Source organism: Citrobacter sp. Cf116, from assembly GCF_030336505.1.
Taxonomy (GTDB): Bacteria; Pseudomonadota; Gammaproteobacteria; order Enterobacterales; family Enterobacteriaceae; genus Citrobacter; species Citrobacter freundii.
Window position 1 is genome coordinate 1,440,610 of record NZ_JAOWEQ010000037.1, and the last position, 54,280, is coordinate 1,494,889.

Genomic DNA, 54,280 nt, shown 5'->3' on the forward strand with positions numbered 1-54,280 from the left:
GAGAATTAACTAATTGAAAAAATTAAAGATTAATTATCTGTTCATCGGCATATTGACGCTGTTGTTGGCAGCGGCCCTTTGGCCATCTATTCCCTGGTTCGGTAAAGCCGAAAATCGTATCGCCGCCATTCAGTCGCGGGGAGAGCTGCGCGTCAGTACCATCGACTCGCCGTTAACTTACGCGACCCTCAACGGCAAAAAATTCGGCCTGGATTATGAACTGGCCCAGGAATTTGCCGACTACTTAGGCGTGAAGTTAAAAGTTACCGTACGCCAGAACATCAGCCAGCTTTTTGACGACCTGGATAACGGCAATGCCGACCTGTTAGCCGCAGGCCTGGTCTATAACAGCGAGCGGGTGAAAAATTACCAGCCAGGCCCGACCTATTATTCGGTTTCACAACAGCTGGTGTACCGGGTTGGGCAATATCGCCCGCGCACGCTTGCCACCGTGAACGAAAGCCAACTGACTATCGCCCCGGGGCATGTGGTGGTTAACGATCTCCAGCAGCTAAAAGAGAAAAAATTTCCCGATCTGAGCTGGAAAGTTGATGACAAAAAGGGCACCACCGAATTGCTCGATGATGTAATCGCCGGAAAGCTGGATTACACCATTGCAGATTCTGTCGCCATCAGCTTATACCAACGCGTGCATCCTGAGCTGGCCGTAGCGCTGGACGTCTCTGACGAACAGCCGGTGACCTGGTTTAGTCGTCTGGACGATGACAACACGCTGTCTGCCGCCTTGTTGGATTTCTTTAACACCATGAATGAAGACGGTTCTCTGGCACGGCTGGAAGAGAAATATCTCGGGCATGGCGATGATTTTGACTATGTCGATACCCGCACCTTTTTGCGCGCCGTAGACAGCGTGTTGCCGGACCTTAAGCCGCTGTTTGAGAAGTATGCGCAGGAGATAGACTGGCGACTGCTGGCTGCTATCTCATATCAGGAATCACACTGGGACGCGCAGGCCACCTCTCCAACCGGCGTACGCGGACTGATGATGCTGACCAAAAATACTGCTCAGAGTCTCGGGCTGACTGACCGTACCGATGCCGAACAGAGCATCAGCGGCGGCGCGCGATACTTGCAGGATATGATGAGTAAAGTACCGGATACCGTCCCCGAAGGAGAACGCATCTGGTTTGCCCTTGCAGCCTATAACATGGGTTATGCGCACATGCTTGATGCGCGGGCGCTAACGGTGAAAACCAAAGGCAATCCGAACAGTTGGTCCGACGTAAAACAGCGGCTACCGCTGCTCAGCCAAAAGCCGTATTACAACAAGCTGACCTATGGCTATGCGCGTGGCCACGAAGCTTACGCCTATGTGGAAAATATCCGTAAGTACCAGATTAGCCTGGTGGGGTATCTGCAGGAGAAAGAAAAACAGGCGCAGGAAACGCAGCAACTGGCTCAGGATTACCCGGCGGTGTCGCCGGCTGAGCTGTTGGGTAAAGATAAATTTCCGCTTTCAGCCTTTCTGACTCAGACGTCGTCAAACTACCTGTCGCACTCCCCTTCCCTGCTGTTTTCAGCACAGAAGAAAGAGGACCAATAGTCTGATTGGTATTTACTGATTAGCGGATTTTTTCAGGGCCTTGATTTCCTGCCGACGCATGCGAAAGAAATCACTGAGCAACGTGGCACATTCATCCCGCAGTATCCCCTCTGTCACTTCAACCCGATGATTCATCCCTGGGTGATGCAGCACATCCATTAATGACCCGGCAGCGCCCGTTTTCGCATCGCGTGCACCAAAAACCACTCGGCCGATACGGCTGTGAACCATCGCGCCTGCGCACATCACGCACGGCTCCAGAGTGACGTACAGCGTGGCATCTAACAAACGGTAGTTTTGCAGCACCAGGCCGCCCTGGCGCAGCGCCATAATCTCAGCGTGGGCAGTCGGATCATGATGACCTATCGGGCGGTTCCAGCCTTCGCCAATCACTCGATTGTTATGTACCAATACCGCACCCACCGGGACTTCACGCTCATCCCAGGCGCGCTTAGCCAGCGTTAAAGCATGACGCATCCAGTATTCGTGGCTAAATTCAACATCTGACAAAGGGGTTACTCCACCAATAAAAGCGGGCGCATTATACACAGACGCTATCGTTTACTCTATTCGAGTTGTTGCAGCTCTCCCCGCGGCGTGACGCGCCAGCGATGCTGGCAAAAAGAGAGCAACGGATTGTCCTGATTACTGTCACTATAGCCACTGTAAAGCTGTAGCGGTGCGCCAATGTGGCGTTCCAGTTGCGTCACTTTCTCATGGCCCAGACAGCGCAGAGTCAGCACCCAGCCGCCGTATCCCCGCGCCATTTTGCTGGCGATCAGATTGACTCGCGGTAGCCACGGAGTATCAAAGTAAACCTGCTCGACCAACGACTGTGGAGAGCCGGTAATAAGCCAAATGTCAGCGTCAGAGCTTAACAGGTAGGTTGTCAGGCGCTGCTGAACGAGCGGAAACGCCGTCACGTTACTGCGAAACCAGCGCACAAAGTCGGCCTGATGCGCTTTCAGACGCGCCTCGCTGCGACCAAAAGTGCATCCCCATAACAGCAGGCTCATTGGCCAGCGGGCGGCGCGCCCTTGTATCAGCAATGCCAGCGCAATCACCGGTAGCAGAGGCAGCACCAGCAACGCGTTCAGCGGCTGACGACGTAGCAGATAACGTATAAAACTACCGAACATATCCTGCTGGTGTAACGTGCCATCCAAATCAAAAAAGACAACGCGGCGCTGGTGATTGGTCAAACCTTATTCCTCTGGATCAGTGAATCCCAATAGCCAGGTAAACAGGAACCCGGCGATAACTGCTACCAGATAGCCTAACAGATAGAACATCACTTTTCCGGCAACAATCGTCAGTGCCAGCGGTAATCCGGAGATGCCAAACGTGATGACCGTCGCCACCTTCCAGTAGCTAATCAGCGCTCCACCTACCGCGCCGCCAAGACATGCACCGATAAACGGCTTACCCAACGGCAGCGTTACGCCAAAAATCAGCGGCTCGCCTATACCCAGCAGTCCGACAGGCAGTGCACCTTTGATTACTTTTTTTAACCGCGCATTTCGGGTTTTCATCAGAACCGCGATCGCAGCACCTATTTGCCCAACGCCCGCCATCGCCAGGATCGGAAAGAGCGCGTTATAACCGTGTGCCTGAACCAGCTCAACATGGATGGGCACCAATCCCTGATGAAGTCCAGTGAGCACCAACGGCAGGAAGGTTCCTGCCAGCACGGCACCGACCAGAAAACCGCCGCGATCGATAGCCCAGGATGCGCCGTGAGCAATAGACTCAGAAATCCAGCCGCCAAGCGGTTGCAGCGCCACAATCGCGATTACGCCGGTAATGATGGTAGTCAGCAGCGGATTAAGGATAAGCTCCAGTGATTCTGGCAACAGCTCGCGGAATTTGCGTTCGATCCAACACATCAACGCCACCACCAGCAGTACCGCGATCACTCCGCCGCGCCCCGGCTGCAACGCTTCGCCAAACAGCGTGATTTGTGCCAGTTGCGGGCTGGAGAGAATCCCCGCCATCACCCCGCCCATCGCCAGGGAACCACCGAAAACTTTGGCGGTATTCACCCCGACCAGAATATTCATAATGGCAAACACGGCGCTGCCAAATATGCCCATCAACCCCAGCATATTCGGATAGTGGGTCGCAAAATCCCCCACGATGTCCGGGCGCTTAAGGATGTTAATAATGCCGGTAATCAAACCAGAGGCGATAAACGCCGGAATAAGAGGGATAAAGACGTTCGCCAGCTTGCGCAGCGCATCGCTCATCGGCGCTTTGTACTTCGCTTTGGCATCTGACTTTGTGCGCTCGATATCATTGGCACCAGCTCGCTCGCCGCCATCGGCAATCAGGGAACGCATGGCATCCACCACTTTGGCCGCTTTACCGGGGCCGACAATAATCTGGTGCTGCGCGCCCTGCTTCACGTAGCCGCTGACACCGGGCAGTTGCCTGAGACGAGGGATATCGAGCTGTCCATCATCCTGAACTTCAACCCTGACGCGGGTCATACAGTTTTCCAGGCGCAGAATATTTTTCTCTCCGCCAACGCCCAGTAGAATATCGCTGGCCAGCACCGCCGTCTTATCCATATACACCTCTTAGTGTTCTAACGCCGCGCGTAAAAAACCCTGGTGAGCGGCAAGCTTTTCGCGGGCGGCAGCGGCGTCAAGGCCGGTGAGCGCCATTAAAATAGCTGGCTTAACGTCAAAATCAGTCTGCTTTAGCAGCGCTTGCGCCTGTTCACGCGCAATGCCCGTGGCTTCAACCACCATACGGCACGCCCGATCGACCAGTTTGACGTTGGTTGCCTGCATGTCCACCATCAGGTTCTGATAAACCTTACCGAACTTCACCATCGCTCCGGTGGAGATCATATTGAGCACCAGCTTTTGCGCGGTGCCGGATTTCAGTCGTGTTGACCCGGTCAGCGCCTCTGGCCCCACTACCGGAGAAATGGCAATATCCGCTTCATGCGCGATAGGGGAATCCGGATTGCAAGAAATAGCCACCGTCGTACAGCCCACCGAACGCGCATATTTCAGCCCACCAATTACATACGGCGTGCGACCAGATGCTGCCAGCCCCACCACCAGATCCTGCGCGGTAAGATTGAGCGCACACAGATCGTCTTCACCTAACTGTGGGTTATCTTCCGCACCCTCAACCGCCTTCAGCAGCGCGCCCGGCCCCCCGGCAATCAATCCAACCACCAGACCGTGTGGAACGCCGAAGGTCGGTGGGCATTCAGACGCATCCAGTACCCCGAGACGCCCGCTGGTCCCCGCTCCCATGTAAATAATGCGACCACCTGCTTTTAGTGCGTTAGCTGCCGCATCAACCGCACACGCAACTTGAGGCAGAGTTGCTTTTACTGCTTCGGCTACCAGCGTATCCTGTTGATTAAAACGATGAACCAACTCCAGCGTGGAGAGCGCATCCAGGTCCATGGTCTGTGGATTGCGGGTTTCTGAAACTAATGCACCGAGATTCATTTTTTGTTCCTTAGGAATTTTTAATTCATAATAATCTGCCATAATGGAATATTATATTCATCCAGGCGAATGAAATTTTGTTTTGTAATCGCCATCACGTTTTCGCCAGGAGACAGCATGAACTGTTTAATTCGCATTCGTCAGCGTTACCCGGACCTCGCGCAAAGCGATAAAAAATTGGCAGATTATCTCCTTTCCCAGCCGGATACTGCGCGTCATCTCAGTTCGCAGCAGTTGGCCGCGGAGGCGGGCGTCAGCCAGTCCAGCGTGGTGAAGTTCGCGCAAAAGATGGGTTTTAAAGGATTTCCTGCACTCAAACTGGCGATCAGCGAAGCGCTGGCCAGCAATCCCAACCCCCATTCCATTCCGGTACATAATCAGATTCGCGGTGACGATCCTATGCGTCTGGTGGGGGAAAAGTTGATTCAGGAGAACGTGGCGGCGATGCATGCGACGCTGGACGTCAACAGCGAAGAGAAACTGATGGAGAGCGTCACAATGCTGCGTTCAGCCCGACGCATTATCGTGACCGGGATTGGCGCATCGGGTCTGGTGGCACAGAATTTTGCCTGGAAGTTGCTGAAGATTGGTTTTAACGCGGTGGTGGAACGCGATATGCACGCCCTGCTGGCGACGGTGCAAGCCCTTTCGCCCAACGATCTGCTGCTGGCCATTTCGTATACCGGAGAGCGCCGCGAGCTCAACCTGGCTGCAGATGAAACGTTGCGCACCGGCGCGAAAATCCTCGCCATCACTGGATTTACACCGAACGCCCTGCAGCAACGGGCAAGTCATTGTCTGTACACGATTGCCGAGGAGCAGGCCACCCGCAGCGCAGCGATTTCTTCCACTCATGCGCAAATGATGCTCACTGATTTACTGTTTATGGCGCTGGTGCAGCAGGATCTGGAGCATGCTCCGGAACGCATTCGTCACAGCGAAGCTCTGGTAAAAAAACTGGTCTGAGCAAAGAATGCGCGTATAATGCCCGCCCGGTTTGTGATGTTTTGAGAGTTTCCTGATGGCCCTGTTAATCACTAAAAAGTGTATCAATTGCGATATGTGCGTCAACTGATAAAAACATCAGTAATTTCAAAATAATAATTAATTGTGTTGCGGGCTGTGTTGCTGATTTTTCGGATTGAAAATTTCCAAAATATTTTCAGCAACACAAAAACCCCCTCTGCCAGATACTACCCCCGGCGAATACGCGAGCGTCAACTCTACGACCTTCGCATTACGAATTAGTAGAATCACATTTAACTAACTGTTTTACATTTACATTGCCGCATTCACATTGCACAACTCAATGGCCCATGATGTAAGAAAGTGGAAGACGATTTACCATGTATGGCACAAATCTGACACGTTACCACAATGAGGTTATACCGCTGGTGGTACAGCACTGTACGATATTCTGCGCAGTCGATGTGTTTATCATTTCCAGTACATCCAGATAGCTCAACCACAGGTTGTACAGTAAACAGCTTATCACTTTTCCGTGTGCCTAGCGCCGTCCTACCAATCCACAGTTGTAGCAGTTTGAGAATGAATATATATATATAGACTCAGGTATAGAGCCCCCAAAAAAGTTTTACTTAGAAGTACAACAAAGTTTTTGTGACATCATATACCTTGTTTTTTATTCTTAAAAACAATAAACTATTAACTATTTTACTAACAACTGAACATTGTAAAAGTAATGAGAGGGTTATATTGAACACACAAAAACAATTCATTGAACAAGAAAAATCACTGGCTATGGATTATGCAAAGGCTTTTGGTATTTTCTTTGTTTTAATAGGTCATATTGCCAATGAAGTGTTTAACTTTTATAATGCTTACTTATTTCACATGCCGTTATTTTTCCTGATAGGTGGAATGTTATATAAAGGAAACAGGACGCTAATAAACCTTTCAGTACATGTAATAAAAAAACAAACTCCTTTCATTGTTATAACGTATTTAATAATCGGCTATATATCAATAATAATCACATCTAATTACGGCATTAGGATCGGGGATGCGTTTTCAATAAATATTTATGAAACAATAAAACTAGCAATAAAATCAAACTTTCATAATAACAAATTATTTTTAACATGTTGGTTTTTGTTTGCATACATATTTGTTAGTATTTTTTCTTCTGCAGCTATTCAACTTTTTGAAAAGGTCATTAAAAACAAAACATTATCAAACATTGCCCTCGTTGTTTTTTGCATAGCATGTATTGTAATATCTATAAATCACCTCGCTCTCGAGTATGCTACAACAAGAAATTATAAAACAAATCTTATGTGTCAGATTTTAACAGGCATGGCATTCTATACATTAGGCTACACATTAAAAAACGTCTTTTACAGAATGCTTAACTTTTACGCATTCATATTATTAACAACACTGTTGTTCATCTTCAAAAACTACGGATTGTCAACGCAGACCATTATGTCATGGAGTTACTACCCTGACGGGGTATTAATGACGGTTATTAATGCATTAATCGGAGCATACGCAATATTTTACATCTCGAGTTTACTTGCGAAATGCTCCGATGAAATGAAGTTGCTTAGAAACATAGGTCAAAAATCAAGAACCATAATGGCGTATCATTTGTTAGTTTATGTAGTACTGGACATAATTGCCGCCAAATTAGGAATTTATAGCCTGGTCGGGACAGATGCTTATAACAATCATTATATCAGTAACTGGTCACTACCAATTTATATAGCCGCTGGTCTATTCATTCCTCTTTTACTAAGCCAAGCAAAAGATACATTGTTTGGTGCGCTTAAACCAAAGTTTCTTTCGCCATTAAGAAATATACAAAACTAATTTTCGGGTCGTGGAGGCCATTTAATATCAGGTGCAGTCGATGTGTCCACCGTCTGCACCTCTTTGATGTAGTTCATCCAGGCTATCAGGCTGGCTTTATCTTCATCGCTGATAATGCCTAACTGCAATTCAGTCTGCCAGAAGCTGATTGTTTCCTGTGCTTCTGTCAGCAATGTGGCCTTTTGCTGATCCGCCGCTTTAACATCAGCTGCGTGCTGAGCATCAGCATCAGTTACCCACTTCTCACCATCCCATTTATCATACGGGCCTGAAGGCTCGCTGGTAGTGTAACCATCATGTACAGAGCCGATATAATCAATGGTGGATTTCATTCCGTCAGTGGTTGAGTAAACAATCTCGCCCCGATTGTCTTCTTCCTGACTCCAGGCTCCATTTTTAAATACGGCTACTTGTCCAGCCACTTCGTCACCAGGGTCAATGTCTGTTGAATGTCCAGGCATGCTTACACCGGTATTAATATACTCGTCAGACCAACCAGTATATTCCCCGGTATCCGGAGCGTAATAAAAGCAGCGAATTTCGCCCGGTTCTGTAGCCAGACCATTTTTATCAAAAACAGGTTTCATTATTTCGCCCTTACGAGAAAGTTAAATGCAATGTTACGGGGACGTGTTTCATTTCCGCCAGTGGATACCATTCGATCTGCAAACGGCCCTTCACCATCATTATTTGTTGCTGATACTCTATAATTACCACTGCTGGGAGTAGGACCACCTTGTGCATAACCAACAAATATTGAATGAACGTGCTCTTTAAATTGTTCTGACTGGCTGGACATTATTGTGCGCCCACTATCAACACCTCGCCCATCGTCCCAGATACGCAGAAATTCCCCGCGAGCTTCTGTCAGTATTAATCCCGGAAATACAAGCGCCAGCTTAGGGTACGTAGACGCAGAGAACGTTGCACCATTGAATTTCAAAAACACCATATCAGCCCATTCGGTCATTACGGTATTCGGCATTGCGGAGGACGGCCAGAAGAAGGGGATTCCGATCGCCGGAGCACCAGCACCGAGGCGAAGGTTTGATATAAGCGCATTCGTAAATTTTGTCACCAAACCGTTAACGTCAGCATTATCCAGAGCATCCGCGCCAGAGTTCGCAATAAACTGACCCACCAGCGCAGCGATCGTGGTCGCCTGGCGAATTGCTTTGTTGACCTGTGCGCTGGATGCTTTGCCTGCCGTAAAACCAGAAAGCAGAGCCGGAAGAGCTTCCCAGTCAGCTTGTGATGTGACGTTAGCGTTAGGATCAAGCGCGAACGCTTTAAAGTTATTTGTTGCCATTAGAGTAAAGTCCCCCATGCTCCTACATCGAACCCGCCGATGTATTCGTTATCCATATCAAACCCAAAGAATTTAGAACCCTCGGACGGTGTTTCTACCGAAGGCGTTTCAACATCACCGGCCCATACGCCAGCTGCTTTAACGGTGAGATAGCCCTGTTTGATAGCGGCGATCAGTTCGAGAGACACATCAGAAATATCAGTCTCAGGAAAAACCCAGACCGAGATCGTCATGTCCTGGTTGTCGACAATTTGCATCTTCAGGCCAGAGCCTGCAGTCGCAGCGTCAAGGATGGGGGGCAGCGAATCATTGCGACCGTCCCAGTTGTTTATAGCTATTTTCGCTTTCAGAATGATGCGGTAGGTTGCATCGCTCAGAGTGGTATAGCCTGAATCTGGGTCATACGGACCTTGCCATACGCCCTGGTCATATCCGAGCCCGTCAGTATCCCAGCTAAAATACACCCCGCTAATCGGCTGGCTGACAATTCGGCTACGTCCGATCCAGAGCCCGAGAGTGTCGAGCTGCACGCCGACCGCCGTATCGATATCGAAGGCTGTTACAAGCCCTGACATAGTACTGGACACATCAATCAGTGGGCGGGTGCTCAGATCTATATGGTCAAAAAAGAGTGGCTTGGTAGCGTGGTAGTTAGTGATGAGTTCGGTGTATTTGCTCATGAGGTCACCGTGATACTGATATTCGCGGTGCTACAGGACGCAGAAGCATCATAGGCAATATCAATGTTTGATGCCGATACGCTGCCAGACGACTTACCGATCAGCAGGTCGGTAATATCGTAATAGCGGGCATTTCCGCCGCTCACAACACCAAGGTTTGCCGGGGAATAAATACGGCTCAGTAGAACGTCGTCGCCAATTGTCAGTCCATTTATATAATCGGCAACAGCCTGTTTAATCTGCTCGCCGATTTGAGAGGTATAGCCAGTAAAAACTTTCAGGGTAATGGCTACGAAAATTGGCACATCAGTGGACCGCGAAAAACTGATGACGTGAGGATTACCGTAAGTATCCGGCACCGTCACAGAAGTTTTACCGTAAGTTGCGGTTCCCTGCCCTTTATTTCCCCGGATGGTCTGGGCTATTTCGGTAACATCCCCTCCATCAACGATGGCGGAAATTGAGTGCGGCGGCAGCCCGTTGCTGTCGGTTGCTCCTGTGTCGTTCTCATAAAGCTTGTGACGTGTCACGCCAGCAACATTAGCGATTGCACCGTCGACACCTTCAAACGGTGTGATCGATGGCAGCGCGACACTCTGCCCCTGCCGTATGCGCAGTTCTGCGTCGGTTTCGGCTGGTGAACCGACAGTAGCCGCAGCCGGGTTGGTTACCGACACCCAGCCGCGAGTCGGTGTGTTAATCGTGGTGATAGTCCCGGCCATCGCCGCAACCGAACCGCTATTCGCACATGTGGCCGTCACCAGCACAGTACCATCAACGCCGATCGCTACACTCGCTGGAAAATTCCAGATAATGCCGTTTTTATCCCGTGCGGAGCCATTCGTGATAGTCGTGCCCGCCGTACCGGTTAACAGAAGGTCAGCAGTAGAGTTTGTCGCTACTTTTCGCGTGATCCCGTTAATTTTCACATTGCTGCTAAGCGCTGCGGCCTGCGCTGTCGTCGGTGAAAACGAGTTGTAGATCTCGATAGCAGTATTGTTCGCGTCATGCACGGCAAGAGCCACCAGCGCGACCATTTGCCCGTCTTTGCTGTCTGGTTCGAGGTAGGCATCACTACCGTAAATCTGCCTGAAATAGCTGGTCAGTGTATCGAGGATTGTCTGGTAATCAGGCGCACTAATCCCCTGGGCGGTTACCGTTGCCGATAGCCCCAGCGTGTCGAGGTTCAAAGCCATTTATGCCTCGCTTGTTACAGTCGTCTGGCCGTAGATTGTGTCAATGGAGGAAGTGAAGGTGACGCGGCGGCTGGCGCCGTCATAGTTGGTATCGAAGGAAAGGATCGACAGAACGCCCGGCGTATCCTGAATGCGTTCGCGTATAGCCAGGATGTAGACGTCAGATCGCTGTTTACCAAGCACTGACTGAACATACGGCGTGCCTTCCGTCAGATCGAGAAACCACTGACCGCGCCACAGCTCGAAACGGGTTTTTACGGCCTGGGCGACACACTCCGGGCTGTCGATAAGGAAGGTATCGTCACCCTGCCCGAAAGTGTAATCGCCGTCAGCATATTCTCGTCGGTATCGCATCAGTTTACCCCGTCTGTGTTGCTGGTGCCGTGCTGCACACCTCCATGAGTGTGAGTCTCATCAATCCGTTTGCCGTTGGCCTTAACGGTGCCGATGAACTCAACCGCGCCGGTAATTTTTGAAGCAACGCCGGAAACAACAGAACCAACCATTCCAGACATCCAAGTTAACAAGCCGTGAATGGTCACCTTCTCCGAGAAGTCAGCCAGAGGGGTAACAACATCTAGGCCGCCAGGCGCAACGATTTTAATTTTCTGCGTGGTGGGATTGAGCTCGAAATACGTGCTCCCGTCGTCGCTACGCAACTGTGTGGCTCCGGTACTGATACCGCTGATTTTCTGTGCCTGCGACTGCGGGCCAACGATGGCGAACGCATCGGATAAATCATGCTGACGTGGGTCAACAGTCTCCTGAACACCACCACTCTGCCACCAGAAATCGATGCAACGGTCGGCAAAGATCAGCAGGCACTCGTCGCCTTCTTTAACCGGAAAGGTCAGCGTGCAACCGCCGCCGCGCGGGAAGATAACCGGCACATCCACCAGCGGTTTTAATTCGGTGGAGTCATCGCCAACAATACCGCGTAGCGCCACCTCTACCGTGCAGGTTACTGCGTCAGGATCGAATGACTGAATGATGCCAGGGATCGCTACACGCATCTGGGTAGACACCGAATCGGCAATAGCCTGCGCGGTCTGCTGCTCACCGCCGATCTGTGATTGAGTTGGAATTGGCATATAAACCCCATAAAAAAACCCGCCGAAGCGGGTTTATATTCAAAAGATGTACCAACCATCAGGACTAAGAGTAAATTGCCTTATGAATCCAGATTCATTTGCGCCGTTTAATATTGATTTCACACGTTCAAGAGGCTGCGCAAGATAGACTAACTTTGCATTTTCGAAAGTTGGAAAATTTTCTTTTGGGAAAACGCCATATAGTCCTACCTTGCCATAATCTTTATGATCAACGCGATAAAATACCGACCAATAATTTTGTTCTTCTGGCGTGTCATAAATTACAACTTCAATCGTAAATTCTATCCCAGCAGGTGAAACATGATGGACAGTTCTTTTTTGGGATGGCATCCTGCTAAACGTTGTCATAACTCACCTTGTCATTTAACTTTTACACAGTCATAAGTAGCATACTGGCGCGGCGCGTCCATGCTAGCTTGCAGCCATTGAGCATTGAGGATGGCTTTTCCGTTGCGCCCAATAAACTCCATTCCTACCCACCGGCCAGGCTGATTTGTCGCCATGCGCCAGTCAATTTTAACGTTGTTATAATCGCCTTTCTCTTTCAGGAAAGTCACTTTTTGTGATTCAGGCTTAGCGCCGTTGATTCGAGCTAAACCGTCATCGGCCCAGTGAATTTTGAAATCCCCACATTGGGAATCGGCAAATGCCTGAAACGAAAGCAACGTAGCGAAGGTAAAAATTACGAGTTTCACGTCCCTCACCTCAATAATTTGTCTTTTGCATAGCGCTGGAATTAACCAAATCGCGGCTGCCACGCGCGAAACACATCAAATCCATGTACCACGCCTGACCTCTGGTGTCGCCAGTATAGTCGATAGCTTTGACGATATAAACGCCATCCGTCGCAATGCTGGCAGCCTGTGACGTTGTGCCGGTCAGCACGCGGTTACCGTTCTCGTCAGTCTCGCTGATGCGCCCAGGCGACTGCGCTATCTCGCTACTTCCGAGCGCGGCGCGGTACACCGAAGCCTGATCGAGCTGGACAAGGCCATTAATTCGGATGTTGGGGTTTATCAGGCACCGCACGTTTACGCCGCCGCCCATCGTCTGTTGCGGCATACCGATAAGACCGGTATTGGCATTCAGCACGATGGCTTCGTGAATGTATTTATTCTCCGGCACCATCTGGACTTGACCATCCACCAACTGCCATGTCGATTTACACTGCGCCGCAATATTGTCCATGACGTTGCGTGTGGATGTGTAAATCGCGCGGCCACGAGGAAACACAGTATCTGGAAATTCGCCGGTAATGCCCTGTGTCACGCCGAACGCATTGAAATCCTTCATCGTCGCCTGGTGCAGATTCGCAAGTGTATAACCGGCTGCAAGCGTGGTGATAGTGGTGGCGTACAGGAATGCTTCATGGTCACCGATGGCCTGAATCAACACCCAGGAATCGGTGATATTGTCCTTCCCGGTAACGGTGAAGCGAATATCGCCATCAAAAATCAGGCCGTAGTTCTGACCGTAGTTCTGACCGTTCACCTGCCCTATCTGGTCTGGTGAAATCTCCCTTGCGACACCGACCTGGCTTGCGTCAACATCCGGCGCAATACCGTCATACCCGGCGGTGATGCGAATTTTGGCAAACTCCTGCCCCAGTATCTTGTTCGTGGTATCGGTGGAAAGGTTGTAAATTTTCACATTTGCCACGCGCGGCCAACGAGTATCCGCCCACTCGATTTGGAAAGTAACCTTAAAATCGGAAAGGGAAACGCCCTGCCCGTTCTGGTCCAACAGCTGCAGCTCGAAATGGCGCATCCAGTTGAGAGACATTTCTACTCCTGTACGAAAATGAGGTGGCTGTATGCACCAAGGTTTGTTTTGGTGGGCTCGTCTGGCGCGCCTTTATCAGTTGCAACCACCAGAGCGCCATCAATGCCAAGCTGCGGATATTGCCGCAACAGATTCACGCCGGTTAGCAATGGAACGCCAGAGAGCAGAGCCGAACCCCCGCTATCCATCACGTCCATAATCCAGCCTGCTGCATCTCGCCAGATGATCCTGAGCGTATACGTCGTATCGCCAAGTAATATTCGAAACTGCTGATTGTCAGGAGAAAGCGGTATTTCATTAAACTGCATATCATCCCCCGAATGCTGATGTCACACTGCCGCCCAGCTGGCTCAGCAGCGATTCATTTGGCGGCGTAGTGGATTTTGTTCCGGAATTTTGCATTGCCGATGTGCTGACACCATCCTGCATATCTGATTTATCAGCGACGCTAACGCTCTGCGTTTGCGACATGATCACTTCACGCAGGGTAAGCGTGCAGTTCAGAACGCTCTCGCTGGTTTTGTCCGTTGTCACCTCGATGGCGCGCACCAGCATATTGCTGTACACCCGCTTTCCGGTGATTACATCGAACGGCACCCGAGAGGACTGGAGATCCAGCAGTTGCTGGTAGGTCTCTTTCGGGCTCAGTCCGGCGCTGAGGCCTATTGAAGATGTATCAATGAAGTCCAGCAACGAACCACCGCCAGCGAAGCCGCATTCCATTGTGACTTCGCTGGGGCGCTTATACGCATGATCGGCGATGAAACCCGATGCGCTATTCGTTGTTGGCTTCTCCACCGGGTGCTCGGTGATTTCGAGCGCGTCAGAGTGCTTTTCGGAGACGACCACGCTGGGGATCAGCAGGCCAATTCGCCGGGATTGCTGGCGAAAAATTGCTGATAAAATATCCATTATCTCGGTCCTGCGGGTAGTTGCTGGGTTAGCTGCGAGTTCACGCCCTTCTGACGGTCGACAGTCAAGCGAGCCGCTTCACGCGGATCGGAAACACCATGGATGTTAATGTTCGTTTCCTGCTGAATCACCGGGGCGCTGGTGGGCATGTTGCTCATTACTTTCGGGATGTAATTGCGCGTTTCCTGCGGCATCAGCCCCATACCATAGCGCTGAACATTTCCGATCCCCCAGTTATAGGATGCCAACGCTTTGTCGAGGTTGCCGCCATTCTGCCGCAACAGCTGGCTGAGGTACTTAGCGGCTGCCTGAGCTGACTTTTCTGGGTCGAATACATCATTCCCACGCAAGCCCATATCGCGTGCCGTGCCGTCCATAAACTGAAACAGCCCTTTAGCACCCGCGCCGGACATAGCGAACTGATTACCACCCGACTCGGTGATCGCTACGCTTTTCAGCAGACCCGCCGGGAGCTGGTAGAGCGATTCCAGCTTATTGAACATCGGACCCATCCAGTCGAGCAGTACCTTACCCTGAGCTGTTGCTCGTGGACGCTTAACAGATTGCGCCCGCTGCTCCGGCTCCAGCCCCATTTCCTGAATTTTTCTCTGAATCTCTTCATCCGTGAAAAAGTCTTTCCCGGGGTTGGCTTTTCTCAGTGCCTCATAGGCCTGCTGACGCTGTGGGACAATGTTACTACCAATGCCCCCGATAGATGCCATCTCTTCGCTGGTGGTCGGCGTATTGTTGGCAGGGATGAACATAAGCAACCATGGGTTTTTGATTGCCAGCTGAGCGATACCTTGCGCCAGCTTGCCGAGTCCACCAATAGAGCTGCCAATCGCCTTGCCGAGCCCGGTAAACCCGGCGACAAGCCGCCCGATACCGGTGAGCATGGAGACCAGCTTCGCGCCAGCAAGAAAACCAAAAAGAATGGTGAGCGTATTTTTCCAGCCGCCAAGGTTGTCCTTGAGCTCCAGAAACTTATCGCGCAACCACTTGAATACCTTCTTTGCCTGCTCAATTTCTGGCTGCCATTTGGACCAGTCAATCAGACTTTTGCCGCCTTCTTTCCATGTCTGGTAGTCGTCGTAAAGAAGACCTATAGCCAGAATTAAAGACGTTATCAACCCAATGGGTGATTTCAGGAACGCTGCATTAAGGAGTCGCCAGGCAATTAAAATTGCGCCAATGGTCATCAGGAACTTTTTGCTGCCATCGTCCAGCTTTTTCCACCAGTCAATGACAGAGCCAGCGGCCTGAATCACACGCCATGCCATTCGCGTGAATGCGTTCGCAAGCCAGATCACGCCTTTAATGACCTTGGTCAGTGTCTCTTCAATCTTAGGGAAGTTGTCGAGGATGCGCCGCCGCAGGCTATCAAGCGAACCCGCAAGACCACCAGCGAGATTTGAGCCGATCTTATCCCGCATTATGCCGAACAGCGACGTAAGCCCGCGCATGGACGTCATGAATTTGTTGGACTGAGCAGCCGCTTTATCAGCGTTGAATCCCGTCTTTTGCAGCATCGACTGGTAATCAGCGGTAAAGCCATTCATGCCGCGACGCATCGCCATCAGCGTGTTTTCGTCGATGCCAAGCATCTGCGCGTATTGCTTCGCGCGGTAATACGGCATGTTATTGAGTTTTTGCCCAACACCAGTAAAGATGGCCGCCGTATCACGCATCTTTCCGCTAGCATCACGGGTCTGGACGCCCAGGCGGTTAAGGAAGCCTTCCGCACCGGGGTTACTTCGCATGAACCCGGCCAAGCCTTCAAGGGAGGACATAGCCGACTCGGCGCTGGCACCGGTTTGCGATGCCGCATAGCCCAACGCTTTGATGCCCTGGACGCTGGCACCAGTACGCTGAGATGCCCAGTAAACTTTATCCAGCCCGTTCGCAATCTGGGTGGTAAATCCGACAATGCTCAGCGCTACGCCTTCCACCACCGCGCCGACCTTCAGAACGTTCGCGGTAACGCCTTTCAGCACGGCTTCGAACTTATTGGCGCCAGCCTGATCGATATCGAATCCCAACGAAACAAGGAAATCTTTAATCGTATCTGCGTTACCGCTCATTGGCCGCTCTCCATTTATCTACCCTGGCGTCGTTATCCTCGCGCATGTCGAGGTAGTCATTGAGCAGCGCGATACGGCAAAGATCTACCGCGCCGCTGCTCAGGTCTTTCTGGTCAATATGGAAGGCGAGAACCGAGCGAAGAATAAAATCTTCACCGCCCGGCAGGCTGTTGAAGGTTATTCCGCTGGCGGGGTGGGCGTCTCGCTGGTAGGGAGTCCTTGCAAAAAATTTCCCAGAGAATCGGCGACCACCCGCGCCACCAGTTGGAGCATGGTAAGCAGGTCGATATCGTCAAACGCCATTTCGCCATGCTGGCAGACCGGTACCCAGCCTTTCATGTGCTCACGCGAAACAACGGAGAGACAGGGAAACAGGATAGCGTCCACGTCTCCATCACTCAGATCGGACACCGCATTAGCGATCTTTGGCAGGATAGTGGTCATCGCGCCTTCGGTGTCTTTGCTGCTGATCTTCTCCTGAACATTTCGGAAGTCAGAAACCATCCCGGCCAGAACCGGCAACAGCTTGCGGGACACCTTCAGCTGTTCGAAAACGTTGAGCTTTGAGGTGCGATATTTCACACCTTTAATTTCGAATTCCATGCGTTAAAACTCCCCGAGCAACTGGTCAATCTTGCCGCAGTCGAATACCCATGCGACGGTTCCGCCCTCTTTGGCGTTATTAAAATCAGGCTGTTTCTGGAATGCACACGAACGCGCAGTAGAAATATCACCCGATGCCGTGTTGCGAATGACAATCACATTATTACCCCAGGTGGCAGAGGACTGGCTTTGCGCGTTATATGCCAGAGACAGCTTCTTGTTTACCGGGGAGGTTTTCAGCAACGTCACCGTAATGGTGCCCGACTTATCGGCGTGCAGGCTATGCATCACTTCGCCATCGGCACCGATAGTCATGGTGTTTTTGTTGCCGCCCATGGTCTGGGTGATACCTTCCTCTGAGTTTGCAGAACCCTGACCAAGGTCGATAACGCCAGTCGGCCCGGTGAGCGACGCGGTTACATCAAGAAAAGAATAAGTAGACATTTATCGCTCCTTAGCGAACCACGTTGATCTGCACATCAGCGTAATGAACTGCGCCAGCCAGCTTACAGGCCACCTGAATTAACGGAGCTTTGCGTGCTTCGCGGTCAGCCTGTGCCTGCTCGGAAAGAGGTTGCGCATACACGTAGTAACCTTTTGTCAGCGTATCGCCGGAATCCAGTTGCCCAATCGGGCCACCATTCCATACGCCAGCCGCCACCAGGCCGTTCGTGACAGACTGGTCCATGGACTGTTCAACGTTGGAAAGCAGGCGAGTAACGCCAGCATCTGTCTGCGGAATTTTGGTGGTGCTGGTATAAAGCAGGTTAAAAAGATTGGTCTGGACATAGTTTTGCAACCAGTCGAGCCCATGGCGTTCATCGAAGAAATCACCGTTCGACATCACGCCTTGCTGAAGAATTGCCGTGTCGTTCGCGTAATACACGAATACATTCGCATTCTTCGCATCAACGGCCGCCGCCTGAGCAACGGTCAGCGTTTCGTAAGTAACGCCAGGCTCCTGTTTAAATTTCAGGGTGATCGTCGTGTTGCTACCGTTGAAATTGACAGTAAATGCTCGACCAAATGCCGACAGGGCAGCATATTTGCTGGAGGTGGAATATTGCACAAAAGTACGGCTATAGGACGCAGCTTTGAGTTTTGATGCAAGATCGGTAGTTGAAGTCGTCTCGGTTGTAGCCGGATTTTCTGTAGTGATCGCCAGGATACGGCTCACTGTAGATGATTCAATCGCAGCGGCTGCACTAAGCCAGTCTGCATCGTCGATATCGTCATCATCCGCGACACCAAGACCATACCAGTTGGTATAATCCAGAACAGCATTAACTGCCTGCAGCAACGTTTCGGTACTGCCACTTTCAGCGGAGGCTAAGGTCTTAGCCCAGCGTCCAACGTAGACAAACTGAGGCTTAGGAGACTGTGAAAAATAATCTACTGCTGCTTCATATTCCGGGCTATCGACCCCAAAATCATCGCCGATATCATCTGTACCCGCGTAGAGTCGAATTCGCTCGGCCACCGGGATTACCGTCGACGTACCCAGAATAAGCAGCGAGCCAAAATTTCGACCAGTGGCCGCTTTAGGCGCAATGATCACGTCGACATTAACGACGTTAGATACAGGTAATCCCTGCTGCATAATTTACTCTCCGAAGAATGATACTGGTGCTTCCACCAGAGATTTGATGCCGTACTCGCGCACAACCTTACGACGCAGGCGCACGGTCATGTCGTAGCGGCGAACCCATTGCTGGTTAATTTGTTCAGGGAAAGGCGTCAGACCGGTACAGTCGCCAAAAGACAGACCAAGTGCGTTCAGCTCAGCATTGTTTTGTGGGATTGAGATCCCATCACGAAAACGGGACGCAAATGACATACCCGCCGGGCCGTAAAACGACGCCAGGCATTCAAAGGTTTCATGCCGCCAGAGCTGCGCCCCCTCATCGGTCTGATTGGTAAATGCAGGGCTGTTATCAATGGGCCACCCGGTAACGCCGAACGCGCACCAGTTAGTCTCAACTGGTAGCAGTGGCGGTTGTTCTTTCTGCCAGCGCGGGCGAACCATCCCAGAAGGAAGCCCGGAAACGTTCCGCACCCACTGGCTTAACATTCTGTCGAGTGCTTCGTCATAATCCGGATCGCCGCTGGTAGGTGTCAGCCATCCGCGCTCTGTACTGGTGTTATTACTCAATGGGATTTCCCCCATCAAACGGCAGCAACTCACAATGTGCCTGGACGAAGCCAACGCCGTAAGCCGTATAGGGGTCGACGAACGTTACGCGATAATCACGGTTCTGATACGTCACGATATCGGCGTCACGACCAGTCTGCCCCTGCGTAAGTCGCTCAGTGGTCACGATAAGAATCGCACCACTGATAACCTGGCCGGACTGCATGCGGCGGTTTTCCAGCGAGCGGTCGACAGTAACGACGCCAGAGAATTGCGTTTTAACTTCGCTGTCGCTGCCGATCCCGTCTTCATCAACGGTTTGCTCTCTCCGGGTAACCCAGAGATTGGTGTCGCAAAAGTCGGGGTCAAACAGCACATCTGTCACGTCAAGAGTTGGCATCTTTATCCCTCACTACGTGGGTGATGGCTCTGCGGTACTGCCCGGTATCGATTAACGGCCTTACATTCTCATTGCTTATCAATTGACCAGAGTCTGTATTGATAGCATTAAGTTTTCCATCTGCCGATCTCCGCGCAAGCTCCGCTTTTGCACCCTTGCGCCCACGTCGCGCACGGGCTTCAACCGTGCTGTCTGCCAAAGGCGTAAAGCCGGTAATGGTCATGTAACGCCTGACACCATTAGCGGCCAGCGTTCCGGCGCGGTTGAGCGCTCTTTCCGAACCCGCCGCATTACCATCAAGCGCAGCCTGCGCCGCTGCTTTGAGCTGCGGCAACGTCTGTTCCTCTACCGATTTAACGCCGGGGACCAGGTGCGGACGTGGGGGGATGTTTTGCGCCGGTGAGCCGTATTCGTTGACGTAACCGATCCCGGCATTGCCAAATGGCACATCCTCGCGATCGCTATCTTCAGCAGGAATACCCACCAGCACCTCTTTTTTGGCGATGGCCTTTAACGCGTCTAAAATAGCCTGAGAGTTATCAGCCACAATCGTTACGCCGCTTTTCATAGCTGGCGACCGCCAGCGCCGAACATAGTAGCGAGCTGGTAAAACTCTGCGCCGTAGCGAGTGTTGTTCCAGAAACCTGCATCAGGATTCAACGTCATACTGTTGTCGTAGCTGACGCTGACCTTATCAACAGATTTAGAGGACTGGACGCCACTGGCGTTACCGCCGGAGCCACCGGCCGCCGCAGAACGCTGGTCCTGAGCAAACAACGTCATGTAATGAGCGACATACAGCTCGACGATGTAGGGATACATAGTCGGGCCGTAGAGACTTTCATTCAGCATGACGTCGGCCAGATTCAGCCGAAACTGGATCTGAGCTTCAGGGTATTTGGTGGTATCAGCGAACTGCGGGAAGTCGGTGCGAAATTTACTTACGGTTGGCAGGTCCGGATTTTTCGGCATTTTTATCCCCTTCGCCGCCAATAAGCGACGCCGCGAGCTGCATATTCAGGTCTTCAATCTGCTTATTCAGAGCATCAATCGTGTCCTGATTCGCTTTAAGTTGCTCATCGCGCTGAGCGAGTGCATCTTTTAGCTTCTGCAGCTCGTCGCCATCATCAGTATTCGAACGGTCCGCCAACTCCGCATGTGCCAGGGTAAACCAGTGCCCGGCATGCTCTTCTGGCACATCATGGAGACCTTTGGTGTATTCGGTCGCCGTACCGTCTGCCAGCGTCAACTTGAAAGGGGTGTGAACGAGGATCGAAACCAGTTTTTCTTTTGCCATTTGGAAAGTCCTTCAGGCCCCATAAAGGGGCCATGCTGGTTATCAGATACCGTCCACGTAGGACAGCGTTTCTTTATACACAGGCTCGATTGCACCCAGCTTGCCGTAGTAGGTGACAATCTGATACAGACCGCGATACTGCACCGGCACGCTCTGCAGCGGTACCAGCGGATAGCGGACGTATTTCTTATCATTGGTGTAAGCAACCATGCGATCTTTACCGCCGACACCACGGCCTTTCAGCCACTTAACCGCGCGGATGTTCAGTGGAACACCGTTCTGGTGGTAGCTGATGGTGTTAGTTTGGAGGTAGGTCAGCAAAGACTGATTACCTGCTGAAGACACGATGATGCTGGACAGCAGAGCAAACTGCTCTGGCGGGATCAGCAAATCGCGCGGCACAACTGAATAGCCAGAAGCAGCCCAGGCATCCGAAAGCACCGTGTTAATGCTGGTGCGGATTTCATCCGGCGTGGACACCGCCGACGGCGTAATCATCGCGGGCAACGAGCTTCAGATCCACGACCTCAAATACGGAAAAGGGGTGCGCGTCGATGCTGAGCAGAACGAGCAGTTGCAACTTTATGCCCTGGGCGCTCTCGAGCAATTCAGCATGCTGTACGACTTCGAGACGGTGCGCCTGTTCATCCACCAGCCGCGGCTTAACCACGTTTCAGAGTGGGCCCTGACGGTGGAAGAGCTCCAGGCATTCGGCGAACGGGCGCAGGAAGCCGCGGCCAGTGTGATTGTGATGTTCAACATTGCCGAATGCGACGGTGTTAATACGCTGCCGCTGGAAAACTTCACACCCGGCGAAAAACAGTGCCGTTTCTGCAAGGCTAGTGCCATCTGCACCGCACGCGAACAACTGCACATCAGCACCATCGCAGGGGATTTCGACGACATAACTCAGTCCGTTGGCGATCTGCTGGCTGACTCCATCGCGCGCGTACCGCTACTAACCGTTGAACAGTTGGCAGAGGTGTACAGCCAGGCGGACTTTATCGAATCCTGGCTAAAGGCAGTGCGCGATCGGGTGAACAGTAAGCTGAACGCCGGGCATCCGGTACCGGGCTTTAAGCTGGTTACTGGTAAACAGGGTAATCGCGCCTGGAGCGATGAAGAAGCCGCCCGCGCGCTGCTGAAAGACCAGTTCCGTTATAAAACTGAGGAGGTTTTCGACCTTAAGCTGATTAGCCCGACCAAAGCCGAGAAGCTTATAAAAAAGGCCAGCCCTCGCCGCTGGGCGAAAGTCGAAGCGCTGGTCACCCGCGCTGACGGTAAGCCCACCGTCGCCCCCGAATCCGACCCGCGCCCAGCGCTCAACATCAACCCTGTTAACGATTTCGACGACGTGTCCGACGACGCGCTCGCCGCAGACCTCATCTGATTAAGGAACGACTCCATGAAAATTAAACTGAACAACATCCGTCTGGCCTTCCCTGCTCTGTTCGAAGCTAAAACCGTGAACGGCGAAGGCGACCCGCGCTTCTCTGCTGTTTTCCTGATGGACCCGAAACACCCGCAGCTTGATGAAGTCCGCAAGGCTCTTAAGCAGGTAGCGAAGGAAAAATGGGGCGAGAAGTGGGAAACCATCTACAACCAGCTGGAGAAAAAACTCAATCTCTGCCTGCACGACGGCGACGAGAAAGCCGAATACGAAGGCTTCCCGGGCAACTTCTTCCTGAATGCAGCCAACAAAGCGCGTCCGGCAGTCATCGATCGCGACCGTTCCCCGCTAATCCAGGCTGATGGCCGTCCTTATGCCGGTTGCTACGTCAACGCGGTGATCGACATCTGGGCGCAGGACAACAACTTCGGCAAACGTGTTAACGCCTCACTGGGTGGCGTCCAGTTCCTGCGCGACGGTGACGCCTTTGCAGGCGGTGGTGTTGCCGCACCGGACGACTTCGACGACATCAGCGAAGGAGCTGACGCAGACGCGCTAATTTAATAATGTAGCATCAATGCAGCCCTCATTGAATTGGGGGCTGTTTAATTTTTTGTTCCTCTTTCAATGAACGAACTTGATTATCATATATTCTTTGTGCGAACCCGTTAATTTGCTTAGTTAAGTCAGAGTCTAATTTATAATGTTTTTCGGCCCATTCTATTAAATTTTTTCTCATTATTATTTTTGGCTCAATTTGATTAATTCTATTTAAATGCATTTCACGACCGCGTTCAAAATCATGATATTCTTGTTCACTAACGTTCTGCCCATCGATTGTGTAGGTTGTACCAATTGCATGGAAGGACACCTGAGTTTTTTTATCAGCATACCGTTCATTATGAATAGCCTTATCAATACTTACTATTCGCAGCCACGTCCAGAACTCATCATTAAGAATATATTTATCAATTACTTTTAATATTAAATAATCTCGACCTATTAGTAGCAGAGGCATCAAAAAATAAACACCAAGAAAACTCAACGCTGCTGTAATAATAGTTGAAAAAGAAATTGACAATTCCATTGTATCCTCCTGAGGTTAGACATGAACAATATACTATGGGGCGACCTGGAAACCTATTGTGATACCCCAATAAACAACGGTACTCATGCTTATGCGGAAAACGTCGAAGTTATGCTATTCGCTTGGGCTATCGATGATAGTCCTGTCAGTGTCTGGGACCTGACGGCTGGTGAGCCGATACCCGAGCCGTTGTGGTTCGCCCTTCGTGACCCCGATACCCTGCTTTATTTCCACAATTCGCACTTTGACCGCACGGTGCTGCGCCATGCAATACCGCGGCTGGCCCCTGATGTAACACGCTGGCGCGACACAATGGTGCAGGCGCTGGCGCACAGCCTCCCCGGTGCGCTGGGGGTTCTTTGCGAAGTGCTCGGTGTCCCGCAGGACAAGGCGAAGGACAAAGAAGGTAAAGCGCTGATCCAGTTGTTCTGCAAACCACGACCGAAAAACAGCAAACTGCGCCGGGCCACCAGCAAAACACACCCGGAAGAATGGCGACGCTTTGTTGCTTATGCTGGCCTTGATATCGAAGCCATGCGAGAAGTGTATAAGCGGCTGCCGAAGTGGAATTATCAGGGCGCAGAGCTGACGCTCTGGCATCGTGACCAGCAGATTAACGACCGTGGCGTCTGCATGGATGTGCAGCTCGCTCGCGCCGCAATCGAGGCCGTAGACCAGGAGCAAAAGCGCCTGGCAAAACGCACGCAGGTGATGACCGACGGCGAAGTGCAGGCAGCGACCCAGCGAGACGCGCTGATTAAGCATATCGTCGAATCGTACGGCGTGGAGCTGCCGGACATGCAGCGCAGCACGCTCGAACGGCGCATCGCGGATCCTGATTTGCCGTCTGCGGTGAAAGAACTGCTACACATCAGGCTCCAGGCCAGCACCACCAGCACCAGTAAGTACAAATCGCTGATGAAGGGTGTAAGCCGTGACGGGCGCCTGCGTGGCACGCTGCAGTTCTGTGGCGCATCGCGTACCGGGCGCTGGGCCGGGCGATTGTTTCAGCCGCAGAACCTGCCCCGCCCTTCCCTTGAGCAGGAGCGTATCGATGAAGGCATCGAGGCACTGAAATCAGGATGCGCCGATCTGCTGTTCGATAACATCATGGAGCTGACCAGCTCGGCGCTGCGCGGTTGCATCATGGCACCGGAAGGCAAAAAGCTGGTTGTCTCTGACCTGTCGAACATTGAAGGGCGAAAACTGGCCTGGCTGGCTGGAGAACAATGGAAGCTGGACGCGTTCCGGGAGTTCGACGAGGGTACCGGGCCGGACCTCTATAAGCTGGCCTACGCCCGCGCCTTCAACATCTCGCCGGATGACGTCGATAAATACCAGCGCCAGATCGGCAAGGTGATGGAGCTCGGCCTCGGCTTCGGCGGTGGTGTTGCGGCGTTCCTGACCTTCGCCCTGGTCTATGGCCTTGACCTCGACGAGCTGGCGAACGCAGCGCTGCCGAATATCCCCCGCGATGTTATTCGCGAAGCGAAAAGCTGGTACGACGAATCCGTTAAGCGTAAGACGACCTACGGCCTGTCAGAGCGCGTATTCATCGCCTGCGACTCGCTTAAGCGTCTGTGGCGCAGAGCGCACCCGGCAACCTGCGATTTCTGGTACGAGCTTGAGCGCACTGTCCGCACCGCCATCGCTACACCAAAAAAGACGCTGTACTGCCGTTATCTGAAAATCCGTCGCGATGGCGCATGGCTGCGTATCCAGCTGCCATCCGGGCGCGCGCTGTGCTACCCGTCCCCGTCAATCGAGAAGGGAAACATCACCTATCAGGGCGTGAACTCTTATTCGCGTAAATGGCAGCGGCTCAAAACCTACGGCGGAAAGCTGGTGGAAAACGTCACCCAGGCGGCCGCCCGTGATGTTCTGGCCGGAAACATGCCGCTGATCGAGGATGCCGGTTACAGCATTGTGCTGACGGTACACGATGAAGTGATCACCGAGGCACCGGACACCGACCATTTCAACGAAACGGCGCTTTCCGCGCTGCTCTCCACCAACCCCGAATGGGCGCCCGATATCCCGCTGAACGCTGGCGGCTTCGAGGCGCTTCATTACCGTAAGGATTGATCACTATGGCTTGTAACTGCTTTTCAGAAGTGAAAGAACGCATGGAAGCGCGCGTAAAAGAAGTGTTGGGTGATTCGGTTCATTCGATGGAGGAGTGTGATTTTGGTAGTCGAGTTTGGGTGCTCGAAAAAGGCGACTACTGCGCGGTAATGCTGCCGTTCAACGTGCGGTATCACAAGCGCAAGAAGAATGGCGAGCCTGAGCAACGCATCACTAATGCAGACACAAAGATCGCAATCAATTACTGCCCGTTCTGCGGTACCAAATTCAACGGAAAAGACCAACCTAATGAAGGGTAACTCCTATGTCATTCGAAAAACACGACAGCCCGTTGTATTTCCGGTCTGCGCGGGAAGCAATGCGCCTTGAGCAGGCTGGCGAATATGACCGGGCGGCGAAGGTTTGGGCCAAAGCCAACCGGGAATCACGCAACCCAGTAAACCAGCAGTGGAGCGATAACCGCTCTGATTTCTGCATCATGCAGAACATCCGCAGCAAACGAACGGAGGCAGTGTAAATGTGGATTCTCATTTTTTGGATGTCGTCACCGTTCTCTATCACTTTGAGCGATGCTGCACAACCAACCCTACAAGTGGAAACGCAGGAATTTAGCAAAGAGCAGGCATGCAAAGATGCCTTCGCTTCAATCAAAAAGCTGAATGATGGTGATTTGAAACTACGTGGCGTATGCGTGCCTAAGGACTAAAGATGGCCTACGAACGTGAAAGCCTTATCGAAAAGCACCTCGTCGCCGAAGTAAAAAAGGCTGGCGGGGTCGCCTTTAAGTTCGTATCACCTGGTCGCCGTTCGGTACCGGATCGCATTGTCCTGTTACCCGGAGGCCGTCTCGTTTTCGTTGAATGCAAATCCCCCGGCAAACCACCACGCGCCGACCAACTGCGCGAGCACGAACGGCTGCGCTCGCTGGGCTTTACCGTGGTGGTACTGGATAGCAAAAATCTGGAGGGGGTATTGTGAGACTATCGTTCTGAGTGGTTTCTCTTGAGCTTAGCTGCTTTCAAAAAACATACTTTTAGTTGTTGTGTTTCTTTAGTGCTTACGGGGGTTAGTTTCCCCTCGATTCCTTCAACACTCATAAATTCGGCAATATTTTTTTTACAGTTCCCCAAGACAAATTTTCCGTTATAACTTTCGATAATATATGCATCATATTTTTTAGAATAAAAAAGTGGCTCATCAGATAAATACGCCCACGCCCACCCAAGGACTGAAGGAAGCATTGCTATGGATATAAATAGCATAACCCCGTGAGTTTTGTTTTTTATTCTAAATTCATTTCTAATAAAAACAGATACTGCTCTGACACTGACAAGGCTAAAAAATCCTAATAGTATTGCCTGAGTAGCCACATCCCTTGTAACTTTTTCATAAAGATATGAACTACCACCATATAAATACATTGTCCAGTATGAAAGTAAAGAGGCCAAAATGAAGAAAAATAAATACACCCACCATGGAATATTTTTCTCTTCGGTATCGATATGCAGCAAAGCGACTAATGTACACAAAAGCCCTAATGCAATAACAGAAAATTTAACTATTTCCCCGATGCCAATAGAAATAAAACTAACAGGGAACCCATAAAATGAGCTGTACCCTTTGTAAAAAGAAAAGGCCATAAAATAAAGGGCGGCCAAGAGAACTGTTGTAATTGATAAATCTTTTACATTCATGATGTTCGGGAGCACCTTTCTAATCAGGGATTTTCTTCATGATAACTTTTAAACCTCGTCCCTACCAAGACCTTATCATCAACCACGAAATCGACATCCTGCGCTGCAACATCTGGGCAGGTATGGGTATGGGTAAAACCGTGGCGACGCTCACCACACTCGAAGATCTCTTCATGGCGGGAGCGGAGATACAGCCCGCGCTGGTCCTCGCGCCACTGCGCGTAGCTGCCAGCACATGGCCGGATGAAGCTGTGAAGTGGGGACATCTACGGAATATAGAGGTTCAGCCGATTGTCGGTAATGCTAAGGCACGCGCTGCAGCGCTGGCGAACAGCAACGCCAGCGTTTTTACCATCAACTATGACAATCTGGTCTGGCTCGTTGAAGAACTGGGGGGACGCTGGCCGTTTGGTACCGTCATTCCCGACGAGAGCACCCGGCTGAAATCCTTTCGGCTGCGGGGTGGAGGTAAGCGCGCGGCGGCACTGGGCAAAGTAGCTCATAAACACGTCAGGCGTTGGATGAATCTCACCGGTACGCCAGCGCCAAACGGCCTGGTGGATTTGTGGGGGCAAGCGTGGTTTGTGGATCAGGGACAGCGCCTCGGACGCACTTACGGTGCGTTTACCTCCCGCTGGTTCAACTCGATACAATTTCCGGGACAGAGCTGGACGAAGCTGGAGCCGTTCGCCCATTCGCAGGACGAGATACAGCGGGCGCTTGCCGACGTGACAATCTCCCTTGACGCCGCTGACTGGTTCGATATCAAAGAGCCCATTCATAACGTGATCCGCGTGGACATGCCACCGAAGGCCCGCCAGCAGTATCGCGAAATGGAAAAGGAAATGTTCCTCGAACTCAACGGCGAGGGCATCGAAGCGCCGAACGCTGCGGCAAAAACAGTGAAGTGCCTGCAAATTGCCAGCGGCGCGGTGTACACAGACGACGCGGGGAGCTGGTCAGAATTGCACGACGCGAAGCTGCAGGCACTGGACAGCATACTCACCGAAGCAGCTGGCGCACCGGTACTGGTGGCTTACCACTGGAAGCACGATCTAGAGCGCCTGCTTAAAGCGTTCCCGAAAGGTCGCCATCTCGACCAGGATCCGCAGACGCTGCGCGACTGGAACGCCGGAAAAATCCCGGTGCTGTTCGCGCATCCGGCCAGCGCAGGCCACGGTCTGAACATGCAGGACGGCGGCAACATACTGGTGTTTTTCTCGCACTGGTGGGATCTGGAGCAGTACCAGCAAATTATTGAACGCATTGGGCCTACCCGGCAGATTCAGGCCGGACACAACCGCCCGGTGTTCATTCACCACATCATCGCTGCCGACACTATGGACGACATGGTGATGGAGCGGATGAACTCAAAACGAACAGTGCAGGACATCCTGCTCGATGCCATGAAGAAGAGAGGTATAGCATGAGCGAGCAACCCGACGATCTGCTCACCCCGGACGAGGTATGCCAGAAGCTGGGCATAACCCAGAAGACGTTATGCGACTGGAATATAAAGCACCGGCATCGCGCCGTACTGGCACCCATCCGTTTCAGCGCGAAAGTGGTTCGTTATGAGCGCCGTAACGTCGACGCTTTCATCCAGAAATGCCGCAGCCAGTATTAACCCCGTCGCCGTAACAGAGCAGCCTGCGCGAGTATGCTCCGTTCGTGAGCCTCGAAGGCTTCGCGCTTCAACGCAATCTCTTCCTGCAAAATCTCATCTGAAAAGTCGTAATGTTCTGCCATCGGGTCATCTGACTTGCTGGAGTGGTGAAGGCACAGGAGGCTTATTTCCCTTCTATCTGATCGGGAATAACCTCTTTCCTTCATCAGGGCAATAACATTGCTCTTAAGGAATTTGCGGCACATCGTATTAAATGCCCCCTCTCTCCCCTTAATAGTCCCATCATGCTTCATACCTTTTACAGCGCCTTCCGGGCTGTAGGTTTTCACCAGTTTATCCAGCGATCGTTTTGAAAATGGCTGCATTGGGTCACGCGGCTGCAGGAATACAAAATCGTTATTGCACTCAGGAACTGAATCACGCCAGGCTTTCTGCTCGTCGATAATCCGCCGGATCTCTGGCGTTATCGGCAAGCGGAAAGCCTTTTGTGTTTTCATAGCCCCGCGCATACCGATAACTCCTTCCGGATAAACAATTTCGCCAGCATCTTCATTAACGTAATCCCAGCGCAGGTTATGAACGTTAATCGGTCGAACGCCGGTAATAATCATATAGCGAACGGCGTTTTTCTGCTGTATTGAGGTACAGGCGGCCACGTTGAGCCAGAGCCGGGCAATGGATTCTATATCGGTAAAAAGTCGTGTCGGGGTGGGTTTCTGTACGCGGGAGGAAACATAATCATCGGGCAGGCTGGCGGCAATGTTGCGGCCGTTGCAAAGAGTGGGAGAGCAAAACTTCCAGAATCGACGAAGCTCGGCGAACAGCTCCAGGGCGTTATTGTTCGAGCGAGTGGCGATCCACTCGTCCAGCACTTCCACCAGCCGAGTGTATGTCACGTCGCTGAACACTTCGCGCTCGCCGAACGTTGCTTTAATCCGGTCGATACGCACCCCGTAAGTGGTGAAACTGTCCGGGCTCAGCTTCTGCCGGGCTACTTTGGCTTTGAGATCATCCCGGTACATTTCCAGCGCAGCATGAACGGACTCGGCTCGCAGACCACCTTCGGCCATACCTGACGCCTTCTCGCGCGCCAGTTGAATTGCGAGCTCCGGCCATTCGCCGAGCTTTTTACCTTTGAGCGCCATCTTTTTGGGAAACTCGGCGTAAAATGTAACCTTACCTGCTTTGCTGAAATCGATGCGGAGATAATTCTCTTTTTCGTATTTGGAACGGCGAGCCACTCCGGAAGCAGCGAGGATGGTTTTGGCGGCAGCAACACAGATTTTCATGTGTGCGCTGGTATAGGGAGGTTTACAGGCGTCCCATTTTTCAGACGCGGCTAAAACATCGTCATTATTGGGGCTATCCAGTTTATGTGTTACAGTGCGCGGCATTCTCAATCCTTATCTGCGTAGGCGCAGAAAACAAGCTCACACATGCAGGCCTTTACTACGGGACAAAATGCAATGTGTTGCGGTTTTGTGTTACTGGATTGAGTTTATCAGCGTTAAATACACTGGATCAACATACAGCAAGTTAATAATAGTGAAGAATGCGAATCCGCAATAACTTACTGATTTTACACTGCTTTAATGGTAATTCATTGATATGTCTTTACTAATTACTAAACGCTGTATTAATTGCGATATGTGCGAGCCCGAATGCCCGAATGAGGCGATTTCGATGGGTGATAGCATTTACGAGATTAACAGCGACAAGTGTACGGAATGCGTAGGCCATTACGACACGCCAACCTGCCAGAAGGTGTGCCCGATCCCCAATACTATTTTGAAAGATCCGGCACATGTCGAAACAGAAGAGCAGTTGTGGGATAAGTTTGTGCTGATGCACCACGCCGATAAACTTTAACCGCGTCGCCATCCGGCAACGTGCAGAATCTAACTCTCGATAATCACCGTGGCGCAGGCGTAGTGACGCTCATCGGCCAGCGTCACATGCATATGCGCGACGCCGAGTTTTTCCGCCAGTTTTAACGCCTCTCCCCATAATCGCAGACGCGGCTTACCGAGTTCGTCATTAAAGACTTCAAACTGATTAAACGCCAGCCCATTGCGAATACCCGTGCCAAAGGCTTTTGCTGCCGCCTCTTTGACTGCAAAACGCTTCGCCAGAAAACGCACCGGCTGCTGATGCGTTTCCCAGATTGCCCATTCGTTGTCGCTGAGCACACGTCTTGCCAGGCGGTCGCCGGAACGGGAAATTACCGCTTCGATGCGGGCAATCTCCACGATATCCGTACCTAATCCCAAAATCGCCATTAGCCACGCGCTTCCAGCATCAGGCGCTTCATTTCGACTACGGCATCTTTCAGACCGCTCATCACCGCGCGCCCGATAATGGCATGGCCAATGTTCAGCTCATGCATTTCCGGGATCCGTGCGATAGCTTTAACATTGTGATACGTCAGACCGTGACCCGCATTCACCTTTAGGCCAAGGCTTGCAGCATAGGTCGCCGCTTTGGCGATACGCGCCAGTTCGCTGGCCTGCTCTGCGTCAGTTTTCGCATCGGCGTAACAGCCGGTGTGAATTTCAATAAACGGCGCGCCAACTTCCGCAGCGGCCTTAATCTGTTCTTCGTCGGCATCGATAAACAGCGAAACCAGAATGCCTGCGTCCGCCAGGCGTTTGCAGGCATCGCGCATCTTGTCACGCTGACCGGCGACGTCCAGACCACCTTCAGTGGTAACTTCCTGACGTTTTTCCGGCACCAGGCAGCAAAAATGCGGCTTAGTCTCAACGGCAATCGCCAGCATCTCTTCGGTGACTGCCATTTCCAGATTCATGCGCGTATCCAGCGTCTGCCGCAAAATGCGCACGTCACGGTCGGTGATATGGCGACGGTCTTCACGCAGATGTACGGTAATACCGTCCGCGCCCGCCTGTTCAACGATAAACGCTGCCTGAACCGGGTCCGGATATGCGGTACCGCGTGCATTACGTAACGTGGCAATGTGGTCAATATTGACGCCTAACAGTAATTCAGCCATGACAATCCTCGTTAATCATTATTTGTTTTTACTGCGCGTTTTGGCATAAATTGCCGGAACAGTTCCCGGCTTTTTAACGGCTTACCACCAAGATACGGCTTTAACGCCATGCGGGTAAAGCGTTTCGCGGCGCGTAACGTATCGACATCAGGAAATTCACGCGACTCAAGTGCTTTGAGATGGCGTCCGGTAAAGGTGTTGTTATCAATAACGACGCTGGCAATAAACCCTTTTTCTTCCCGGTAACGATAGGTCATGGTGTCGTCTACCGGCTCGCCGCTGCCCGCACAGTGGGTAAAATCGACGCCGTACCCCAGATGTCCAAGTAAGGCCAGCTCAAAGCGACGCAATGCAGGTTCTGGCGAACCCGTCGCGCCAGCCAGCGCCTGAATACAGTTCAGGTAATCGAAAAAGAGTTCAGAAAAGCGGGTTTCGTACTCGAGTACGCGCGAGACAAGCTCGTTGATATACAAGCCGCTGTACAGCGTGATACCGCTAAGAGGGAGTGCCAGAGAAACAGCTTCAGCACTACGTAGGGTTTTGACCTCTCCACGCCCACCAAAGCGAAGCAACAACGGGGTAAAAGGCTGGAGCGCGCCTTTGAGATTAGAACGTTTGGAACGTGCGCCTTTAGCCACCAGGCGCACGCGACCCGACTCTTCCGTGAAGACGTCCAGCACGAGACTGGTTTCGCTCCAGGGGCGACTATGCAGGACAAAAGCGCGTTGCCATCCTTCCATCATAATACTCGTCGTCTTTCAAGTTGCAGGTGCGTTGGCTGCGCCCGTTCACCCCAGTCACTTACGCGAGTAAGCTCCCGGGGATTCGCGGACTTGCCGCCTTCCTGCACCTCGAAAGCCATAGAGTATTAAAACTACTGGTCGTCGCCGTAACCGAGGCTACGCAGCGCGCGTTCGTCATCGGCCCAGCCGGATTTCACCTTCACCCACAGTTCGAGGTGAACCGGCGCTTCGAACATCTCCTGCATGTCTTTACGCGCTTCGATGCCGATGGTTTTAATTTTGGCCCCTTTGTTGCCAATAACCATCTTCTTCTGCCCTTCACGTTCAACGAGAATCAGACCGTTAATATCGTAACCACCGCGCTCATTGGAGATAAAACGCTCAATTTCCACGGTAACGGAGTACGGCAATTCAGCACCCAGAAAACGCATCAGCTTTTCACGGATGATTTCTGAGGCCATAAAGCGCTGAGAACGATCGGTGATGTAATCTTCCGGGAAGTGATGAATAGCTTCCGGCAAATGCTTACGCACGATGCCCGCAACGGTATCGACATTCAAGCCGGTTTCGGCAGAAATCGGCACGATATCAAGGAAGTTCATCTGGCTTGCCAGGAACTGCAGGTGCGGCAGCAGATCGGCTTTTTCCTGAACGTTGTCTACTTTGTTCACAGCCAGAATAACCGGGGCTTTGCCATCACGCAGCTTGTTGAGCACCATTTCGTCGTCCGGCGTCCAGCGGGTGCCTTCCACAACGAAAATAACCAGTTCAACATCACCGATCGAGCTGCTCGCCGCTTTATTCATCAGGCGGTTGATCGCTCGTTTTTCTTCCATATGCAGGCCTGGAGTATCAACATAAATCGCCTGATACGCGCCTTCAGTATGGATGCCAACAATACGGTGACGTGTTGTCTGAGCCTTACGTGAGGTAATAGAAATCTTCTGCCCAAGCAGATTATTCAACAGGGTGGATTTGCCGACGTTCGGGCGACCGACGATGGCAATAAATCCGCAGTAAGTTTTCTCTTCGCTCATTCCAGCTCCAGTTTTTTTAACGCCTGTTCGGCGGCAGCCTGCTCAGCCTTACGACGGCTCGAACCCGTGCCAACCACCGGTTCACTCAGGCCGCTGACCTGGCAGTGGATAGTAAATTCTTGATCGTGTGCTTCACCACGGACCTGCACCACCAAATAAGACGGCAGAGGCAGGTGGCGACCCTGCAAATATTCCTGCAGGCGCGTTTTCGGATCTTTTTGTTTATCGCCCGGGCTAATTTCATCCAGACGAGTTTGATACCAGTTCAGGATTAATTGCTCAACGGTTTGAATATCGCTGTCGAGGAAGACGCCGCCGATCAACGCTTCAACGGTATCGGCCAGGATCGATTCACGACGGAAGCCGCCGCTTTTCAGCTCACCAGGCCCCAAACGTAAACATTCACCGAGGTCAAACTCACGGGCTAATTCAGCCAGCGTATTGCCGCGAACCAGCGTTGCGCGCATGCGGCTCATGTCACCTTCGTCCACTCGAGGGAAACGGTGATACAGCGCATTAGCGATAACAAAGCTCAAAATAGAGTCGCCCAGAAATTCTAAACGCTCGTTATGTTTGCTGCTGGCGCTCCGGTGAGTTAATGCCTGCTGCAACAGCTCCTGATGATTAAAAGTGTAGCCCAGCTTCCGTTGAAGCCGATTAATTACGATGGGGTTCATGCGATACCAATAAATGAATGCGTCAACAATTCAGCACACGAAACAGACCTGATATACGCAATTTGCGGAGCCATCTGGCTTCGCCTGCATGCTTTTATATACAAACCAACGCTGTTTCGTGTGCCGTGGCAACCTGTCGGTGCCAACCTAAAACTTCGGGGGAATATTCTATACACAACGACAAGGGATGTCGTTAGTCTGCGGGAATTTATCCGAGAAATAATTCACGCTGCCGCCGTAATGACGACAACGTGAACGATTATCGGTGATTAGTGAATGCCACCAATACGGCTTAAACGCACACCGGTCGGCCATTCACCTTCTTGCTTATCGAAACTCATCCAGATAGCGGTCGCTTTACCCACCAGATTCGCTTCCGGCACAAATCCCCAGTAACGGCTGTCCGCGCTGTTGTCACGGTTATCACCCATCATGAAGTAGTGCCCTGGCGGGACGATCCAGGTTGCCAGTTGCTGACCAGGCTGGCGGTAATACATTCCCACCTGATCCTGCGCGATTGGCACGGTCAGAATGCGGTGCGTGACCTCACCCAGCGTTTCTTTACGCTCAGAGAGACGAATACCGTTCTCTTTCGTTTCGTTCAGCGGAACTTCAAAGAAGCCACTGGTCGCTTCCCCGCCGTTACGGCGCGCAAAGGTCTGCACGAAATCACTTGGCTGAACATCCGAATACGTTACCGGCAGCGCGTTTTCACACGCCTGACCGGAACGGCATCCTGGCTGAATAGTCACCTCTTTCGCCACTGGATCGTACGTTACTTTGTCTCCCGGTAAACCGACAGCACGTTTAATGTAGTCCAGGCGCGGATCTTCCGGGTATTTAAACACCACGATATCACCGCGTTTCGGATGACCGGTTTCGATCAGCGTTTTCTGGTAAATCGGATCTTTAATCCCGTAGGCGAATTTCTCCACCAGGATAAAGTCACCGATAAGCAGCGTCGGCATCATCGAACCTGACGGGATCTGGAACGGCTCATAAATAAATGAACGTACCACCAGCACAATCGCCAGTACCGGGAAAACGGATGCCCCGGTTTCCAGCCAGCCCGGCTTAGGGGATACTTTTTTCAGCGTTGCTTTATCCAGTGAATCACCTGCAGCAGCTTGCGCTGCTGCCTGACGCTCCCGGCGTTTTGGTGCGAAGATGAATTTATCTACGCACCATAAAATGCCCGTCACCAGTGTGGCAATCACCAGAATCAGGGCAAACATGTTCGCCATGCCAACTCCTTAAGATTATTTGCTGTCTTTACCGACATGCAGAATGGCGAGGAACGCTTCCTGCGGCAGTTCGACGTTACCGATCTGCTTCATGCGCTTTTTACCCTCTTTCTGTTTTTGCAGCAGCTTTTTCTTACGGCTGATATCACCGCCGTAGCATTTCGCCAGAACGTTTTTACGCAGCTGCTTCACGGTTGAACGCGCGATGATGTGCGTACCAATGGCCGCCTGGATCGCGATATCAAACTGCTGGCGAGGGATTAGATCTTTCATCTTCTCAACCAGTTCGCGGCCACGGCTCTGGGAGTTGTCGCGGTGAGTAATCAGCGCCAGCGCATCGACACGTTCGTTGTTGATAAGGACATCAACGCGCACCATGTCAGACGCCTGGAAGCGTTTGAAGTTATAGTCCAGCGACGCATAGCCGCGAGAGGTCGACTTCAGACGGTCGAAGAAATCGAGTACTACTTCCGCCATCGGGATTTCATAGGTCAGCGCCACCTGGTTACCGTGGTAAACCATGTTGGTCTGGACGCCACGCTTCTCGATACACAGGGTGATGACGTTGCCAAGGTAAGCCTGCGGCAGCAGCATGTGACACTCAGCGATCGGCTCACGCAGTTCGTAGATGTTGTTCAGCGGCGGCAGCTTGGACGGACTATCGACGTAGATAGTCTCTTTCGCCGTGGTTTCGACTTCGTAGACTACAGTCGGCGCGGTAGTGATCAGATCCAGATCGTATTCACGCTCCAGACGTTCCTGGATGATCTCCATGTGCAGCAGACCAAGGAAGCCACAACGGAAGCCGAAGCCCAGCGCGGTAGAGCTTTCCGGTTCGTAGAACAGGGAGGCGTCGTTCAGGCTCAGCTTGCCAAGCGCGTCACGGAAGTTTTCATAGTCGTCAGAGCTCACCGGGAACAGACCGGCGTAAACCTGTGGCTTCACTTTTTTAAAGCCTGGCAGCGGTTTGTCTGCCGGGTTACGCGCCTGCGTCAGGGTATCGCCAACCGGCGCGCCGAGGATGTCTTTAATCGCACAAACCAACCAACCTACCTCGCCGCATTTCAGCTCGGTACGGTCAACCTGTTTTGGCGTGAAGATCCCCAGGCGGTCGGCGTTATAGACCTGACCGGTGCTCATTACTTTAATTTTGTCGCCTTTACGCATGGTGCCGTTTTTAATACGCACCAGCGACACCACGCCAAGGTAGTTGTCGAACCAGGAGTCGATGATCAGCGCCTGTAATGGGCCTTCCGGATCACCTTCCGGCGGCGGAATGTCGCGTACCAGACGTTCAAGAACGTCAGTGACGCCAACGCCGGTTTTCGCCGAGCAGCGAACGGCATCTGTCGCATCGATACCGACGATATCTTCGATCTCTTCCGCTACGCGTTCAGGATCGGCGGCCGGTAGGTCGATTTTGTTCAGAACCGGCACCACTTCCAGATCCATTTCCATGGCGGTATAGCAGTTAGCCAGGGTCTGTGCTTCTACGCCCTGCCCGGCATCAACCACCAGCAGTGCACCTTCACAGGCGGCAAGCGAACGGGAAACTTCATACGAGAAGTCAACGTGGCCCGGGGTGTCGATAAAGTTAAGCTGATAGGTTTCACCATCAGATGCTTTGAAATCGAGCGTCACGCTCTGCGCTTTGATAGTAATACCGCGCTCACGCTCAAGATCCATCGAGTCGAGAACCTGCGCTTCCATTTCACGGTCAGACAGGCCACCGCAGATCTGGATAATACGGTCAGACAGCGTCGATTTACCGTGGTCGATGTGAGCTATGATTGAAAAGTTACGTATGTTCTTCATATAGTGTAATTATTGTGCCTTACGCCCGCCTGAGCAGGCTCTGAGAAGTCGCTGTTCTGAGCTTAACGTCTGTTTAAGTGAAACGCCGCATTCTACACTACAACGCTGAGGCGAGGAAATGTTCATAGAGCAAGGATAGCGGGAACTGGAAACAACTTTGCAAAGTCGATGAAACTTTTGTCGGATGGCGACATAAACGCCTTATCCGGCCTACGCCTGCATCTGAGGACGCTGTAGGCCTGATAAGCGCAGTGCCATCAGGCAAAGATATCACTGCTGGGTTTCGACGCGAATAAGATCGGGTGGGAGAGCAACGTTCAGAATGACCGGCTGCCAGGCTTCGCGTTCAGCAAGCTTACGAGAGTATCCACGAGCAATCAGGAATCCGCCCACGCCCCCCAGCACTGCTCCGCTTAATGCCGCAAGATCGGAACCAAACAGCACCTGGAATAGCGCCGCGAAAAGAAACAGTCCCGCCAACGGAGACATGTAGACCAGCATCGCCGAACCGAGCAGGCTACCTTCGGCAATGCCCAGTTCAACTTTTTGACCAGGGGTCAAGGGTTCGTCGCAGGGCACCACGATGGTGTGTGTGGTCTGAGGTCCCAGTTTGTTCAGCACGCGGCTCCCGCATCCGGCCCGGGAAGCACAGCTGCTACATGATGCTTTAACATCACAGCTGACCGTCGCCAGACCATTTTGCCAGGAGACGACCGTCGCCCACTCTTTAATCATTGTGCTGCCCTGAACTTAATATTGTCCGCGATACGCTTCGCCGTTTGCGGCGGAAGCTCACCGACAATAGTGATTTCGGCATTATCTCGCACGCTGGTGCTAACCGTGCGGCGTCCAGTGCGCAGCAGCTGATCGGCGCTGTTTTGCGTCGCGCGGTTTACGTTCACGGAGAAACTGAACAGACCATCGGAATAAAGCCGTGATTCGATCGGCATGTTATCCATCGTCGGCAGCGGACGTCGACTGCTGGACACCTCGCTGAAGCCTTGCGGCAACCACGACGGACTCCAGTTGAAGTTGGTTTTCTCACCCGCAGGAACTGACAGCAACGGCGGCAGATTGGCTTTCGCCAGCGTCTGCATGCTGTCGCTGACACCGTTGTTAACAGTAAACGCGATGACGCGGAACTGTTCCAGCGTTTCGCCATCACGGTCAAGAAGATCAACACGCATTGGCAGCTTGGTCTCAGTGTCCATCCAAACGATATAGCTGTAACGGGTGCCGTCACGCGCCACAACGCGGATCACTTCACAGAGCCTGTCGGCAATACGGGTGCGGCCTACTGAGATAAAATCATAGTAGGGAGCAAGACGTTTGAAGTCGGTGTAAATCAGGGAGGGCAGTGAGTCAACGATATAGTCGCCGTTCAGCGTGAACGGTTCGAGACCTGGCTCAAAATAGCTGATTTCGTTGCCACGTTGCACCACTTCCCGGCGCGGACCATCCATTTGCAACAGTTGCGCGAGCGGACGGTTATCCTGGCGGGCATGGCGATAACGTAGGGATTCAACACCCTGCTTATTGATGCTGACAAATGACAGCTCATAGGTGAGCGACTGGCTGGCCAGATTCATCTGCTGCAACAACGCCCCGGACGCAGGATTGGCCGAGGCGTTGACAGAGAAGAACAGGCTACCAGCCACAAGTGACATGGCAAACCAAAGTTGCTTCATTACTGCGATTGCGTTCCTAAAGTTTGAATTCCTGGCACCTGCACAGCGGCTTGCTGTGTCTGGGCCTGCTCAAACTGAAGCTGTTCAGAGTGCAGTCGACGTTGCAGTTCGTAATCCTGCAACATGGCATTAATACGACGACGCTGCTCCTGTACCTGCTGTTGTTGACCGACGCTGGCCGTCGCATCAGAAGGTACACCCAGGCTTACCGGACTGGCTTTACCCATCATCGGTAATGTATTAAATACCGGCGTTTCGGGCTGCTGGGACGTTTCAGATTGCCCATTATAGTGCTGGACGCCAACAATAACTGCAAGTGATACACACGCGGCCACACCCATTTGAGTAAGCTGCGCGGCCCACGGACGCATTTTCTTCCAGAACGGCATTTTCTGCCACTGGTGCGGTGCTGGCTGGGCCTCAGGAATCAATGGCGCCGTCTGACGTACCGGCTCATCCTGGATGGCGGCCATTACGCGGGCGGAAATATCGAAATGGAGAACGTCGGCAGTATCACCTCGCATGGAATCGCGAATCAGGTGATAACTCTCCCAGGTTTTTTGCATTTCCGGGTCGTGAGCCAGCTCTTTGAGCAACTCAGTATCCAGCGTTTCGCCATCCATTAAAGCGGAAAGTTTTTCTTTCTGCATGCCTAATACCTTTTCCAGTATCCCGCTATCGTCAACGCCTGATAAGCGGTTGAACTTTATTATCAATAGCTTCCCTCGCTCGGAAGATACGTGAACGCACCGTACCCACCGGACAATCCATGATAGCGGCTATCTCTTCATAGCTCAGGCCATCCAGCTCCCGCAAGGTTATTGCCATGCGTAAATCTTCCGGGAGGGACTCAATAGTTCGGAAAACTATCTGTCTCAGTTCTTCTGACAACATTAAGTTCTCAGGGTTCGAAATTTCTTTCAGCGCACCGCCACTTTCGTAATTTTCTGCTTCAATCGCATCTATATCACTGGAAGGTGGACGACGCCCCTGAGCGACCAGGTAATTCTTCGCTGTATTGACCGCAATACGATACAGCCAGGTATAAAAAGCACTATCCCCCCGGAACGAGTCCAGCGCACGATAGGCTTTGATAAATGCTTCTTGTACTACATCGGGTACATCACCCGACGGTACATAGCGAGAAACCAGACTCGCCACCTTATGCTGATAGCGCACTACCAGTAGGTTAAAGGCTTTCTGATCTCCCTTCTGGACCCGTTCTACCAGGACCTGGTCCGTTAACTGCTCGCTCATCCGAGGTAAAGTCTCCCCAAACCAAATTTCCACGCGCCTTCGAAACGCCACTCCATCAGCTTCACTATGAGCAAGCAAATGCTTAGAGTGCTCAAGTTTCGTAAAGTTCCGTTACGCATTGTTTTTTGTTTGTCATGTTGTAGACAGGTCTTATCTCTCATTATAAGTCTACATAACCCGATCAACGCACTATCTGTACAGAAATGCCCATTTCACCGCTTGCAGAGTAACCCAACGGGCACTTTATTTCATCACATAATCTGATGCTAACGGCCTGCTTCACAAAATATTTTTGCCTATTTCACCCTCATCATGTTTTTCTTTCATGTTTAGTCATTGCAACACGTTTAAAAATAAAACGTGCAGTATCGCGCAATGTGGTGCTATGGTGACCAAACACTGTTTAGTAAATTAAACAAAAATCATGAATACGACTCCTGAATTATCCTGTGACGTGCTGATCATTGGCAGCGGGGCTGCCGGACTCTCACTGGCGCTGCGCCTGGCTGAAAAACATCAGGTTATTGTCCTGAGCAAAGGGCCGGTCAGCGAAGGCTCGACATTTTATGCCCAGGGCGGTATTGCCGCGGTTTTCGATGAAACCGACAGTATCGACTCCCACGTTGAAGATACGCTGATTGCCGGGGCCGGGTTGTGCGATCGCCATGCGGTTGAATTTGTCGCCAGCAATGCCCGTACCTGCGTTCAATGGCTAATCGATCAGGGCGTCTTATTTGATACGCAGGTTCAGCCTAACGGTGAAGAGAGCTATCACCTGACCCGTGAAGGCGGTCACAGCCATCGACGTATCCTGCACGCTGCGGATGCTACCGGCAAAGAAGTCGAAACCACCCTCGTCAGCCAGGCACAAAATCACCCCAACATCCGGGTTCTCGAGCGCAGTAATGCTGTCGACCTGATTGTCTCCGATAAAATCGGTCTGCCGGGAACGCGTCGGGTTGTCGGAGCCTGGATCTGGAATCGTAATAAAGAAGCCGTCGAAACCTGCCATGCGAAGTCGGTAGTGCTGGCAACCGGCGGCGCGTCAAAGGTGTATCAATACACCACCAATCCGGATATTTCCTCGGGTGACGGAATTGCAATGGCCTGGCGTGCGGGATGCCGCGTCGCCAACCTGGAGTTTAACCAGTTTCACCCAACAGCGCTGTATCATCCGCAGGCGCGCAATTTTCTGCTGACCGAAGCGCTGCGCGGCGAAGGCGCGCACCTGAAACGCCCGGACGGTTCACGCTTTATGCCCGATTTTGACGAGCGTGGCGAACTGGCTCCCCGCGATATTGTCGCCCGCGCCATTGATCATGAAATGAAGCGCCTGGGTGCAGATTGCATGTTCCTCGATATCAGTCATAAACCGGAAAAATTTGTTCGTCAGCATTTCCCGATGATTTATGAAAAGTTGCTGGGACTGGGCATTGATCTAACCAAAGAGCCTGTTCCCATCGTGCCTGCCGCGCACTATACCTGCGGCGGCGTGATGGTTGATGACTTTGGCCGTACCGATGTCGATGGGCTGTATGCGATCGGCGAAGTGAGTTACACCGGCCTGCATGGCGCCAACCGGATGGCATCGAACTCATTGCTGGAGTGTCTTGTTTACAGCTGGTCCGCGGCTGAAGATATCGACAGGCGTATGCCTTATGCACGCGGCGTCAGCACGCTCCCGGGCTGGGATGAAAGCCGGGTAGAAAATCCGGATGAGTTGGTTGTTATCCAGCATAACTGGCATGAACTGCGGCTGTTCATGTGGGATTACGTCGGTATTGTCCGTACGACCAAGCGCCTGGAACGCGCTCTGCGCCGTATCACCATGCTGCAACAGGAAATCGACGAGTATTACGCCCATTTCCGTGTGTCGAACAACCTACTGGAGCTGCGCAATCTGGTGCAGGTTGCCGAGCTGATTGTCCGCTGCGCGATGATGCGCAAAGAGAGTCGGGGCCTGCACTACACGCTGGATTATCCAGAACAGCTTCCAGAGGCGGGCCCGTCAATTCTCTCGCCGCTCAGTCATCACATAAACAGATAGAACGCCTGGGTCAGCGCCGTATAACCTTCAGAGTAACGTTGGTCTGGCCCACGGATCACCAGCCTGTCGCTAAAGCACTCCCCGGCCTGCGGGGAGAATGCCAGCAATACCCGATGCGGTAGACGGGCCTCGGTTTCTGCTACATCCGTGCGCAATCGCAGATGCCAGCCCATGCTAAGCGCCTGCTGAGTAAATGCGTTACCAATCTGCTCCGGTAGCACCACACAAAAAAAGCCGTCTTCCGTAATGCTGTCCGCCGCCAGCGTAAGCAACGCCTGGTGATCGAGCGAGGTGGTATAGCGGGCCTGCTCGCGCTGCGGTGTAGCGCATTCCACGCCCTGTTCATAATAGGGAGGATTGCTGATTATCAAATCAAAACGCACGGTCTGACGCGGTATCCACTGTTGCGCATCTTCTGTATGAACAATCACGCGATGCATCCACGGAGATTGCGCGATGTTCTCCTGCGCCTGCTGCGCGGCGTCGACATCAAGCTCCACGGCGTCAATGATGACGTTTTCATCAGTGCGCTGGGCCAGCATCAGCGCCAACAGGCCGCTCCCGGTACCAATATCCAGGATCCGCTTTACGCCCGCAACGGGAGCCCAGGCCCCCAATAAAATACCGTCCGTTCCGACTTTCATTGCACAGCGATCGTGTGCCACAAAAAACTGCTTAAAAGTAAATCCATTACGTTTCAGTACGGATGTAGACTGGGGCATGAAGAACAACCTTCCTGGAAAAAAAACGATAACATAGGATAAAAACAATACCTGAGAAGGTATATCCATACAAACAGATGAAGATTGCAGCCGTAACGTCTATAATCAGCGCCCCACTCAGAGGTAGAACATGACTGTAACGACTTTTTCCGAACTTGAACTCGATGAAAGCCTTCTGGATGCCCTCCAGGAAAAAGGTTTCACTCGCCCGACCGCCATTCAGGCTGCCGCCATTCCGCCTGCGCTCGATGGCCGTGATGTACTCGGTTCTGCGCCGACAGGCACCGGTAAAACGGCGGCATATTTGCTGCCAGCGTTGCAGCACCTGCTCGACTTCCCACGCAAGAAATCTGGTCCGCCGCGCATTTTAATCCTGACGCCAACGCGCGAACTGGCGATGCAGGTTGCTGAACACGCCCGTGAGCTGGCGAAAAATACGCATCTGGATATCGCGACCATTACCGGCGGCGTGGCTTACATGAACCACATGGAAGTCTTTAGCGAAAACCAGGACATCGTGGTTGCCACCACGGGTCGTCTGCTGCAATACATTAAAGAAGAAAACTTCGACTGCCATGCGGTTGAGACGCTAATTCTCGATGAAGCAGATCGTATGCTGGACATGGGTTTTGCCCAGGACATCGAACATATCGCCGGTGAAACCCGCTGGCGTAAGCAAACCATGCTGTTCTCCGCCACGCTGGAAGGCGATGCGATTAAAGATTTTGCCGAGCGTCTGTTGGAAGATCCGGTCGAAGTCTCAGCGGATCCGTCCACCCGCGAACGCAAGAAGATCCATCAGTTTTACTACCGTGCCGATGACATCGAGCACAAAACTGCGCTGTTGATCCATCTGTTAAAACAGCCGGAAGCGACCCGCTCGATTGTCTTCGTACGTAAACGCGAGCGTGTGCACGAGCTGGCAGGCTGGCTGCGCCAGGCGGGCATTAACAACTGCTATCTCGAAGGCGAGATGGTGCAGAACAAACGCAATGAAGCGATCAAACGCCTGACCGATGGCCGCGTGAACGTGCTGGTAGCCACCGACGTTGCCGCTCGCGGGATCGATATTCCTGACGTCAGCCATGTGTTTAACTTCGACATGCCGCGCAGTGGCGATGCCTATCTGCACCGCATTGGCCGTACCGGTCGCGCAGGTCGTAAAGGTACTGCGATCTCTTTGGTTGAAGCGCACGACCATCTACTTCTCGGCAAAGCGAGCCGCTATATTGACGAACCGCTGAAAGCACGCGTCATCGACGAACTGCGTCCAACCACGCGCGCGCCAAGTGAGAAATCCAACGGTAAACCATCCAAGAAAGTGCTGGCGAAGCGCGCCGAGAAAAAAGCGAAAGAGAAAGAGAAGCCGCGGGTGAAAAAACGTCACCGCGATGCAAAAAATATCGGCAAACGTCGTAAGCCGAGCGGAGCTGCTACCCAGCAGTCCGACAAAGAGTAAACCGAATGCCGGGCCGTTTAGCCCGGCATTTTTTCACGTGATGCAAAACTCTCTTCAATACACTCAAGAAACACCCGCATCGCCGGACTAACGACTTTTCCGGCATGATAACCACACAATGCCGTAATTAACTCAGGTTGTTCACTGTACGGTAATTCAATCAATTCCCCAGAACGTAGCTCCTTCTCAACAGCAAAACGCGGCAAAAAGCTGACCCCAAGATTTGCCGATACGCACTGCTTAATGCTTTCAATGCTCCATAGTTCAATGGTATTTTCCAGCGTAATCTGTCGTTTACGCAGTAGCCCCTCGAAGCGCTGTCTGAAAATACATTGCGGCTCATTAATGATAAAACTGCAGGGAATGTGCTGGTTATATTGAGTAAAATCAACGTGCTGGAGCAGCGGCGAAGCAACTAATGCCAGTGACTGATCGCCAAGCGGCATCAACTCAAGGGCATCGTCATTACCCACCCGATAAAACACCCCTAGATCGACCTCATCACTGAGCAACGCATCGCGAATGACATAGCAATTGAGTGACTGTAAAGACAATCGCACATGGGGCGCACGTTGTTTAAATCGCTGTAAAACCTGCGGCATTTTATACGCCAGCAGCGTTTCGCCCGTCGCGACACGTAGCTCGCCGCTCGGCTGCGCATCCTGATGTGCTGACTGTCGAATCGATGCCATCACGCGCGTCAGGTCATGGATATGCGGCATCAGCCGTTTTCCCTCACTGGTGAGACACATCCGGCGTCCAATTTTTTCAAACAACTGCACCGAAAGTTCTTGCTCAAGCTGTTGAATATGAAAGGTAACTGTTGATTGCGTACAACACAGTTTTTGTGATGCCCGCAGGAATGAGCCCTCTTCCACCACTGTTTTTAACGTAATAAACCGACGTAAATCCATTCGCACTAACCCATCGAAAATATCGAATTCAGAATGCAAAAACATTCATTTTTTTAAATGTTTTGTCTCGGGTACTGTCTACCAAAACAGAGGAGATAACAAGTGACCCCCACCCTTTTAAGTGCATTCTGGACCTATACATTGATTACCGCGCTAACCCCCGGACCAAACAACATCCTTGCGCTCAGTGCCGCGACATCACACGGTTTTCGTCAGAGTACGCGCGTACTGGCCGGAATGAGTTTGGGCTTTTTAATCGTCATGCTGATATGCGCCGGGATTTCATTTTCACTGGCGGTTATGGATCCTGCCATTATCCATTGGCTCAGTTGGGCTGGGGCAGCTTATATCCTGTGGCTGGCGCTGAAGATCGCCACCAGCCCGGCTACAAACGATGGTTTGCTGTCAGAGCCGATTAGCTTCTGGGCGAGTTTTGGCTTGCAGTTTGTTAACGTCAAAATCATTTTGTACGGCATTACCGCGTTATCCACGTTTGTATTACCGTACACTCAGGACGCGCACTGGCTGATTGGGGTGAGTATTCTGTTGGCGCTGATCGGCACCTTCGGAAATGCCTGCTGGGCGCTGGCGGGCCATCTTTTTCAGCGCGTTTTTCGCCGTTACGGCCGGCAGTTGAATATTATTCTGGCGCTGCTGTTGGTGTATTGCGCAGTAAGGATCTTTTACTAACGGATGCAAAAAAGCGGAAGACACACTGGCATCTTCCACTTTTTGATTCTTTGCTAAACGGGGTTATTCCCCGTGAGCCTTACAGGCTCTCAGTAAAGGTACGAGCAATAACGTCGCGCTGCTGTTCTGGGGTCAGAGAGTTGAAACGCACTGCATAACCAGAAACACGGATGGTCAACTGCGGATATTTTTCCGGATGCTTAACTGCATCTTCCAGCGTTTCGCGACGCAGAACGTTCACGTTCAGGTGCTGACCACCTTCCACGCGGACTTCCGGCTGTACGTCTACCGGTACTTCACGGTATTCGATTTCGCCCAGTTTGCTGACAGCAACGACTTCATCAGCATTGAAACCTGCTTTCGCAACGATGCAGCGTGCTTCGCCTTTTTCGCTGTCCAGCAGCCAGAAAGAGTTCAGCAGGTCGTCGTTTGCAGCTTTAGTAATCTGGATACCTGTAATCATTTGATGCCTCCCCGGCAAAATTATTTGATCTCGGTTGGCCGTCATACGGCCAATTGGTAAAACCATTGTTGCTTGAGTGTATATATACCCCTCACACACCCTTGAATCTTTGATTTAAATCAATAAAAACCACACATGAAAAGTGGTGATAGATAGATTTTATTGTTTTACATCAACTTACGCCGTGTACACAGATAAACTTTTTACATAAATTTTCAACTATCTTTAAGGGGTAGACCATTGAGAAACGTACAGAATTTTGCTACGTCGAAAGAAGCAGTTAAGCTAGGGGGATTGAAAATTCGCAGGAGAGCGAGATGGCCACCGAATTAACCTGGCACGATGTGCTGGCTGAAGAAAAACAGCAGCCTTATTTTGTTAACACACTGCATACTGTTGCCGGCGAGCGTCAGTCAGGAATGACAATTTATCCGCCGCAAAAAGATGTGTTTAACGCGTTTCGTTTTACCGAGCTTGGTGACGTGAAAGTTGTCATCCTGGGTCAGGATCCTTACCACGGCCCAGGTCAGGCACACGGTCTCGCGTTCTCTGTCCGCCCCGGCATTGCCACTCCGCCTTCGTTGCTGAACATGTACAAAGAGCTGGAAGCAACAATTCCCGGCTTCACCCGCCCCACGCACGGATATCTGGAAAGCTGGGCACGCCAGGGGGTACTGTTACTCAACACCGTACTCACCGTTCGCGCCGGTCAGGCACATTCTCACGCCAGCCTTGGATGGGAAACATTTACCGATAAAGTGATCAGCCTGATTAACCAACATCGGGAAGGCGTGGTTTTCCTGCTCTGGGGTTCTCACGCACAGAAGAAAGGCGCGATTATTGATGCGCAGCGTCACCATGTGTTGAAAGCGCCACACCCATCACCGCTCTCTGCGCATCGCGGTTTCTTTGGTTGCAATCACTTTGTACTGGCTAATGAATGGCTGGAACAACGAGGTGAAAAACCGATTGACTGGATGCCGGTATTACCCGCAGAAAGCGAGTAAAAAAATGCCAGCGAATCGCTGGCATTTTTATTATCAGGCTTTGTTCTGACGCCACCACTCCGCGAGCAACACGCCGGTCGCGACAGAAACATTGAGCGTTTCTACCTTGCCGGTACCGTCAATCGCCACACACAGGTCGTCGGCTGAACATGCTGCTTCTGGCAGAGCTTCACGCTCACGCCCTAATACCAGCACCATTTTTTCCGGCAGCGCGGTAGTAAACAGCGGTTTACCTTTCACGCTTGAGGTCATCACTACCGTGTAACCCGCGTTACGGAAATCGTCCAACACATCGACAATGCTGTCACCGGTAATCGGCTGAACATGCTCTGCTCCACCTTCAGCGGTACGGATAGCCGCCCCCGATTCCAGCAGCGCCGCATCCTGAACCACCACGCCTTTCACACCGAAGTGCGCGCAGCTACGCATCATACCGCCCAGGTTATGCGGGTTAGCGATATCTTCCAGTGCCAGCACGCAATCCTGTGCCCCTGCCTGACCGACCCACTGCTTAACGGTAGTACCGTTACGTTTTTTGATCAGGAAACAGACGCCACCGTGGTGTTCAGTGCCAGAGGCTTTCGCCAGCTCGGCTTCGTCAACCACGTGATAGGCTTTGCGGTTTGCCGCCATCCAGCGTAATGCTTCTTTAAAACGCGGGGTTACGCTCTGAACAAACCAGGCGCGGACGATAGCGTCCGGACGACTCTGGAACAGAGCCTGACAGGCATTCTCACCATAAACGCGGGTTTCTTCCGCGCGCTGACGGCGTAATACTTCAGGATCGATAAAGCTCTTACCGCTAATACCGCCGTGATCGGCTTTATCCGCTGCGTCATCATTCGGTGCGCGGGAAACGGTACGCCACGGTGAATCTTCACGTCTGCGGTCGCGTTCTACATCGCGGTCACGCCCGCGTTCACGACCACGTTCGCTGTTCGGACCCTTTCGTTCATCACGGGCAGGGCGACGACCGCCTTCGGCTCGGGAAGTACCGGGGCGACCGCCGCCTTTGCCAGTACGTGGATTTTGGGTGCGTTTATCCGAGTCATCGTCACTGCGGACGTACATCACTTTGACCTTGCCGTTTTTGTTCTTCAGTTCGTCGCTCATGTTTTTCTCCACCTGCTCTGCGCGAAGCGCGCAGATTACCCGATGTGCACGTCGTTAGCCATTATTTCATTTAAAAGCTAAGGACTATTGTACTCATTGAATAAAACGCATTGTTGTTTAGAACAGACTCTCCGATAATATGTAACATAATAGAAACATACTGGCGTTTATGCCGTGAAGTCCACTCCACTCATCCAGAGGTTAGTTATGAATACCGTTTGTACCAGCTGCCAGGCTATCAACCGCATCCCTGACGATCGTGTCCAGGAAGCGGCTAAATGCGGACGCTGTGGTCACGACCTGTTTGATGGGGAGGTGATCAATGCGACCGGTGAGACACTGGATAAACTGTTAAAAGACGATCTCCCGGTGGTCGTTGACTTTTGGGCCCCCTGGTGTGGTCCATGTCGTAACTTCGCCCCGATTTTTGAAGATGTCGCGGAAGAGCGTAGCGGCAAAGTGCGTTTTGTTAAAGTGAATACGGAAGCCGAGCGTGAACTCAGCGCCCGTTTCGGAATCCGCAGCATTCCGACCATCATGATCTTCAGAAAAGGTGAAATCGTCGACATGCTTAACGGCGCTGTACCAAAAGCCCCGTTTGATAGCTGGCTTAACGAATCATTATAATCTCTACGGGGCGCATCTTGTGCCCCGTTTTCACCTCTGCGACAATAGCGTTTTTCAACGTGTTTCCCCATGACCGATAACGCTGTTCTTCAGTTACGCGCTGAGCGCCTCGCGCGCGCCACGCGTCCTTTCCTTGCCCGAGGTAATCGCGTTCGCCGCTGTCAACGCTGCCTGCTGCCGCAGAAGCTCTGCTTGTGCGCAACTCTGGCGCCCTCTGAGGCAAAAAGTCGCTTTTGTCTGGTGATGTTTGACACCGAGCCGATGAAGCCCAGCAACACGGGGCGTTTAATTGCTGATATTCTGCCCGATACCACGGCTTTTCAGTGGTCACGCACCGAGCCACCGCAGGCGCTGCTGGAACTGGTAAAAAATCCGGATTACCAGCCGATGGTTGTATTCCCGGCCTCCTATGCGGGTGAAGAGCGTGAAGTGATTTTCACGCCACCAGCCGGTAAGCCCCCATTGTTTATCATGCTCGACGGCACCTGGCCTGAGGCGCGTAAAATGTTCCGCAAAAGCCCGTACCTCGATAACCTGCCGGTGATCTCTGTTGATTTATCACGCCTTTCTGCTTACCACCTGCGTGGCGTTCACGCCGAAGGGCAATATTGCACAGCCGAGGTGGCCATCGCCTTGTTGGATCTGGCGGGAGATACGCAAGCCGCAGAAGGGTTAAGCGATCATTTTACTCGCTTTAAAACCCGCTACCTGGCAGGAAAAACTCAACATCAGGGAAGCGTCACAGCAGATTTATCAGAAAACGTTTAAAATCATTCGGTCACTGGTGTCATTAAGGAAGCCGATATGAGTCAGCGTGGTCTGGAAGCACTATTGCGACCGAAATCCATTGCGGTGATTGGGGCGTCAATGAAGCCTAATCGCGCAGGTTACCTGATGATGCGTAACCTGCTTGCTGGCGGTTTCAATGGACCTGTTTTACCGGTGACGCCCGCATGGAAAGCGGTGTTGGGCGTACTGGCGTGGCCCAATATCAACAGCCTGCCTTTTAGCCCCGATCTCGCCGTGTTGTGCACCAATGCCAGCCGTAACCTGGCATTACTCGAAGCACTTGGCGAGAAAGGTTGTAAAACCTGCATTATTCTCTCAGCACCCTCGGCGCAGCACGCGGAGCTGCTGGCCTGCGCATCACGCTACAACATACGTCTTCTGGGTCCCAACAGCCTGGGACTTCTCGCACCCTGGCAAGGACTTAACGCCAGCTTTTCCCCCGTCCCGATTAAGCGCGGCAAGCTGGCTTTCATCTCTCAATCCGCCGCCGTGTCCAATACCATACTCGACTGGGCACAGCAGAGAGAAATGGGCTTTTCTTACTTTATCGCGCTGGGTGATAGCCTGGATATCGACGTTGATGAGCTACTGGATTACCTGGCACGCGACAGTAAAACCAGCGCGATATTGCTGTATCTCGAACATTTAAGTGATGCCCGGCGCTTTGTTTCCGCCGCCCGTAGCGCCTCGCGCAATAAACCTATTCTGGTGATTAAGAGCGGTCGCAGCCCTGCAGCGCAGCGTTTACTGCATACCAGCGCCGGGATGGACCCTGCGTGGGATGCAGCTATTCAGCGCGCCGGTTTACTGCGCGTACAAGACACTCACGAGCTGTTCTCAGCAGTCGAAACCTTGAGCCACATGCGTCCACTACGTGGCGACAGGCTAATGATCATCAGCAATGGGGCCGCGCCTGCCGCACTGGCATTAGATGAACTGTGGTCAAAAAATGGCAAGTTGGCGACGTTGAATGAAGACACCTGCCAGAAATTACGCGATGCCTTGCCTGAACATGTTGATATCGCCAACCCACTGGATCTGCGTGATGACGCCAGCAGCGAACACTACGTTAAGACGCTGGATATTTTGCTCGCCAGCCAGGATTTCGACGCGTTGATGGTGATTCATTCACCCAGCGCAGCCGCTCCCGGAACCGAAAGCGCACAGGCATTGATTGAAGCGGTAAAGCATCATCCCCGAGGAAAATTCGTCTCGTTGCTGACCAACTGGTGCGGAGAGTTTTCCTCACAGGAAGCACGCAGACTGTTTAGCGAAGCCGGATTACCAACCTACCGCACGCCTGAAGGCACTATCACTGCATTTATGCATATGGTGGAGTACCGGCGTAACCAGAAGCAACTGCGTGAAACGCCTGCGCTACCCGACAATCTGACCACCAACACCGCCGAAGCGCATAATCTGTTACAACAGGCGATTGCAGAAGGCGCAACGTCGCTGGATACTCATGAAGTTCAGCCTATTTTACAGGCCTATGGCTTACATACACTGCCGACATGGATCGCCAGCGACAGCGCAGAGGCCGTACACATCGCGGAGCAAATCGGCTACCCGGTGGCGCTCAAGCTGCGTTCTCCTGATATCCCGCATAAGTCGGAAGTTCAGGGGGTAATGCTCTACCTGCGTACAGCAACAGAAGTGCAGCAGGCTGCCAATGCAATTTTCGATCGGGTAAAAATGGCCTGGCCGCAGGCACGCATTCACGGTTTATTAGTACAAAGTATGGCGAATCGCGCTGGTGCTCAAGAACTTCGCGTCGTCGTTGAACACGACCCGGTATTTGGTCCGTTGATTATGCTGGGTGAAGGTGGCGTTGAGTGGCGACCGGAAGAGCAAGCCGTGGTGGCCTTGCCGCCATTGAACATGAATCTGGCGCGTTATCTGGTGATCCAGGGGATCAAAAATAAAAAGATCCGCGCTCGCAGCGCACTACGTCCGCTGGATATCGCCGGGTTGAGCCAACTTCTGGTGCAGGTCTCCAACTTGATCGTCGACTGCCCGGAAATTCAGCGTCTGGATATTCATCCTCTGCTGGCCTCCGCCGAAGAATTTACCGCGCTGGACGTTACGCTGGATATTGCCCCTTTCGCGGGAGATAACGAAAGCAGGCTGGCTGTACGTCCCTACCCCCATCAGCTTGAAGAGTGGGTGGAGTTGAAGAACGGCGAGCGCTGTCTGTTCCGCCCCATTTTACCGGAGGATGAACCTCATCTACAGCAGTTCATTTCTCAAGTGACAAAAGAAGATCTTTATTATCGCTATTTCAGTGAGATCAATGAATTTACCCACGAAGATTTAGCCAATATGACGCAGATCGACTACGATCGGGAAATGGCTTTTGTTGCGGTGCGTTGTAAAGATAATCACGAAGAGATCCTCGGCGTAACGCGAGCAATCTCGGATCCTGATAACGTAGATGCTGAGTTTGCCGTACTGGTTCGTTCCGATCTCAAAGGGCTTGGACTGGGTCGCCGATTGATGGAAAAATTAATTGCATATACCCGAGATCACGGACTTATACGTTTGAATGGTATTACGATGCCAAACAATCGTGGGATGGTCGCCCTGGCCCGAAAACTCGGGTTTGTTGTTGACGTCCAGCTCGAAGAGGGAATTGTTGGGCTAACGCTTAATCTGGCCCAATGTGAGGAATCGTGAGTAAGGTACTGGAAATGTTGACCACATTAATGGGTACTGGTGGTATCATTGCCCGCTTATGTCGTCTGCATAGCACAGAGGACCCTTCAATGAACAGAGAAGAAATGCACTGTGATGTTGTCAAAATTTAAGCGTAATAAACATCAACAACACCTTGCCCAACTACCCAAGATTTCTCAGTCAGTTGATGATGTAGATTTCTTTTATGCTCCCGCTAATTTCAGGGAGACTCTGCTGGAAAAAATAGCCAGCGCGACGCGACGGATCTGCATTATTGCGCTGTACCTGGAACAGGATGACGGTGGTAAAGGCATACTTGACGCTCTCTATGCGGCAAAACGGCAGCGTCCTGAACTGGATGTCCGGGTGCTTGTCGACTGGCACAGAGCTCAGCGCGGTCGTATTGGGGCTGCGGCATCCAATACTAATGCTGACTGGTATTGCCGAATGGCGCAAGAAAACCCTGGTATCGATATTCCTGTTTATGGCGTTCCGATTAACACCCGTGAAGCACTTGGCGTCCTGCATTTCAAAGGCTTTATTATCGATGACAGCGTCCTGTACAGCGGAGCCAGTCTGAACGATGTTTACCTGCATCAGCATGATAAATATCGCTATGACCGTTATCAGTTGATTCGCAATGCGCAAATGGCCGATATCATGTTCGATTGGGTTACGCAGAACCTGATAAAGGGTCGCGGCGTTAACCGCCTTGATGATATCAACCGACCTAAAAGCCCGGAAATTAAAAACGACATCCGCCTGTACCGCCAAGAACTGCGTGATGCGTCATTCCATTTTCAGGGTGATGCTGATAACGAACAGCTTTCGGTTACGCCTCTGGTGGGCCTTGGGAAATCCAGTCTGTTAAATAAGACCATTTTCCATCTTATGCCCTGCGCGGAGCACAAACTCACAATCTGTACCCCTTATTTCAACCTGCCCGCCATACTGGTGCGCAATATCATTCAACTGCTGCGTGAAGGGAAAAAGGTTGAAATCATTGTCGGTGATAAAACCGCCAACGACTTTTTCATTCCAGAAGAT

At 52.0% G+C, this 54,280-nt stretch carries 64 protein-coding genes and 2 pseudogenes (1 of these 66 cut by a window edge); 21 read left to right on the plus strand and 45 right to left on the minus strand.

Annotated elements, in window-relative coordinates; genetic code table 11:
• Positions 1 to 13 precede the first annotated feature (13 nt).
• A complete protein-coding gene (gene mltF / locus OGV74_RS16205; protein ID WP_003838390.1) occupies positions 14 to 1,564 on the plus strand; it encodes a membrane-bound lytic murein transglycosylase MltF in 1,551 nt (516 codons plus the stop codon).
• 12 nt (positions 1,565 to 1,576) lie between these two features.
• Here the strand turns inward: mltF and tadA are convergent, their stop codons facing one another.
• Genes tadA through murQ form a run of 4 tightly spaced genes read right to left on the minus strand, consistent with a single transcriptional unit; the run spans position 1,577 to position 5,037 of the window.
• Positions 1,577 to 2,113, minus strand: coding sequence for a tRNA adenosine(34) deaminase TadA (gene tadA / locus OGV74_RS16210; RefSeq protein WP_071593187.1), 537 nt, complete (start codon positions 2,111 to 2,113; stop codon positions 1,577 to 1,579).
• A 17-nt stretch (positions 2,114 to 2,130) separates the two neighbouring features.
• Positions 2,131 to 2,766 carry a phosphatidylglycerophosphatase C gene (gene yfhb / locus OGV74_RS16215; protein ID WP_071698717.1) on the minus strand — a complete coding sequence of 212 codons (636 nt, stop codon included), beginning with the start codon at positions 2,764 to 2,766 and terminating at the stop codon, positions 2,131 to 2,133.
• A 3-nt stretch (positions 2,767 to 2,769) separates the two neighbouring features.
• Positions 2,770 to 4,134, minus strand: coding sequence for a PTS transporter subunit EIIC (locus OGV74_RS16220; protein ID WP_071667730.1), 1,365 nt, complete (start codon positions 4,132 to 4,134; stop codon positions 2,770 to 2,772).
• Between the two features lie 9 nt (positions 4,135 to 4,143).
• Positions 4,144 to 5,037, minus strand: coding sequence for an N-acetylmuramic acid 6-phosphate etherase (gene murQ / locus OGV74_RS16225; protein WP_003037596.1), 894 nt, complete (start codon positions 5,035 to 5,037; stop codon positions 4,144 to 4,146).
• A 117-nt stretch (positions 5,038 to 5,154) separates the two neighbouring features.
• Between murQ and OGV74_RS16230 the strand changes: the two genes are divergently transcribed.
• Both OGV74_RS16230 and OGV74_RS16235 read left to right on the plus strand, forming a co-directional pair.
• On the plus strand, positions 5,155 to 6,003 hold the full coding sequence (locus OGV74_RS16230; protein ID WP_003037593.1) for a MurR/RpiR family transcriptional regulator: 849 nt from the start codon (positions 5,155 to 5,157) through the stop codon (positions 6,001 to 6,003).
• A gap of 750 nt (positions 6,004 to 6,753) precedes the next feature.
• Entirely contained in the window at positions 6,754 to 7,869 is a 1,116-nt protein-coding gene (locus tag OGV74_RS16235; RefSeq protein ID WP_286521103.1) for an acyltransferase family protein, read from the plus strand.
• On the opposite strand, the gene OGV74_RS16240 is transcribed toward OGV74_RS16235, so the two are convergent.
• The 22 genes and pseudogenes from OGV74_RS16240 to OGV74_RS16345 form a co-directional block, all read right to left on the minus strand.
• Positions 7,866 to 8,456 carry a tail fiber assembly protein gene (locus OGV74_RS16240; RefSeq protein ID WP_286521105.1) on the minus strand — a complete coding sequence of 197 codons (591 nt, stop codon included), beginning with the start codon at positions 8,454 to 8,456 and terminating at the stop codon, positions 7,866 to 7,868. The two genes, OGV74_RS16235 and OGV74_RS16240, sit on opposite strands and share 4 nt — an antisense overlap.
• A complete protein-coding gene (locus tag OGV74_RS16245; RefSeq protein WP_286521106.1) occupies positions 8,456 to 9,178 on the minus strand; it encodes a phage tail protein in 723 nt (240 codons plus the stop codon). Before OGV74_RS16245 ends, OGV74_RS16240 begins: the two co-directional genes overlap by 1 nt.
• Positions 9,178 to 9,858, minus strand: a complete 681-nt coding sequence (locus OGV74_RS16250) for a baseplate wedge 1 family protein (protein ID WP_286521108.1) — start codon at positions 9,856 to 9,858, stop codon at positions 9,178 to 9,180. Before OGV74_RS16250 ends, OGV74_RS16245 begins: the two co-directional genes overlap by 1 nt.
• A complete protein-coding gene (locus tag OGV74_RS16255; protein WP_126287129.1) occupies positions 9,855 to 11,054 on the minus strand; it encodes a baseplate J/gp47 family protein in 1,200 nt (399 codons plus the stop codon). Before OGV74_RS16255 ends, OGV74_RS16250 begins: the two co-directional genes overlap by 4 nt.
• A complete protein-coding gene (locus OGV74_RS16260) occupies positions 11,055 to 11,408 on the minus strand; it encodes a contractile injection system sheath initiator (RefSeq protein WP_286521111.1) in 354 nt (117 codons plus the stop codon). It lies immediately after the preceding gene.
• The gene (locus OGV74_RS16265; RefSeq protein WP_286521113.1) at positions 11,408 to 12,145 is read right to left on the minus strand and encodes a Gp138 family membrane-puncturing spike protein; all 738 of its coding nucleotides are present in this window, start codon (positions 12,143 to 12,145) and stop codon (positions 11,408 to 11,410) included. The genes OGV74_RS16260 and OGV74_RS16265 overlap by 1 nt, the downstream gene beginning before the upstream one ends.
• Positions 12,146 to 12,184: 39 nt before the next feature.
• Positions 12,185 to 12,514 carry a hypothetical protein gene (locus OGV74_RS16270; protein ID WP_286521115.1) on the minus strand — a complete coding sequence of 110 codons (330 nt, stop codon included), beginning with the start codon at positions 12,512 to 12,514 and terminating at the stop codon, positions 12,185 to 12,187.
• Between the two features lie 11 nt (positions 12,515 to 12,525).
• Positions 12,526 to 12,861 (minus strand): STY1065/STY2022 family phage-derived protein, encoded by a 336-nt coding sequence (locus OGV74_RS16275; protein ID WP_502873952.1) that lies wholly within the window; start codon positions 12,859 to 12,861, stop codon positions 12,526 to 12,528.
• A 10-nt stretch (positions 12,862 to 12,871) separates the two neighbouring features.
• A complete protein-coding gene (locus OGV74_RS16280; RefSeq protein ID WP_286521117.1) occupies positions 12,872 to 13,948 on the minus strand; it encodes a hypothetical protein in 1,077 nt (358 codons plus the stop codon).
• A gap of 2 nt (positions 13,949 to 13,950) precedes the next feature.
• Positions 13,951 to 14,256, minus strand: a complete 306-nt coding sequence (locus OGV74_RS16285; protein ID WP_286521118.1) for a phage baseplate plug family protein — start codon at positions 14,254 to 14,256, stop codon at positions 13,951 to 13,953.
• Between the two features lies 1 nt (position 14,257).
• Positions 14,258 to 14,860 carry a phage baseplate protein gene (locus OGV74_RS16290; RefSeq protein ID WP_286521120.1) on the minus strand — a complete coding sequence of 201 codons (603 nt, stop codon included), beginning with the start codon at positions 14,858 to 14,860 and terminating at the stop codon, positions 14,258 to 14,260.
• Positions 14,860 to 16,941, minus strand: coding sequence for a lytic transglycosylase domain-containing protein (locus OGV74_RS16295; RefSeq protein WP_286521122.1), 2,082 nt, complete (start codon positions 16,939 to 16,941; stop codon positions 14,860 to 14,862). Before OGV74_RS16295 ends, OGV74_RS16290 begins: the two co-directional genes overlap by 1 nt.
• Entirely contained in the window at positions 16,931 to 17,122 is a 192-nt protein-coding gene (locus tag OGV74_RS16300) for a DUF6889 family protein (protein ID WP_502873955.1), read from the minus strand. Before OGV74_RS16300 ends, OGV74_RS16295 begins: the two co-directional genes overlap by 11 nt.
• Positions 17,119 to 17,544 (minus strand): phage tail assembly chaperone, encoded by a 426-nt coding sequence (locus OGV74_RS16305; protein WP_286521124.1) that lies wholly within the window; start codon positions 17,542 to 17,544, stop codon positions 17,119 to 17,121. Before OGV74_RS16305 ends, OGV74_RS16300 begins: the two co-directional genes overlap by 4 nt.
• A gap of 3 nt (positions 17,545 to 17,547) precedes the next feature.
• Complete coding sequence (locus tag OGV74_RS16310; RefSeq protein WP_161656473.1) at positions 17,548 to 17,988, minus strand: DUF3277 family protein; 441 nt, start codon at positions 17,986 to 17,988, stop codon at positions 17,548 to 17,550.
• A gap of 10 nt (positions 17,989 to 17,998) precedes the next feature.
• Positions 17,999 to 19,144 carry a DUF3383 family protein gene (locus OGV74_RS16315; protein ID WP_286521129.1) on the minus strand — a complete coding sequence of 382 codons (1,146 nt, stop codon included), beginning with the start codon at positions 19,142 to 19,144 and terminating at the stop codon, positions 17,999 to 18,001.
• 3 nt (positions 19,145 to 19,147) lie between these two features.
• A complete protein-coding gene (locus tag OGV74_RS16320; protein WP_502873953.1) occupies positions 19,148 to 19,696 on the minus strand; it encodes a phage neck terminator protein in 549 nt (182 codons plus the stop codon).
• Positions 19,689 to 20,075 (minus strand): head-tail adaptor, encoded by a 387-nt coding sequence (locus OGV74_RS16325; protein WP_286521132.1) that lies wholly within the window; start codon positions 20,073 to 20,075, stop codon positions 19,689 to 19,691. Before OGV74_RS16325 ends, OGV74_RS16320 begins: the two co-directional genes overlap by 8 nt.
• A complete protein-coding gene (locus OGV74_RS16330; protein ID WP_286521134.1) occupies positions 20,062 to 20,643 on the minus strand; it encodes a hypothetical protein in 582 nt (193 codons plus the stop codon). Before OGV74_RS16330 ends, OGV74_RS16325 begins: the two co-directional genes overlap by 14 nt.
• Positions 20,640 to 21,047 carry a DUF4054 domain-containing protein gene (locus tag OGV74_RS16335; RefSeq protein ID WP_286521136.1) on the minus strand — a complete coding sequence of 136 codons (408 nt, stop codon included), beginning with the start codon at positions 21,045 to 21,047 and terminating at the stop codon, positions 20,640 to 20,642. The genes OGV74_RS16330 and OGV74_RS16335 overlap by 4 nt, the downstream gene beginning before the upstream one ends.
• Positions 21,013 to 21,372 (minus strand): STY1053 family phage-associated protein, encoded by a 360-nt coding sequence (locus OGV74_RS16340; RefSeq protein WP_286521138.1) that lies wholly within the window; start codon positions 21,370 to 21,372, stop codon positions 21,013 to 21,015. Before OGV74_RS16340 ends, OGV74_RS16335 begins: the two co-directional genes overlap by 35 nt.
• 42 nt (positions 21,373 to 21,414) lie before the next feature.
• Positions 21,415 to 21,855, minus strand: a pseudogene (locus tag OGV74_RS16345) (major capsid family protein); the annotation flags it as partial.
• On the opposite strand from OGV74_RS16345, the pseudogene OGV74_RS16350 reads away from it, so the two are divergent.
• Positions 21,848 to 22,762 (plus strand): annotated as a pseudogene (locus tag OGV74_RS16350) (DUF2800 domain-containing protein); the annotation flags it as partial. The pseudogenes OGV74_RS16345 and OGV74_RS16350 overlap by 8 nt on opposite strands.
• 15 nt (positions 22,763 to 22,777) lie before the next feature.
• Entirely contained in the window at positions 22,778 to 23,326 is a 549-nt protein-coding gene (locus tag OGV74_RS16355; protein ID WP_194208984.1) for a DUF2815 family protein, read from the plus strand.
• Positions 23,327 to 23,348: 22 nt separating this feature from the next.
• Here the strand turns inward: OGV74_RS16355 and OGV74_RS16360 are convergent, their stop codons facing one another.
• A complete protein-coding gene (locus OGV74_RS16360; protein ID WP_194208985.1) occupies positions 23,349 to 23,849 on the minus strand; it encodes a hypothetical protein in 501 nt (166 codons plus the stop codon).
• Positions 23,850 to 23,870: 21 nt separating this feature from the next.
• Between OGV74_RS16360 and OGV74_RS16365 the strand changes: the two genes are divergently transcribed.
• From OGV74_RS16365 to OGV74_RS16385, 5 genes are read left to right on the plus strand one after another with little or no spacing between them, the layout of a single operon-like run.
• Positions 23,871 to 25,934, plus strand: coding sequence for a DNA polymerase (locus OGV74_RS16365; protein WP_194208986.1), 2,064 nt, complete (start codon positions 23,871 to 23,873; stop codon positions 25,932 to 25,934).
• 5 nt (positions 25,935 to 25,939) lie between these two features.
• Positions 25,940 to 26,233 carry a hypothetical protein gene (locus tag OGV74_RS16370; protein ID WP_194208987.1) on the plus strand — a complete coding sequence of 98 codons (294 nt, stop codon included), beginning with the start codon at positions 25,940 to 25,942 and terminating at the stop codon, positions 26,231 to 26,233.
• A gap of 5 nt (positions 26,234 to 26,238) precedes the next feature.
• Positions 26,239 to 26,451, plus strand: a complete 213-nt coding sequence (locus tag OGV74_RS16375; RefSeq protein WP_065357949.1) for an ANR family transcriptional regulator — start codon at positions 26,239 to 26,241, stop codon at positions 26,449 to 26,451.
• Positions 26,452 to 26,640, plus strand: coding sequence for a hypothetical protein (locus OGV74_RS16380; protein WP_194208988.1), 189 nt, complete (start codon positions 26,452 to 26,454; stop codon positions 26,638 to 26,640). It begins immediately after the preceding gene.
• 2 nt (positions 26,641 to 26,642) lie between these two features.
• The gene (locus tag OGV74_RS16385) at positions 26,643 to 26,912 is read left to right on the plus strand and encodes a PDDEXK family nuclease (RefSeq protein WP_194208989.1); all 270 of its coding nucleotides are present in this window, start codon (positions 26,643 to 26,645) and stop codon (positions 26,910 to 26,912) included.
• A 2-nt stretch (positions 26,913 to 26,914) separates the two neighbouring features.
• Here the strand turns inward: OGV74_RS16385 and OGV74_RS16390 are convergent, their stop codons facing one another.
• Positions 26,915 to 27,628 (minus strand): hypothetical protein, encoded by a 714-nt coding sequence (locus OGV74_RS16390; RefSeq protein ID WP_194208990.1) that lies wholly within the window; start codon positions 27,626 to 27,628, stop codon positions 26,915 to 26,917.
• 38 nt (positions 27,629 to 27,666) lie between these two features.
• Between OGV74_RS16390 and OGV74_RS16395 the strand changes: the two genes are divergently transcribed.
• Together OGV74_RS16395 and OGV74_RS16400 are read left to right on the plus strand one after the other, a co-directional pair.
• Complete coding sequence (locus OGV74_RS16395) at positions 27,667 to 29,058, plus strand: SNF2-related protein (RefSeq protein ID WP_194208991.1); 1,392 nt, start codon at positions 27,667 to 27,669, stop codon at positions 29,056 to 29,058.
• Positions 29,055 to 29,255 carry a helix-turn-helix transcriptional regulator gene (locus OGV74_RS16400; protein ID WP_024154042.1) on the plus strand — a complete coding sequence of 67 codons (201 nt, stop codon included), beginning with the start codon at positions 29,055 to 29,057 and terminating at the stop codon, positions 29,253 to 29,255. The genes OGV74_RS16395 and OGV74_RS16400 overlap by 4 nt, the downstream gene beginning before the upstream one ends.
• Here the strand turns inward: OGV74_RS16400 and OGV74_RS16405 are convergent.
• Complete coding sequence (locus tag OGV74_RS16405; protein WP_194208992.1) at positions 29,252 to 30,649, minus strand: tyrosine-type recombinase/integrase; 1,398 nt, start codon at positions 30,647 to 30,649, stop codon at positions 29,252 to 29,254. The genes OGV74_RS16400 and OGV74_RS16405 overlap by 4 nt on opposite strands.
• 214 nt (positions 30,650 to 30,863) lie before the next feature.
• On the opposite strand from OGV74_RS16405, the gene OGV74_RS16410 reads away from it, so the two are divergent.
• On the plus strand, positions 30,864 to 31,124 hold the full coding sequence (locus tag OGV74_RS16410) for a YfhL family 4Fe-4S dicluster ferredoxin (protein WP_086529513.1): 261 nt from the start codon (positions 30,864 to 30,866) through the stop codon (positions 31,122 to 31,124).
• A 29-nt stretch (positions 31,125 to 31,153) separates the two neighbouring features.
• On the opposite strand, the gene acpS is transcribed toward OGV74_RS16410, so the two are convergent.
• The 12 genes from acpS to rseD form a co-directional block, all read right to left on the minus strand.
• On the minus strand, positions 31,154 to 31,534 hold the full coding sequence (acpS, locus tag OGV74_RS16415) for a holo-ACP synthase (protein ID WP_003037588.1): 381 nt from the start codon (positions 31,532 to 31,534) through the stop codon (positions 31,154 to 31,156).
• Positions 31,534 to 32,265, minus strand: a complete 732-nt coding sequence (pdxJ, locus tag OGV74_RS16420) for a pyridoxine 5'-phosphate synthase (RefSeq protein ID WP_016150781.1) — start codon at positions 32,263 to 32,265, stop codon at positions 31,534 to 31,536. Before pdxJ ends, acpS begins: the two co-directional genes overlap by 1 nt.
• An 11-nt stretch (positions 32,266 to 32,276) precedes the next feature.
• Positions 32,277 to 33,005, minus strand: coding sequence for a DNA repair protein RecO (recO, locus tag OGV74_RS16425; RefSeq protein ID WP_003037583.1), 729 nt, complete (start codon positions 33,003 to 33,005; stop codon positions 32,277 to 32,279).
• A gap of 134 nt (positions 33,006 to 33,139) precedes the next feature.
• A complete protein-coding gene (era, locus tag OGV74_RS16430) occupies positions 33,140 to 34,045 on the minus strand; it encodes a GTPase Era (protein ID WP_032937937.1) in 906 nt (301 codons plus the stop codon).
• On the minus strand, positions 34,042 to 34,722 hold the full coding sequence (gene rnc, locus OGV74_RS16435) for a ribonuclease III (protein WP_003037579.1): 681 nt from the start codon (positions 34,720 to 34,722) through the stop codon (positions 34,042 to 34,044). Before rnc ends, era begins: the two co-directional genes overlap by 4 nt.
• Positions 34,723 to 34,991: 269 nt before the next feature.
• On the minus strand, positions 34,992 to 35,966 hold the full coding sequence (lepB, locus tag OGV74_RS16440; protein WP_003037578.1) for a signal peptidase I: 975 nt from the start codon (positions 35,964 to 35,966) through the stop codon (positions 34,992 to 34,994).
• Between the two features lie 15 nt (positions 35,967 to 35,981).
• Positions 35,982 to 37,781, minus strand: coding sequence for a translation elongation factor 4 (gene lepA, locus OGV74_RS16445; protein WP_003037577.1), 1,800 nt, complete (start codon positions 37,779 to 37,781; stop codon positions 35,982 to 35,984).
• Positions 37,782 to 38,051: 270 nt separating this feature from the next.
• Positions 38,052 to 38,516 (minus strand): SoxR-reducing system protein RseC, encoded by a 465-nt coding sequence (rseC, locus tag OGV74_RS16450; protein ID WP_003037576.1) that lies wholly within the window; start codon positions 38,514 to 38,516, stop codon positions 38,052 to 38,054.
• Entirely contained in the window at positions 38,513 to 39,469 is a 957-nt protein-coding gene (rseB, locus tag OGV74_RS16455; protein WP_003037575.1) for a sigma-E factor regulatory protein RseB, read from the minus strand. The genes rseC and rseB overlap by 4 nt, the downstream gene beginning before the upstream one ends.
• Positions 39,469 to 40,119 (minus strand): anti-sigma-E factor RseA, encoded by a 651-nt coding sequence (gene rseA, locus OGV74_RS16460; protein ID WP_286521152.1) that lies wholly within the window; start codon positions 40,117 to 40,119, stop codon positions 39,469 to 39,471. The genes rseB and rseA overlap by 1 nt, the downstream gene beginning before the upstream one ends.
• Positions 40,120 to 40,150: 31 nt before the next feature.
• Positions 40,151 to 40,726 (minus strand): RNA polymerase sigma factor RpoE, encoded by a 576-nt coding sequence (gene rpoE, locus OGV74_RS16465; protein ID WP_003037573.1) that lies wholly within the window; start codon positions 40,724 to 40,726, stop codon positions 40,151 to 40,153.
• Entirely contained in the window at positions 40,723 to 40,887 is a 165-nt protein-coding gene (gene rseD, locus OGV74_RS16470) for a rpoE leader peptide RseD (protein ID WP_049259737.1), read from the minus strand. Before rseD ends, rpoE begins: the two co-directional genes overlap by 4 nt.
• A 263-nt stretch (positions 40,888 to 41,150) precedes the next feature.
• Here rseD and nadB point away from each other — a divergent pair, with 263 nt between their 5' ends.
• Positions 41,151 to 42,773, plus strand: a complete 1,623-nt coding sequence (nadB, locus tag OGV74_RS16475; protein WP_086504432.1) for an L-aspartate oxidase — start codon at positions 41,151 to 41,153, stop codon at positions 42,771 to 42,773.
• Here nadB and trmN read toward each other — a convergent pair.
• On the minus strand, positions 42,758 to 43,495 hold the full coding sequence (gene trmN / locus OGV74_RS16480; RefSeq protein WP_086504433.1) for a tRNA(1)(Val) (adenine(37)-N(6))-methyltransferase TrmN: 738 nt from the start codon (positions 43,493 to 43,495) through the stop codon (positions 42,758 to 42,760). The two genes, nadB and trmN, sit on opposite strands and share 16 nt — an antisense overlap.
• Before the next feature lie 130 nt (positions 43,496 to 43,625).
• On the opposite strand from trmN, the gene srmB reads away from it, so the two are divergent.
• On the plus strand, positions 43,626 to 44,954 hold the full coding sequence (gene srmB / locus OGV74_RS16485; RefSeq protein WP_003037569.1) for an ATP-dependent RNA helicase SrmB: 1,329 nt from the start codon (positions 43,626 to 43,628) through the stop codon (positions 44,952 to 44,954).
• A 17-nt stretch (positions 44,955 to 44,971) separates the two neighbouring features.
• Here srmB and OGV74_RS16490 read toward each other — a convergent pair whose 3' ends face one another.
• Complete coding sequence (locus tag OGV74_RS16490) at positions 44,972 to 45,868, minus strand: LysR family transcriptional regulator (protein WP_086504434.1); 897 nt, start codon at positions 45,866 to 45,868, stop codon at positions 44,972 to 44,974.
• Between the two features lie 102 nt (positions 45,869 to 45,970).
• Between OGV74_RS16490 and eamB the strand changes: the two genes are divergently transcribed.
• Positions 45,971 to 46,558 carry a cysteine/O-acetylserine transporter gene (eamB, locus tag OGV74_RS16495; RefSeq protein WP_086504435.1) on the plus strand — a complete coding sequence of 196 codons (588 nt, stop codon included), beginning with the start codon at positions 45,971 to 45,973 and terminating at the stop codon, positions 46,556 to 46,558.
• Between the two features lie 79 nt (positions 46,559 to 46,637).
• On the opposite strand, the gene grcA is transcribed toward eamB, so the two are convergent.
• On the minus strand, positions 46,638 to 47,021 hold the full coding sequence (grcA, locus tag OGV74_RS16500; RefSeq protein WP_003037563.1) for an autonomous glycyl radical cofactor GrcA: 384 nt from the start codon (positions 47,019 to 47,021) through the stop codon (positions 46,638 to 46,640).
• A 317-nt stretch (positions 47,022 to 47,338) separates the two neighbouring features.
• On the opposite strand from grcA, the gene ung reads away from it, so the two are divergent.
• Positions 47,339 to 48,028, plus strand: coding sequence for a uracil-DNA glycosylase (gene ung, locus OGV74_RS16505; RefSeq protein ID WP_003037561.1), 690 nt, complete (start codon positions 47,339 to 47,341; stop codon positions 48,026 to 48,028).
• Positions 48,029 to 48,061: 33 nt separating this feature from the next.
• Here ung and OGV74_RS16510 read toward each other — a convergent pair whose 3' ends face one another.
• Positions 48,062 to 49,141, minus strand: coding sequence for a tRNA/rRNA methyltransferase (locus OGV74_RS16510; RefSeq protein WP_048218418.1), 1,080 nt, complete (start codon positions 49,139 to 49,141; stop codon positions 48,062 to 48,064).
• Between the two features lie 207 nt (positions 49,142 to 49,348).
• Here OGV74_RS16510 and trxC point away from each other — a divergent pair, with 207 nt between their 5' ends.
• The 4 genes from trxC to pssA all read left to right on the plus strand — a co-directional run.
• Complete coding sequence (gene trxC, locus OGV74_RS16515) at positions 49,349 to 49,768, plus strand: thioredoxin TrxC (RefSeq protein WP_003037559.1); 420 nt, start codon at positions 49,349 to 49,351, stop codon at positions 49,766 to 49,768.
• 69 nt (positions 49,769 to 49,837) lie between these two features.
• Positions 49,838 to 50,536 (plus strand): tRNA-uridine aminocarboxypropyltransferase, encoded by a 699-nt coding sequence (gene tapT / locus OGV74_RS16520; protein WP_003037557.1) that lies wholly within the window; start codon positions 49,838 to 49,840, stop codon positions 50,534 to 50,536.
• A gap of 36 nt (positions 50,537 to 50,572) precedes the next feature.
• Positions 50,573 to 53,233, plus strand: coding sequence for a bifunctional acetate--CoA ligase family protein/GNAT family N-acetyltransferase (locus OGV74_RS16525; protein ID WP_003037556.1), 2,661 nt, complete (start codon positions 50,573 to 50,575; stop codon positions 53,231 to 53,233).
• 114 nt (positions 53,234 to 53,347) lie between these two features.
• Positions 53,348 to 54,280, plus strand: the 5' portion of a protein-coding gene (gene pssA, locus OGV74_RS16535) for a CDP-diacylglycerol--serine O-phosphatidyltransferase (RefSeq protein ID WP_008319601.1). The gene runs 423 nt beyond the window's last position; 933 of the gene's 1,356 nt are visible here — the first part of the coding sequence; it begins with the start codon at positions 53,348 to 53,350; the stop codon falls past the right edge of the window.

What these genes read in the sequence shown, in the direction of transcription:
- OGV74_RS16525 (WP_003037556.1), top strand. Translation starts at nt 50,573, where the DNA reads ATGAGTCAGCGTGGTCTGGAAGCACTATTGCGACCGAAATCCATTGCG.
- OGV74_RS16255 (WP_126287129.1), bottom strand. Translation starts at nt 11,054, where the DNA reads ATGGCTTTGAACCTCGACACGCTGGGGCTATCGGCAACGGTAACCGCC.
- recO (WP_003037583.1), bottom strand. Translation starts at nt 33,005, where the DNA reads ATGGAAGGATGGCAACGCGCTTTTGTCCTGCATAGTCGCCCCTGGAGC.
- OGV74_RS16365 (WP_194208986.1), top strand. Translation starts at nt 23,871, where the DNA reads ATGAACAATATACTATGGGGCGACCTGGAAACCTATTGTGATACCCCA.
- OGV74_RS16305 (WP_286521124.1), bottom strand. Translation starts at nt 17,544, where the DNA reads ATGGAATTCGAAATTAAAGGTGTGAAATATCGCACCTCAAAGCTCAAC.
- OGV74_RS16400 (WP_024154042.1), top strand. Translation starts at nt 29,055, where the DNA reads ATGAGCGAGCAACCCGACGATCTGCTCACCCCGGACGAGGTATGCCAG.
- rpoE (WP_003037573.1), bottom strand. Translation starts at nt 40,726, where the DNA reads ATGAGCGAGCAGTTAACGGACCAGGTCCTGGTAGAACGGGTCCAGAAG.
- OGV74_RS16385 (WP_194208989.1), top strand. Translation starts at nt 26,643, where the DNA reads ATGGCCTACGAACGTGAAAGCCTTATCGAAAAGCACCTCGTCGCCGAA.
- OGV74_RS16380 (WP_194208988.1), top strand. Translation starts at nt 26,452, where the DNA reads ATGTGGATTCTCATTTTTTGGATGTCGTCACCGTTCTCTATCACTTTG.
- OGV74_RS16220 (WP_071667730.1), bottom strand. Translation starts at nt 4,134, where the DNA reads ATGGATAAGACGGCGGTGCTGGCCAGCGATATTCTACTGGGCGTTGGC.
- OGV74_RS16405 (WP_194208992.1), bottom strand. Translation starts at nt 30,649, where the DNA reads ATGCCGCGCACTGTAACACATAAACTGGATAGCCCCAATAATGACGAT.
- OGV74_RS16250 (WP_286521108.1), bottom strand. Translation starts at nt 9,858, where the DNA reads ATGAGCAAATACACCGAACTCATCACTAACTACCACGCTACCAAGCCA.
- OGV74_RS16315 (WP_286521129.1), bottom strand. Translation starts at nt 19,144, where the DNA reads ATGCAGCAGGGATTACCTGTATCTAACGTCGTTAATGTCGACGTGATC.
- OGV74_RS16340 (WP_286521138.1), bottom strand. Translation starts at nt 21,372, where the DNA reads ATGGCAAAAGAAAAACTGGTTTCGATCCTCGTTCACACCCCTTTCAAG.
- grcA (WP_003037563.1), bottom strand. Translation starts at nt 47,021, where the DNA reads ATGATTACAGGTATCCAGATTACTAAAGCTGCAAACGACGACCTGCTG.
- OGV74_RS16395 (WP_194208991.1), top strand. Translation starts at nt 27,667, where the DNA reads ATGATAACTTTTAAACCTCGTCCCTACCAAGACCTTATCATCAACCAC.
- nadB (WP_086504432.1), top strand. Translation starts at nt 41,151, where the DNA reads ATGAATACGACTCCTGAATTATCCTGTGACGTGCTGATCATTGGCAGC.
- OGV74_RS16355 (WP_194208984.1), top strand. Translation starts at nt 22,778, where the DNA reads ATGAAAATTAAACTGAACAACATCCGTCTGGCCTTCCCTGCTCTGTTC.
- OGV74_RS16510 (WP_048218418.1), bottom strand. Translation starts at nt 49,141, where the DNA reads ATGAGCGACGAACTGAAGAACAAAAACGGCAAGGTCAAAGTGATGTAC.
- OGV74_RS16325 (WP_286521132.1), bottom strand. Translation starts at nt 20,075, where the DNA reads ATGCCAACTCTTGACGTGACAGATGTGCTGTTTGACCCCGACTTTTGC.
- era (WP_032937937.1), bottom strand. Translation starts at nt 34,045, where the DNA reads ATGAGCGAAGAGAAAACTTACTGCGGATTTATTGCCATCGTCGGTCGC.
- OGV74_RS16270 (WP_286521115.1), bottom strand. Translation starts at nt 12,514, where the DNA reads ATGACAACGTTTAGCAGGATGCCATCCCAAAAAAGAACTGTCCATCAT.
- OGV74_RS16330 (WP_286521134.1), bottom strand. Translation starts at nt 20,643, where the DNA reads ATGAAAAGCGGCGTAACGATTGTGGCTGATAACTCTCAGGCTATTTTA.
- OGV74_RS16295 (WP_286521122.1), bottom strand. Translation starts at nt 16,941, where the DNA reads ATGAGCGGTAACGCAGATACGATTAAAGATTTCCTTGTTTCGTTGGGA.
- lepA (WP_003037577.1), bottom strand. Translation starts at nt 37,781, where the DNA reads ATGAAGAACATACGTAACTTTTCAATCATAGCTCACATCGACCACGGT.
- OGV74_RS16390 (WP_194208990.1), bottom strand. Translation starts at nt 27,628, where the DNA reads ATGAATGTAAAAGATTTATCAATTACAACAGTTCTCTTGGCCGCCCTT.
- OGV74_RS16310 (WP_161656473.1), bottom strand. Translation starts at nt 17,988, where the DNA reads ATGTCTACTTATTCTTTTCTTGATGTAACCGCGTCGCTCACCGGGCCG.
- acpS (WP_003037588.1), bottom strand. Translation starts at nt 31,534, where the DNA reads ATGGCGATTTTGGGATTAGGTACGGATATCGTGGAGATTGCCCGCATC.
- OGV74_RS16290 (WP_286521120.1), bottom strand. Translation starts at nt 14,860, where the DNA reads ATGGATATTTTATCAGCAATTTTTCGCCAGCAATCCCGGCGAATTGGC.
- OGV74_RS16230 (WP_003037593.1), top strand. Translation starts at nt 5,155, where the DNA reads ATGAACTGTTTAATTCGCATTCGTCAGCGTTACCCGGACCTCGCGCAA.
- rseB (WP_003037575.1), bottom strand. Translation starts at nt 39,469, where the DNA reads ATGAAGCAACTTTGGTTTGCCATGTCACTTGTGGCTGGTAGCCTGTTC.
- OGV74_RS16280 (WP_286521117.1), bottom strand. Translation starts at nt 13,948, where the DNA reads ATGTCTCTCAACTGGATGCGCCATTTCGAGCTGCAGCTGTTGGACCAG.
- pdxJ (WP_016150781.1), bottom strand. Translation starts at nt 32,265, where the DNA reads ATGGCTGAATTACTGTTAGGCGTCAATATTGACCACATTGCCACGTTA.
- lepB (WP_003037578.1), bottom strand. Translation starts at nt 35,966, where the DNA reads ATGGCGAACATGTTTGCCCTGATTCTGGTGATTGCCACACTGGTGACG.
- OGV74_RS16360 (WP_194208985.1), bottom strand. Translation starts at nt 23,849, where the DNA reads ATGGAATTGTCAATTTCTTTTTCAACTATTATTACAGCAGCGTTGAGT.
- rseC (WP_003037576.1), bottom strand. Translation starts at nt 38,516, where the DNA reads ATGATTAAAGAGTGGGCGACGGTCGTCTCCTGGCAAAATGGTCTGGCG.
- rnc (WP_003037579.1), bottom strand. Translation starts at nt 34,722, where the DNA reads ATGAACCCCATCGTAATTAATCGGCTTCAACGGAAGCTGGGCTACACT.
- trmN (WP_086504433.1), bottom strand. Translation starts at nt 43,495, where the DNA reads ATGCCCCAGTCTACATCCGTACTGAAACGTAATGGATTTACTTTTAAG.
- OGV74_RS16410 (WP_086529513.1), top strand. Translation starts at nt 30,864, where the DNA reads ATGTCTTTACTAATTACTAAACGCTGTATTAATTGCGATATGTGCGAG.
- OGV74_RS16265 (WP_286521113.1), bottom strand. Translation starts at nt 12,145, where the DNA reads ATGCCAATTCCAACTCAATCACAGATCGGCGGTGAGCAGCAGACCGCG.
- OGV74_RS16370 (WP_194208987.1), top strand. Translation starts at nt 25,940, where the DNA reads ATGGCTTGTAACTGCTTTTCAGAAGTGAAAGAACGCATGGAAGCGCGC.
- ung (WP_003037561.1), top strand. Translation starts at nt 47,339, where the DNA reads ATGGCCACCGAATTAACCTGGCACGATGTGCTGGCTGAAGAAAAACAG.
- OGV74_RS16285 (WP_286521118.1), bottom strand. Translation starts at nt 14,256, where the DNA reads ATGCAGTTTAATGAAATACCGCTTTCTCCTGACAATCAGCAGTTTCGA.
- OGV74_RS16335 (WP_286521136.1), bottom strand. Translation starts at nt 21,047, where the DNA reads ATGCCGAAAAATCCGGACCTGCCAACCGTAAGTAAATTTCGCACCGAC.
- tapT (WP_003037557.1), top strand. Translation starts at nt 49,838, where the DNA reads ATGACCGATAACGCTGTTCTTCAGTTACGCGCTGAGCGCCTCGCGCGC.
- OGV74_RS16245 (WP_286521106.1), bottom strand. Translation starts at nt 9,178, where the DNA reads ATGGCAACAAATAACTTTAAAGCGTTCGCGCTTGATCCTAACGCTAAC.
- srmB (WP_003037569.1), top strand. Translation starts at nt 43,626, where the DNA reads ATGACTGTAACGACTTTTTCCGAACTTGAACTCGATGAAAGCCTTCTG.
- OGV74_RS16490 (WP_086504434.1), bottom strand. Translation starts at nt 45,868, where the DNA reads ATGGATTTACGTCGGTTTATTACGTTAAAAACAGTGGTGGAAGAGGGC.
- rseD (WP_049259737.1), bottom strand. Translation starts at nt 40,887, where the DNA reads ATGAGAGATAAGACCTGTCTACAACATGACAAACAAAAAACAATGCGT.
- rseA (WP_286521152.1), bottom strand. Translation starts at nt 40,119, where the DNA reads ATGCAGAAAGAAAAACTTTCCGCTTTAATGGATGGCGAAACGCTGGAT.
- murQ (WP_003037596.1), bottom strand. Translation starts at nt 5,037, where the DNA reads ATGAATCTCGGTGCATTAGTTTCAGAAACCCGCAATCCACAGACCATG.
- OGV74_RS16260 (WP_286521111.1), bottom strand. Translation starts at nt 11,408, where the DNA reads ATGCGATACCGACGAGAATATGCTGACGGCGATTACACTTTCGGGCAG.
- OGV74_RS16375 (WP_065357949.1), top strand. Translation starts at nt 26,239, where the DNA reads ATGTCATTCGAAAAACACGACAGCCCGTTGTATTTCCGGTCTGCGCGG.
- trxC (WP_003037559.1), top strand. Translation starts at nt 49,349, where the DNA reads ATGAATACCGTTTGTACCAGCTGCCAGGCTATCAACCGCATCCCTGAC.
- OGV74_RS16240 (WP_286521105.1), bottom strand. Translation starts at nt 8,456, where the DNA reads ATGAAACCTGTTTTTGATAAAAATGGTCTGGCTACAGAACCGGGCGAA.